Source organism: Nostoc sp. 'Peltigera membranacea cyanobiont' 213 (assembly GCF_002245975.1).
GTDB lineage: Bacteria > Cyanobacteriota > Cyanobacteriia > Cyanobacteriales > Nostocaceae > Nostoc.
Window position 1 is genome coordinate 1 of record NZ_NOLI01000065.1, and the last position, 41,916, is coordinate 41,916.

Genomic DNA, 41,916 nt, shown 5'->3' on the forward strand with positions numbered 1-41,916 from the left:
ACTTATGGCGATCGCGGTAATGTAATTACTATAGAACGTCGTGCCCAGTGGCGGGGATACGACGTTAAAATCTTACCCCTAGATCAAAATAGTACAGCCGCAGATATTAAAACTGTAGATGTCATCGTTGGTGGTGGCGCACAAGATCGTCAGCAAGAAATTGTCATGCGTGATTTGCAAGGTGCGAAAGCTGATGCAATGCGCGAAAAAATCGAAAATGGTACACCAGGTGTCTTTACCTGTGGTTCGCCCCAACTATTGGGACATTATTACGAACCAGGCTTAGGGCAACGGATTGATGGTTTAGGAATACTCGATTTAGTTTCCGTGCATCCTGGTGAAAATACTAAGCGCTGTATTGGAAACTTGGTAATTGAAGTTACAGCTTCTCGTCTGGCGCAAGATTTAAAAGAGATGACGGGCAGCACACCATATTTGGTAGGCTTTGAAAATCACGGCGGACGCACCAAGTTGGGGAAAGTGGAAGCTTTAGGGCGCGTGGTGTACGGTTTGGGAAATAATGGTGAAGATGGGACAGAAGGAGCATTTTATCAAAATGCGATCGCTACTTATTCTCACGGCCCTTTGTTACCGAAAAATCCCTTTGTCGCCGATTGGTTAATTCAAACAGCGCTACGGCTCAAATATGGGGAAGCGATCGCATTGCAGCCTTTAGATGATAATCTTGCTGTACAAGCACGAGAAGCGATGTTTAAGCGGTTGAAAGTGAGTTTACCAAATGTTGCTGCGGCGAAAGCTTAACCTTGAAGAAAGCAGGGGGTAGCACACCAAATCAGAGATTTGGAGTCGGTTTTAAACCCAAGACTCCTCTGGTAGCGCTAGGAGACAAAGGGCAGTTTTCCTCCTGCCTTTATTGGTAAAACACCAAAATATAGAAAAAAAATAAAGAATATGATTAAATATCATAGCAATCATTTTGATGTGGCATCTCTAGCTCACAATAAAAAGAAAGCGATTCAGGGATTGAGCGAGCAGGAAGTGCTATTGGACTTTAGCCAAAAAAAAACCCCCAGAGGATGTTAGTCTACCAGGGGAGTTAGTTATCAGGGTGCATCTACCAATTAACTGTTCTCAGGTTGAACGTCACATTCCGGATAAATTTGGATAAAGGCTAGTTATTTTTTAAAATAAAAAACCCCCAGAGGATGTTAGTCTACCAGGGGAGTTAGTTATCAGGGTGCATCTACCAATTAACTGTTCTCAGATTGAACATCACATTCCGGATAAATTTGGACAAAGGCTAATTATTTTTTAAAATAAAAAACCCCCAGATGATGTTAGTCTACTAGGGGAGTGAGTTATCAGGGTGCATCTACCAGTAATCTTTTCTAGGGGCAGCCAGTATCTTCCGGGAAAAACGATTAAAATCAGGGTTGATGGCGATGTCTACGAAGGGTTACGCCTACACAACTAGAAAAAACCCCCAGAGAGTGTTAGTCTACCAGGGGAGTGAGTTATCAGGGTGCATCTACCAATCATCTTTTCTAAACTAAATGGGTAGCTACCGGATAAATTAACAGAGGTTGAAGTTATTGCTGTTTTCTCACCAAAAAAAACCTCGGATGTTAGCCAAGCAGAGGGGTTAGTTATCAGGCATTGGTGTAAACTTAAGCTCAAATCCTTAAGAATCTCGTTTCCAAGTTCTATCTCTAAACGATCCTCATTGGGTTACTAGTGCCGATTCTGAAGGTGGTAGCCCCCATGAGAATTAAAAGCTAGAGACTTTTAAAGAGCAATCTACCGGATAAATTAGCGTTGACTAGAGAAATATCCCAACAGGTGTTAGCCAACTAGGGGAGCTAGCGATCGGGGTGTATCTACCAATTAAACAATCCAGTGCGCTGCCTGAAAAATTTGATACCTCAGAAATAATTGCTGCTTACTTCCTTCATAAAAAAACCCCCAGTGGGTGTTAGCCAACCAGGGGAGCTAGTTATCAGGGTGCATCTACCAATTAAATGTTCTAGGTTTAAATACCATGCTCCGGATAAATTTACTAGAAAAGTCTGCCAAAAAAACTCTAGTAGATATTAACTGAATTAGGGGAGTTAAAAATCAAGGTACATCCATCTATTAATCAAGTATTCTAGGATTAAGGACTATTTTCTGGTAGAGAATATCTGCATCAAAAGTTGCTGTTGTTGGCCAAAAAAAAACCCCCAGTGGGTGTTAGCCAACTAGGGGAGTTGAAGATCAAGGTGCATCTACCAATTAAGTGTTCTCGATCCAAGTAATCCGATCCGGATAAAGTTGTAAAGGCAGAAAAAGCAAAACAACACCGAATCAGAAACATTCAGGGGTGGGATGCATCTAAGTTATCAGAGGGAGCAAATCGACTTGAAACTTTCGCGTTTCAAACCAGATTTAGGAGGCGGACAGGAGAAATTGTGACCCAGGAATTTCACATTTCCGTAACCCCAGTAGGGCAAAATGACTACTTGGTGCGGACGGAACAAGTCGCACCTGGGGTACCATTGGCAGAAGAATTGGTGACTTGGCCTGTAGCTGATTGGTTAATAGCTGCTGGGCATTTGATGAATGACCCATTGAAGTCAGTGTTGCAGGGAGATCCATTTACCTCTAGTGGAAACGAAAGCAATATCGCCAGAAACTCTGTTAATTTGGTGGCCTTAGGTCAACAATTTTATAACGCCCTATTTCAAAGCACTCTCAGAGATAGTTGGATTACTGCTCAAGGTATTGCCCAAAACCACCAGCAGGTACTACGCTTGCGCTTAGGGCTAAAAGACACTAGATTAGCTCGTCTGCCTTGGGAAGTGATGCACGCAGGCGATCGCCCTCTGGCTACTGGGCCTTATGTGGCTTTTTCTCGCTTCCAAAGTGGCGTTTTGGGGGCTTCTCCTTTGCGATCGCGAAATACTTTCACACCACGAGAACAAGGTGGTGTAAAAGTATTGATGGTAATTGCTTCTCCCTCAGATCAAGTCCGTCTTGACTTGCAGAAACAGGAAGCGATTAAACTGCAAGCAGAACTTCATCGTCAAACATCACGACTGACTGAAGGTAACAATCGGTTCCCAGAAATTGAACTCACTGTATTAGACCAACCAGGACGAGAAGAACTGACGCAAGCCCTAGAACAAGGCAGATACCACGTTCTCCACTACTCTGGTCATAGTAACTTAGGCGGCAATGGCGGAGAAATTTATCTTGTTAGTCGCAGAACTGGCTTAACGGAAGTCTTGAGTGGAGACGATCTGGCAGGTTTGCTCGTCAACAATAACATCCAAATGGCAGTGTTTAATTCCTGCTTGGGGGCGTACACAGCTGCATCCGATCCCTCTGGCGACACTGGGGAACGGAACCTAGCCGAAAGTCTGGTAAAGCGTGGGATCAGAAGCGTTTTGGCAATGTCAGAACGGATTCCTGATGAAGTCGCACTGACACTTACACAATTGTTTTATCGCAACTTGAGTCAGGGATATCCAGTAGATTTGTGCGTTAGTCGGGTGCGCCAAGGATTAATTTCTGCTTATGGTTCTCACCAGATGTACTGGGCATTACCGATTTTATATCTCCAGCCAGAATTTGACGGTTTTCTGAGCGAGGAAACTGAGTTATCCGAAAGTGCAGAATCACGAAATCAGTATAGTTCGCCTTTAGGAATCACTTCCACGATGTACTCCGCTATGGCAGATGATAGCGATATGCCTTTAGGAATGGAAGAAATGATTCCTACTGGTTTGACGCGGGACTCTTCTGGGTTGGACTGGCTGGGTGAGGATACTTGGGGCGATCTCGTTGATGAAATTGAGTATGATGACTCAAGTTATGAAGAAGATTCAGCGATAGTTTCGGATTTGTTTCGTCAGCTAGATAACCAAAAAGCTCCAACTGAACTGGATCGACAAATTCCAGAAAATAATTTTCAGCAAAGACAGGTTTCAGAAGAAAAAACTTCTCTGCAAGGGGAAGGAGATTTGTGGGGAGAAGTCCCAGCACCACCACCTCCAAATACTGGAAACTTGGAAGGAAATTTAGAAAAATCTGATTTTTTGCGTAGGCATAGCCCGCCGCAGGTATCGCAACCACCCCCACCAAGACCTCATACCCAACGCCGCAAGCTGTGGCCAATTGTAGGTATTGTGGGAATCAGTGCGTTAGCAGCTGCGATCGGTTTAAATTGGTGGTGGCAAAATCGCTCCCAGCAGGTAAATTTGCCTAACATCCCAGCAATTCCCACTGAATCTTTACCGATTCAAAAGCAGCAAAATCCCGACTTACAGACAGCACCCAATGGAATTGTTACCGCCACCGCTACAGAAAAATTGAGCCAGGGTGACTTACAAGGTGGGTTATTAGCTGTAGAAGAACTACTAAATCGTGGCGCACTGGCTGCGGCAGAAACTGCTCTAAAACTGGTTCCAAGTAAGCAAATTGACGATCCATCTGTCAACTTTTATAAGGGACGATTAGCTTGGCAGTCCATCCAAACTGGAGACAATAATAACTATAGCGTCGATGATGCCCGCCGCTACTGGGAAACTGCCGCAAAAGCTAAACCAGAATCGCTTTTATATAACAACGCTTTAGGATTTGCCTACTACGCAGAAGGCAATCTGAATCGAGCCAATGACTCTTGGTTCAAGGCTTTGAATTTGGCACTCAAACAGCAGAGTCCAGATTCCAAGACAGCAGTTCCTCAAGATGCTTTAACTTCTTATGCTGGTTTAGCGCTTGGATTGTATAAATCTGCACTTAATCAATCTAGTGGTAAGCAGACACAGTATCTGAATGAAGCGATCAAGTTGCGGCAAACGGTTCTCAAGTCCGATCCAGTCAATTTCCAAGTAGATAAATTAGCTAAAAATTGGCTGTGGACAGAAAAGGCGATTGCAGATTGGCGATCGCTCCTTCAAGAAAAAGGAGAACAACAGTAATACAGCACTTCCTGCGGCTATGAGGTACATCCTCAAAGCTGAAAGCTATGATAGGAGACGGGCAAGAGGAAAACTGTATTGCATAATAGCCGGAAGCGCTGTATTCGTAGGTGGTGATTGGAGCGATCGCTCCTGATAACAAAATAAGCGATCGCTAGACTAAAATTTTTGAGTGCCATATCTGGCGACAAGCCCGGAGTTTCGGAATCTCCGGCTTTGTGCTTTGCGTCTACATCCGATCTGAAGTCTAGTGGTGGAATAATAATTAGATTAACAAGCATGACCGCAGTACTATATTCTGTGTATGAAGATACTTATGGTTTAACATTGGGTATCATTTTTAGAGTACTTAAACTTTGTTTTCATGCCCTGTATTCAAGTCGGTGTTAGAATTCCACCTCATCTTCACAAAAAGCTAGCTATTGACGCTGCTAAGGCTGAGGCATCTAAATATAAGGTAATTATTAACGCTTTTGCTGATTACCTAGAGTGTACTGAGGATATGCCAAATCCTAACTGGAATCCTCCCATCGAAGTTATCAGAGGCAGAACAAGCCATTATCTCTGGCATCAAACGAGCCAAACTATTTATATTTCTACGCCACAACGGTAATCGCCTGTTTGAGGAAGAGTTTGATGCAGAACTGGTGACAGTTGTCAATACTTTTCTACTTTACCTAGATTCTTAGGTAAACAAACCAGGCTGCGATCGGTTTATTCTTCTCAACTTAATTTAGTTCTAATCATGATCAAAAACACTATTCTAGAGCCTCTAGTTACAGATGTTCGGTGTGAAGAAATTTGTCAGATTTTGGGAGAGACTTACAACCAAGAACGCTGGAACGATTGGCGCTGGCAAATGCGGCATCGGTTGACTAAGCTGGAACACTTTCAGAAGTTATTAAGGCTTAGTCCTACCGAAGAACAGGGACTTTTAATCGCGCCAGAGAAGTTTGCTGTAGCCGTAACCCCATACTTTGCATCACTCCTCGATCCAGAAGATCCGCTTTGTCCGCTACGGTTACAAGTCATCCCCCGGCAAGAAGAATTAATAGTTAGTACAGCAGACATGGTAGATCCATGTGGTGAGGATAACGATACTCCAGTACCAGGACTCGTACACCGCTACCCCGATCGCGTATTACTGCTTGCTTTAGACACATGCGCTGCTTATTGTCGTTACTGCACCCGTTCTCGTTTGGTGAGTCAAGGTGAGATGTACCCAGTAACGCGGCGGTTGGATGCGATCGTCGCTTACCTGGAAGAACACACCGAGATCCGTGATGTGCTAATTTCTGGTGGCGATCCTCTGCTAATGTCTGATGAACCTTTAGATAATTTGCTTGGGCGGTTACGTGCAATTGAGCATATTGAATTTATTCGGATTGGTTCCCGCGTACCGAGTTTTTTGCCGCAGCGAATTACACCGCAACTTGTTGCCTTACTTCGTAAACATCGCGTGTGGCTGTCTTTGCACTTTTGTCATCAGCGGGAACTTACCCTAGAAGTAACACAAGCTTGCGATCGCCTAGCGGATGGTGGTATTCCTCTAGGTAGTCAAACTGTGCTGTTAAAAGGTGTGAATGACTCTGAAAAAGCCCTCAAGAATCTGTTTCACGGTCTTCTGAAGTTGCGCGTGCGACCCTATTACCTTTACCAATGCGACCCAGTTGTTGGCACTGCACATCTGCGAACGAGCGTTCAAACTGGGATCGATCTAATTTCTAAATTGCGTGGTCATACCACTGGCTACGCTGTACCAACTTATGTAATTGATGCCCCTGGCGGCGGTGGCAAAGTCCCAATTTAAGCCGAGACTCTACTTGGTTATGAGAAAGGCACAGTTACAGTGCAAAATTGGGCAGGTAAAACGTACACCTATGTAGATCCAGTGGAATAAGTCTAACACCATATATTAATTCGATCGCCATCATCTAAAAAAGCCAGTTGGGATGGTTCTATTGGATTATGGCAACATAAAACTAAGTAATCGTAGGAGAGTAGCTGGAATGTTGATTGTTAGTAATACAAACCTAAAAGGTCGAGGTATCTTCGCACAAAAGCACTTTTTGAGAGGAGAGATCGTTGAGAGATCGCCAGTTGTAGTTATACCCGCAGAACAGGTTGAATTTCTAGATAAAACAATTTTAGGTAACTATTACTACGATTGGGAAGATAAAGCTGCGGCGATCGCTCTCGGTTTAGCCTCACTGTTTAATCATTCTTACGAACCTAATACTTACTATGTGAAAAAATTCGCCGAAGGGGAGGTGGAATTAATTGCTTACCGAGATATAGAAGCAGGAGAAGAAATTACTGCCAACTATAACGGTTCTCCTAACGATAAATCTCCTATATGGTTCGATGTTGTTAATGAGATATCTTCATTGAGGAATTAATAAAGACACCTGATTTTATATTGAAGCTAACAGCAAAAGCTTTCTTACCAGGAATTATCGGGCTATGGGGTTATTAATTGGTCTGTGTTATGACCTGAAGGCAGACTACCTTCAGGCTGGTTTTAGTGCCTCTGAGGTGATGGAGTTCGATGATGAAGAAACTATCATTGGGCTAGAAGATGCACTATTTCAGTTAGGTAATCAGGTTGAACGTGTCGGCAATGGTAGAGAACTCGCTTTGCGCTTGGCCAATGGCGATCGCTGGGATCTGGTTTTCAATATTGCTGAGGGTTTGAAGGGTCGCTCTCGTGAAGCTCAAGTTCCGGCAGTTTGTGAATTATTCGCTCAACCCTATACATTTTCCGATCCGCTCACCTGTGCTTTAACGTTAGACAAGGCACTTGCTAAAAGAGTGGTGCGCGATCGCGGTTTGCCGACAGCCGCCTTTGAAGTGGTGAATACTACAGCAGAAGCAACAGCCGCATCGCTGCCAATGCCAGTTTTCCTCAAGCCTGTGGCGGAGGGGAGTTCTAAAGGGGTAACTGGGCGTTCTCTTGTCAAAGAACGTGAAGAGCTAGTCAGTACTTATCAAGTGTTACGCGAACTATTTCAGCAGTCCGTACTCGTAGAAACTTTTCTTCCCGGCCGAGAAGTGACAGTAGGCATTATTGGCAACGGCAGCAACTCACACGTAGTAGGTGTGATGGAAGTAATTTTGACAGGAAAAACGGAAGCTTTCGCCTATACCACCCTCAACAAGGATGAGTATCTGGAACGGGTATCTTATGATTTGCTCATAGATCCCGAACCACTGGCAGCACAGGCAAGGCAGCTAGCCCTAGATGTTTACCATACTCTTGGTTGCCGTGATGCAGCCCGCGTGGATCTGCGTTGCGATGCTAGCGGCGTGTTGCAGTTTATGGAGGTTAACCCATTACCAGGGCTACATTATATCCGCTCAGACCTGGTAATTATGGGACGTTTGGGTGGTGTGACATACACAGAAATCATTGCTGAAATAGTTGAGTCTGCATGGCAAAGGTACAAATGTTGATTTAGTCAACCCCTTCGGGGAATTCAAAATTCAAAATTATCAATTCAAAATTAAAGACAATCAGTGGGGGCTTGTACCCAGAATTAATTAATTCAAAATTATTCTATTCTTCATTTTGAATTTTGAATTTTGAATTTTGAATTCAAAAAATGGTCATAAGTGGCGGTTTTTTGCCGTTGCTGATTGCGGTATGAAATTTATTGTGAATGACGATGAAAATTCTTGTAGAGACATAAAACTTTACATCCCTACATTTAGCTCAAAGCCACGGCGAGAATTGCTTTGCTCGCTCGGACATTGGCTCCAAACGCACGTCTATAGTTATTTCCTCATTAGGTTGAATATCTATCAAAGCAAATACTTGGCGTTTTTCAAGGTCAACCACAGCATTGGGATTTCGAGAATGATTGACTGCCGCAAACTTAGTTGAACCCTCAGCCGTTAAACAAATTTCCTCACTAATTCCAATAAATTTCCCCTCCCTCAGAAATTCATCGGTTTGATCGGCATATCTAACTTCTTGGTAAAAATGAGGAAAGCTAAAGTCTATTATTTGCTCTGCTTCTAATATCAACTCCTTAGCAAAAAGCCCGTAACCATCAATTCCACTCTGACGAACTTCACATTTCGGTGCATTGTTAATAAATTTTTCTATATCTTCAGGAGTCAGCATAATTAAAAGTCTCTATGTCTTCAATTATTTAGTTTTTCTAATTTTAAGTTATTTTAGATAGACTAATTTGCCTTGTTGGATCGCGATATTAATCTGGATGTAGAGACGTAAAACTTTACGTCTCTGAGCAGGACTTTGATGCTATATCGGAAGTCAAAAGATAAAAACGCCAAGTTAAAAGCACTGCGCCCATAAGTAGCCCTAATGCTAAACCCAACCATAAACCTATAGCACCCCAACCAAGAGTGAATGTCATCAGATAGCCACCACCTAGACCTACACCCCAGTAAGCGAACATGGCGATCAACACTGGTATTTTGGTATCCTTCAACCCGATTAATGCACCAGCAGCAATAGTCTGAATACTATAAAATATTTGGACTAATGCCCCCACAGCTAGGAAAGAAGTTGCCGTTTTAACTATCTCGACATTATCCAAATTACTGGTGTCCAAATACATTGCCACAATATAGTTGGGAAACAGCAAAAAAATTAATCCCACAATGGTAACAATGGGAGTAACAAGGGCAATGCAGACAAATCCAGCTATGCTTGCACCTTTGAGATCGTTTTGTCCCCTCAGCTGTCCTACTCTCATTGTGATGGCATAGGAAATACCTATAGACACCGTTTCGACGAAACTTTCTGTCTCAACGGTAATTTCATGGGCTGCTAACGTCTCTGTCCCAAACCACCCCATCATTAAAGCAGTGGCGGTGAATACTCCAATTTCGGCTCCATACTGCAACCCCAAGAACCATCCAGTTTGGAAGATATCTACAAACATATCTTTATCGAACTGATGCAAAGCGCGATGAAGTTGGTAGTCTTTAAAGTAGTCGTCCAAGCAAACCCAACTGACGGCGGCAATAAAATTCAGCCAAAAAATGAGTGTGCTTCCCCAACCAATACCCGCTAAACCAAGGGCTGGGAAACCAAATTTACCGAACATTAGCACGTAATTAGCAACTGCATTCAAGAATAGTCCAGATACCGTAATTACTGCTAGGAATTGGGGGCGATTGAGAGCAGAGCTAACTTCTTTTAAGATACAAAAACCGAGCGCAGCAGGAAAACTCCAAACAATAGACCGCAAATAGGTTTGAGCTAATAACACATTGCTTTCTTCTTGACCAGTCAGCAGCAGGATATAGTCAAAGTGCCAAATGATAAACATCACAGGTAAGCACATCGTCACAGCTAACCAAATTCCTTGACCGGTAGCACGGCTAACTTGGTCTATTTTGCCTCCACCAAAAGCATTTGCGACACTCACACCTACGGCTGAAAGAATAGAACGACAAACGGAAGCTAGGGTAGAAAAGGTAACAGCACCTAAAGCACCCGCAGCTAAGGCTTGGCTGTTAAGTAAGCCCATCATCACCCCATCCAATAAAGGAATGCCCGCTTCTAATATTTGAGTAATTACCAGAGGAACTGCCAATTGCAGGCAGGCTTGGACTTCTAATATCAGTTCTGACTTAAATTCTTTTGAAGCTAACTCCATTGGGCACAAAAATTAAGGATGGTGCGAAAAAAGTAATATTTAATATTATTTAAGATATATTAATACTTAAATCGCACTCAACTCAAGCTGTTGGCAGTGAAATAGGCGATCGCTCTACTTAAGTATGCGTAAGTTTGACAGATTAAATGGTATCTACATAATTAGTCATTTTTACTACGCAAAGGCAGTCACTCTCCGAGTTAGAGAGTGACTAAATTGAACAAAAATTCCAGGCAGGGAGAGGTTCATCGAACTCATGTAAAAAAAATTGTATATGTGTTTTCCCTGCTCCCTACTTGCTTATCTGATTAAGTAAAATCACTGCGCCGGTAATTTTGGATGTGTAGTAGAGTACTTTGCTACGACTCCAGAAATTTCAGGGTTGTAAAGTCTCAAATAATTCCAGTAGTTGCCAAATACCTGACGCACATAATTTTTGGTTTCATCAAAGGGAATTTGTTCAACAAACTCATCTGGATCTTGTGTAGTTAGAGTTTGCAGCCATTTGGAGACATTACCGGGGCCTGCATTGTAACTGGCGATCGCTAACAGCGAGTTATTGTTATATTGCTGATGGGTATGATCCAAATACCAAGTACCCAGCATAATATTATCGTTGGGATTTTCCAGGTTTATTGTTTTGATATCCACCTTAATTTGTGGGGCGATCCATTTAGCTGTACTGGGCAACAACTGCATTAAGCCAGTAGCATCAGCGACGGATTTGATTTTTGGCTCAAACCGTGACTCTTGACGCATTAGAGCGGTCACTAGCAAAGGATTGAGTTTACGCTCAATAGACCATTTTTCAGTCTCTCGGAGATAGGGAAATGGGTAACGGGCTTGCCAGTAGGCGATCTGTTTGCTCAGAGTTTGATATTGGGCAAGTTCTGCTGGTATTTCCCGATCTTCTAATTTAGAAATTTTGTCAATTCCGATGAGATTTTCACCCTTCGCCTGCCGCATCAACCCTTCAGTAAATTGCTCTGCTACCGTTGGCTGAATTTTATTCTGAAATTCCGTTTCCCATTGTAACCAGGCATCGCGGTCTTGACCCAACAAATATAATTCTTTGAAAGTCTCAGAACCAGCCGGTGGTAATGAACGCTGGGGTGCGATTACTTCCGGGTTCATGACGCGCACGTTGTCGAAGTTGCCGACATTTAGCCCCTGCATATTGGCTGCTCGCCATGCATAGTAAGAGTAGGGAAACTGACTAATTACATAATTATAAGCAGTTTGAGATTCCTGCTGTTTCCCTAGTGAAGCTGCCCATTTACCGACCCAAAAGCCGGCTCTGGGAGCTAAAATACTGTTGGGATTATTGGTGACAATTGGCTCTGCCCATTGCCAAGCACCGACGTAATCTTTGGCTTTGGCTTTATCTTGGGCGATTTTCCAACGATATTCTGCGGCTTCATCAGAATTGCCGTACTTGGCTATGAGTAATTGCCACGCCGCGCTAGCTGACTTTTGATCCTTGAGGGTTTCGAGAGTTTTGGCTTTTTGTACCAGTGCAGTCCCAGCTTGTTTAGGAAACTTACTAATTACCCGATCGAGATAAGGTAAGCCATCTTTACCTGTCTTTGCGGTTTCTGCTAATCGCAGTAGTGCAGTCCCAGTTTCCTCGGTATTGGGAAATTGCTGCACTAATTGTTTATAGGTAGCGATCGCTGTTTCTTTATCTTTGCCTCCTACTTGTAACCCTCGTGCAGTCCGGTAGAGGTTGCGCGGTGTTTTGGGTGCTTTGGCATAAGCATTCGCCGCTTTCGGAAATTGACTATTTTCCCAATAGCTGGTACCAATGAGTTCCCAGTCTTCGGGTTTGAGGGTAGGCTGTTTTACTAGCCGATCCAAAACGCCCACTATGCCTGGTTGATCGTAAGCATAAGTTGCCAAAATCAATTGTAATTTTGGCTGATTGGGATTTTCTTGCAAGCGTTTGCGAATAATTTCCCAAGTTAGAGGATTAGAAGGAAATTGAGCGATCGCTATTTCTTGTTGCTTCGGTTGGGCAATTAGATATAGTGCTTTTACCGAAGCGGCTTCTTTTGGATACTGTTTCAGCACACTTTGTCTGAGATCCGAGGCTTTGCCGTCTGCGCCCAGGATATCCTGTGCCTGGGCCTGTTTCAGCAAAATGTAGGGCGCGAGGATAGGATAGTCTTTCTCCAATCCTTGGAGTAAAGCCAGCGCTTTTTGCCCTTGGGTTCTTTCAATGTAATCACTCGCCAAAAGATAACGAGCGCGATTTCGGTCTGGCGAAGGCGACTGTCCGGCGATCGCTGCTAGTTTTGCCGCCCGTTCTGGCAGAGATTGTGATATCAGTGGAAAGACGGCTGATTGGGCAATGCTAGCATCAGATGTTTGCTGTGTCTGATTCTTACCCACTTTGAGCCATTGCCCAACAGTTTTACCAATCTGAGGTGCTGATACCATCGCCCCAGCTAAAAAGGCAAACAGTGCCGCACCTGCAATGATCGAAATTTGCTTTTTCTGTAGTTTCTTCAGCATGAATACTCGCTGAAAATTTCCGATGAATTTCCTGAAACTTTAACACTCCTAGCCATCAGTATTACCAATTTTTAATTTTAGATTTTTAATTTTATGTACAAAAATCTTAATTTTCAATCCCACAGTTAGCAATATTGAGTAATTAGCACATATTAAATGCTATTACATCTATCTTTGGTATATAATTCTTATGCCACTTGAGCAATACAGCAATCGATTGGATTGCGAACGGTAAGCCCTTGATGGCGCAAGTCATAGTAGATGCGGGCAGCCCTTGCCAAGACTGACTGGTGAGTTCAACGTAATCTTGTGTTTCGAGGTAAGCTTTAGATACTCGTGCTTGATCTTGAGAAAATAAAAGTTATGAATACTGAGCTAGCTTTATGGAAAGTCTTTATTAGTCTGCCGGAATCTCTCAAGACAGAACTATTGCATTATGCAGAATATTTGCGAGAAAAGTATCCACATAATCAACATAATCAACAATCTCAGGAAAAGATAGAAACTGTTCGTGGTTATGGTAGTTGGGCAAATAAAATCATTATGTCAGATGATTTCGATGAACCATTAGAAGATTTAGCAGAATATATGTAATTATGAAATTTCTTTTGGATACTCATACTTTGCTGTGGTATTTACTAGGCGATCCCAACCTAGCAATTAAAGTTAAGGATATTATTGATACAAAAGACAACTTGTATTTCAGTATTGTTAGCCTTTGGGAAATTGCTATTAAAATTAATATAGGCAAGTTAAAAATTCATCGTTCAATTGAAGATTTATTTAAAGAATTACAATATATAAATATTCAAATCTTGCCTATTATAGATAAGGATATTGAGTGATATTCAAAGCTAAATTTTCCATCAAATCATCGCGATCCATTTGATAGAATGTTAATTGTTCAAGCCATAAATCACTCTCTTGTTGTGATTAGCAAAGATGTCAAGTTTGATGGTTATCCCATTCAAAGGCTATGGGATTGAAATCCATAAAAAATAATGTTGGGCTACCCTGCGGGATTGTGCTACTTTATCTCAATCCAATCTACAAGAGCAGCGATCGCCCGATCTCGTAGGATGATTTCTTCATATTGCTTTATCGCTTCTTGAAGCCTACCGAGCCTCTTAAGCGCAGCAGCACGATTGTTGTAGTACATTGGGTTGCCATCATCAATAATGATAGCTCGATCGTAAAGAGACAGAGCATCTTCAAACATGCCCATTCTAGCGCTTATATTACCTTAGTTGTACAAGAATTCCGCTTCATCTTTATCTGTGTAGCTTCTTATACTTCACACTTCCTACCTTGACATTTGTATTTACCTACCAGATAGTATTCCCAAAAATATTAGACAGCATAACGGTGAAGTGCGATCGCCCGATCTCGTAGGATGCGTTAGCGAAGCGTAACGCATCACCCAAAACCCTCAACTCACCGATCCCAAACCTCTAATAAGGGCATCAATTCCTCCTTCATTCCCCAATCAACCGAATAAATACCCTGTGCTAAATATCGGTGAAAACTTGAATACTTCCAATCCATTGCTCGCTGACATAACCCATGTTGTACTGGATTGTAATGGATATAATCACAATGCCGCGCAAAATCAACATCATCTCGAATCCAATGTTCCCAAAATCGTCGCTGCCAAAGATTGCTCTCTCTGCGTTTGTGCCGTGATTCACTCCGGTTTGCCTGCAACCGTAGACCAGATGCTCCTTGCTTGGTGACATCGCTTTTAATCAATCGCCAACGAGTTGCATAATCACTATCATTAGGTGGTAGAGTCCAAATGCAGTGGATGTGATCAGGTAACAACACAATGGCATCGATCGCAAACGGATATTTTTCACGAACCTTGAGAAATGCCGAGCGCAGCAAAAGACGTGCAACATCGGTGCAAAGCCACGGTTGTCTTTGATGTGTTACCTGGGTAAAGAAGTAAGTGCCGCTCTCAATCCTGATTCTGCGGTAGTTGGTCATTGAATGATGCAATTTGGATTTGTTGATTAGTTTGCCCAAATCCGGTTGATAAACAATAAACATGTTGATTAATTACATGGGGGATGCGTTACGCTGGCGCTAACGCATCCTACAAGATTGGCGATAGCTCTCTAAAGTCGAAGATATTTCTGTAAGTCTAATTGATTCTGAAATGCTTTTAGTCCACCTTGCTTATCCCAGTACTGGTGAAATTGGTGCATCTTATTCTCTTCGGCTAAATTATGGGCAGCACCATCACCTACAACATAATCGAAGCCAAAGAAATCTTTCTGGTGTGGCAATTTCTCCCAGTCAGAATTTTCAGGTGGCATCCACAAAGCTTTTACAACCCTGTATATACCCCACTCACTAGAATTATTTTCGTACACTTTATTATCAACAAATTCGACCAGATGAGTGACTTTGGCTTTTTGAAGTAGAAGCATTAAGTCATCTTTAAGAGGCTTTTCAGCATTGGTGTTGTCTTTGGGATCGCGCCAGTTAAGACAAAATATCCTGGCTTCTGGAATTTGCATAACCGACGTTTCGTAAGCCCAGGCTTTATCATTACCTTTATGTTTAACATTCTTAATCCAACTCAGCTTCGACAAATCCATAACTACATAGCTTCCTAAGTCAAGCAAACTTGTTGCTGGTAGTGTACCCTCGTGGAAGCATAATAATTGCATTGCGATTGGCTAAAGATTCTGTATGGTGCGATCGCCCAATCTTGTAGGATGCGTTACGCTTCGCTAACGCATCACCCAAAACTTGCTATAGCAATTTCTCCATTATTTGGGCAGCCAATTCGTGAGCGTTTATTTTCAGCTACAGCGATCGCACCGTAAAAGGTTAGGCTAATTTGCAAGCAATGCGATCGCGGAATTAGAGATAATATTTCTATGATTCAGTAATTCTCTATCATCTATGACTCAAGCCATACCTAAGTTAGTAACCTTTGAGGAATTCGTCGATTGGCTACCCGAAAATCGACGAGTTCGCTATGAACTACATAAAGGAGAAATTGTTGAGATGGCACAACCAGTAGGGGAACACGAAGAAGTAAAGGGTTTTTTAGCAAGAAAAGTAACAGTTGAATTTGACCGATTAGACCTCCCCTACTTCATGCCCAGCCAAGCTATAGTTAGACCTCCTGAAAAAGATTCTGGTTATCTCCCAGATGTGTTGGTGCTAAATCGTGCAAATCTGGCAAACGAAAAATTATGGCAAAAACAATCTATCGTAAGTTTGGGTGCATCGATCCCTTTGGCTATAGAGGTTGTATCAACTAACTGGCGGGACGATTACTATTTAAAATACGCTGACTATGAAGAGATGGGTATCCCAGAATACTGGATTGTCGATTATGCCGCCTTGGGTGGACGTAATTTGATCGGCAATCCCAAACAACCGACAATCACCGTTTGTAACTTGGTTGATGGGGAATATCAGATAAGTAAGTTTCGAGATAATGCGATTATTATCTCCCAAACCTTTCCCGAATTGAATCTCACCCCAAACCAGATTTTTCAAGCTGCTGTCATCTAGCGTTTTGCCAATTCTGGAGTTCGTCCTTTCAAGCCAATCATCAACTTCAGCATAAACACCTTTAATACAGGGACTCGCTGTAAAAACCATAAACCCAAGCGACGAACCACTACTATAGGTAAGAAGTTATTAGAAAACATCCGATCTAATAAGTCGGTGAAACCTAAAATAGTTAAATTCTCTAGCTTGCGCCAGCGTTCATAACCTTTGAGAATCTGAATATCACCAATATCTTTACCCGCTTGGTGCGCTGTTTGGAGAACTTGCGCCAAAGCTGCTGCATCTCGAATCCCCAGATTTAAACCTTGTCCGCCCACTGGATGGCAATTATGCGCCGCATCACCAATTAATGCTAGTCGGGGGAGAACATAGCGATCGCTTTGCATGAGTTGTACCTGAAAGACAAAGCGATCGCCTAGTAATTCCAATTTTCCCATCTGATCGCCATAACGACGCGTAAGTTCTGCTAAAAATTGCTCATCATTTAAGGCACATAAAGCTTTTGCTTCTTCGTGGGGGGCTGTCCAGACAATCCGGCAACGGTTCCCCGGTAAAGGTAAAATTGCAAATGGCCCGCTAGACCAAAATCTTTCGTAAGCGGTGTTATTGTGCGGTTTTTCTGGTTTGACAAATGCCACGATGCAAGACTGCCAATATTTCCAGCCAGAGGTTTTGATTCCCGCAGCTTGACGAATTGGCGATCGCGCCCCATCTGCTGCTATCAGTAATTTGCTGCGAACTGTCTGTAAGCGATCGGCAACCTTTATATCGATCGCGACTATATCCTGCTGGTAATCCGCATTCACCACTTCAGCCGGACATAAATAAGTCACATTTGGACAATCTTGGACAAATTCCTGCAAAGGCTGCAACAGCGCTTGGTGTTCTGCCACATAACCCAACTCTGCTGTATCTATATCATCTGTGGTAAATTCCACCACATTGGGATAATCGGCATCAGAAAGACGAACTCGGCAATATTTGGCGATTTGAGGCAATATCTTGTCCCAAACTCCAATTCCTTGGTAAATTAGCGCCGAAAGCTGATGAACCGCATAGGCTTGTCCCTTGGCTACCGCCACTGAAGCCACTTTTGCTTCAATCAGCAAGATACTCAAGCCAGAATCTTTTAAAGCAGAGGCTAGAGTTAACCCAATAATCCCACCGCCAACAATTACCAAGTCATATTCATATCCCCGCAAGTCTGGCGGTGTTAATTGAGGGGAAATTTGCTCAAACTGCGTGGCCATTGTTAAGTTAAGTTACAGCGTCTTTAACTCTTATTTTGACGCGATCGCACCCTTTAGAGCAAGCAAACATTGAAAAACCCCGCCGATGACTGAGGACAACAGCGAGGTAACACAGCTTTACTTATTTTCAGATAAATAAAGTATAAATTTTGTTGCGGAGCTACTACCAACGATCGCTAGTAAGTGTAACCAATCATTAAATATGCTGTGTTTGACAGCAGGAGATTATTAGTGATGTGTTTTGATGTGATGTTTCTTAATACCTTTGTGATGATATGTATGATGCTTATGCTTAACAGCCGCTGAAGCTGGTGCAGCTTGAAACATTGGTGCAGCAATGGCTATGGGAGTAGCAAGTACTAGAGCTAGAACTAAACCTTTAGCAAACTTATTCATGTGATTTCCTTGATTCCATTTATGTAGTGAACCCATGAATTAAATATGACAAAGACAGATGTCATTCTCTTGTTATTTATATGAAGTTTTTGTGGATATTTTTGCCGATATTAGCATCTAAAAAAGACATGAATATTTATTACTCTACAGAGAAAAATAGCTGAAGCCTTTCGGCAATTATCTAGGATTAATTTTTGGATGAAATAAGCATAATTTTCTATTTTAGAGAAATCTACCAAATAAAAAAACCTGCTGCGATCTGCAGTAGGTCTAAATTGTATGGTATGTATTTAGAAAGTAGTAGAAAATAAACTTGCTATATAACTACTAAAAAATATTAAAGTTAGTAGCAACTATATAAATCATATCTGAGTAGTCAAATACTCATGAATCAAGGTTTATAGTCTGCGTCGTCTTATTATTAATCAAATATCAAGTAAACGTCTGGCGGCTTTGCGAAATATGAGTCGATAAACAGCTATTTACTTTCATGAATAATAATTATAATTTACGCATAATAGATCCCCCAAACCCCTTTTTAAGAATATTTTTAATATTCCCCTTTTGAAAAAGAATCGAGGTTTGAGATTTTCAATGCGTAAGTTCAGAATTAGTTATTTGGGTTGGTTGGTGTAGCTGCGGGTGGGGTAGTTGCACCTGGGGTAGTTGTACCTGTTGGAGTAACGTGTTTTTTAAGTGCAGATTGTTTAACTACAGACTTACTTCTAATAGCTTTGCTGTGATGGCGGTGGTGTTTGTGCCGTTTTGCAGTCTTGGATTTGGCAACTTTAGCAGTTGCGTAAGTTGTATTCGCGCTAGAAGTAGTTTTAGCTTGAACAGTGGATGCAGAAACAGCTACAGGTGCAGCTAACATTAAAGCCAAAAGTAAGGCTTTAGCGAACTTATTCATTTGAAACTCCTCGTCAAATAATCAATTGCCTAACTATCTACTAGCGGTATGTCATTAGTTTGTAATTTATGTGAATCTTACGTGTGATTTTTAAATTATCTCTATTCTCAGATAGATGACTTTAATTGACATCCTCCCACCGCTAATCAGGAGTACCTGATATAGCGGGGGATTCCAAAGATCGCTCTTTGGGTTTCCTCTTTCCACGAGTTGATTTGCTTTTATGAGTTGCCTCACTCAAGTATTGATCGGTCTCTCCAGAGGCGTTAGTTCCGACGTGACCCGCCGTACTCAATCCTTTTTCTAATATGTTCCGCGCCGCGTTCTGGTCCCGGTCTTGAGTATGTCCACAATGAGGACAAATATGAGTTCTAGTGCTAAGAGTCTTTTTGACGACTTGACCACAATTCGAGCAATTCTGCGAAGTGTAGTGGGGTGGAACTGCAACAGTTACCACACCAAAAACTTTACCGAAATACTCAACCCATTCACGAAACAGCGACCAGGAAGCGTCACTAATCGACTTAGCCAATCGATGATTCTTAACCATATTCCGCACCATCAAATCTTCATACGCCACGAGGTCGCTAGACCTCACCACGCACCTTGCTGTCTTTACAGCAAAGTCTTTACGCTGGCGACTTACTTTGAGGTGAAGACGCGCAAGTTTATTCCTGAACTTGACTCTATTTTGAGAACCTTTTTTAGTCTTAGACATCCGGCGTTGCAGTCGCCTCAAAGACTTTTCACTTTTACGAAGATGTCTGGGATTGGCGACTGTCTCCCCGTTACTATCGGTGTAGAAGTGGTTCAAACCAACATCAATACCAATGGTTTTACCCGTTGGTTCTCGCCTTTCTACTCGTTCTTGGTCAATGCAAAACTGGGCATAATACCCGTCAGCACGACGCACAACCCGCACTCTTTTGAACTGTTTAAGTTGGTAGAAATGCAGGTCACGGGTTCCCCAAAGTTTAAAGGTTCCTGCTTTGAACCCATCAGAAAAAGTGATATACCTGCGGTCATCATCAAGTCGCCATCCACAAGTTTTGTACTCAACAGAACCGTGCGTTTGTTCTTTCTTAAACTTAGGAAATCCTTTTTTCCCTGGTTTACCTTTTTTACAGTTATCAAAGAACCGAGCGATTGCAGACCACGCCCTTTCAGCGCTAGCCTGTCTTGCCATCGAATTAAGCTTTGCAGCGAATGGAAAATCAGCTTCCTTAGCAGCAAGTACAGCGCAATATGCGCTCAACTCGTATTTACCAATGCCCTTATTGTCCATCCAGTATCGAACGCAACTGTTCCGAACAAAACGAGCAGTACGGATAGCTTCATCCAGCTTTCCATACTGCTCATTCGTTCCAACGAGCTTTGCTTCAAATACCAGCATTTTTACGCTCAACTCAATAGCCTAATCATAACATGGAGAAAGCGAAAAACTCAACTATTTCCCTTCCCTCACTGACTTTCAGTCAGTTATGCTTGTGGAATGTTGAGTTTTTCGCCCTCGATTCATCTCGCCGCCAAATCACAGATTATGGCGGGAGCCTTCTCTCCGAATCTAGGTAAATACCTTGATATGACTGTAGTCACGTAGGTTAGGATAGTATTGATTGCTGAAAGCCTTAAATTAACTGGGTTTGCGCTCAATGCTTTGCTATATGTGATGCTTGTTGCCTCTGCTATCTCAGAGGCTAAATGTAATATTTTGCACATCATCTATATCTTTTAGACTGACGGGTGATGACGCTCAGTCGTGCCAGCATACCGTAGGCAAGACTCACTATCGGCATCGCGCCTGAGCATATTTATGGGGTATGATGCTATGTGAATATTGATTAAGAAAAACTGATATCCATCAATTCTTCTGCTATATCAAAATTAGCTGTGACATTTTGCACATCATCCAAGCCTTCTAGAGTGTCAATTAACTTGAAAAGCGATCGCACCCGATCTGGATCGGGAACTTCTACACTATTACTAGGAATCCAGCGAAATTCGGCATCAGTCACCTTAAAGCCTTGATTTTTGAGTGTCTGACTTAGGGTTTCTAAATTGCCAATATCAGTAAAAACCTCAGCCATATTATCTTCAGTCATCTCATAAGACTCGGCATTGCCTTCAAGGGATGCTTCTAAAAGCCGTTCTTCGTCGATCGCACCCTGTACTAGACAAACGCCTTTTTGATCGAACATCCAGCTAACGCAACCTGTTTCACCAAGATTGCCACCATTTTTACTAAAAGCTACACGTAAGTCAGCAGCAGTGCGATTGCGATTATCTGTGAGGGCTTCAATTAAAATCGCTACACCACTAGGGCCGTAACCTTCGTAGCGAATCGATTCAAAGATAGCGTTATCCCCCCCAAAAGTGCCTGCACCTTTAGCGATCGCTCGTTCAATATTATCATTGGGGATACTCGCTGCCTTTGCCTTGTCAATTGCCGTGCGAAGTTGAAAATTTAGCGCCGGATCTGGTACGCCACTTCTAGCCGCTACGATAATCGCCCGCGATAACTGAGTGAAGGTTTTACCCTTTTTTGCATCTACTACGGCTTTTTGGCGCTTAATATTTGCCCATTTACTATGTCCTGCCATAATCTGAAATTATCAAAACTCTATTCAAGATTAAGATATAAACGCTTGCAAAAACCACGACTTAAGATAACGTGAGTTCGACAAATCTTTTTTGACCTCTCCCCCAGCCCCTCTCCGCATCGGAGAGGGGAGCAAAAAGCCTAATTTTTTCTACTCCTTCCTTTCCGTTTCGGAGAGGGAATCTGGGAGGGAGAGGTTCATCGAACTCACATTTAGATAATTGTGCAAGGCTAGATCAGGAGGTTTTTTGTTAAATCACAAAAGGTTCAAGTTCGCGGTTACACCACTCATCCCCAACTCGTTCTGTAACCAACGGTCTGATGGTAAACTTGGGTGGAGTACCAGCCAAAACATCAATCCGCACAGATGAGTAAGGCAATCTCTTTTGGAGATTGTAATCATGACGACCAACAAAAAGCTTTGAATCGGCAACTTTCCGAGTCGGTTTATCTGCTATTTCCGTAAAAATCTCCATCAATTCAGTTCCCTCTCGCCGTTGATAGCGAGGACGATGACCACTACCACCAGAGATAATGCAGTTAATGTGAGAGTCAGCAAATCCGGTATCAGTTGTGCAAAGATGCTCCAAACAGTGAGCGTGACCATTTAAAATCAAATCGACTATGGGACGTTCTTTAATTAGAGAACCAAGAGTTTCTGCCACTCGTTCAAACACCCAGCGCAAGCGGTGGCGAACCGCCAAGGTTTGTGCCTGATTCCACTTGGTAGCCTCAGTAACATAAGGCGGATGATGGAAAAAGATTACACGTCCGCGTACTTCGGAGGTGTTCCAAGATTCAATAAGTCTGCTTCGCAACCATTCAAGTTGTTCAAAATCGATCTCAGGCATTTTCTCAGATGCCAATTGTTTTTCAATATCGATTTTGATCTCGTCTATTTGATCTAATTTGGCGGTAAGTTCATCAAGTTGTTCCGCTTCGGTGGGTTTATCTGGGTTTAGTCCATCGCAGATTCCCAAAATCTGCAATTCTTCTCGATCTATTTCCTGGCGACGTTTTTGCAATTCTCGGCGGTAAATTTGCCCTTCTTGAGTTGCAGGTAAAGGTGATGGTGTATTAAAAGTATTAGAATCCAGTGCGAAAAAGTCAATTCCGCCATAACGAAAGGTGTAATAGCGATTGGGTAAACGGGTAAACTGTCCGGGTTCGTAACGCAAACACCGCCCTGTATCAGTCTTAGCAGTGTAGTGTCGATCTAAATGACGTTCTAATTCTTGTGGGGAAGCGATCGCTTGGGTATAATCCATAAATGCTCGTGCATAAGCATTACCTTGATACGATCCATGCCAGCCAATCTCGATATCTTTGTAGCGGAACAGGCGACGTAATGAAGATGTCGTTCCAGTAAATAAACGGTACATCAAGGGTACATCATAGTAATCATGATTACCAGGTACTGGCAAGAACGGCAGATTAAACACCATGCGATCGTAAGGAATGCTGTTCGGGTTATTACCACCGACAAGAAATTCCCGATAAGGCTCAATAAAGTTTGTTGAATAAAATTCTTGAGAACCAACCACATAGATTACATCACCTGTGTGCAACACAAAACTGCAATCATCTCGGTGAGTCAGCATCAATTCGGCAACCTTTCGTTGGGGGTGGTGTCGATAATGGGATTGAGTACCAGAATCACCAATAACCATAAAGGAAAATTCTGGACTATCTTCCCTGCCATCGTCAATAACCATACTGGTTTGGTCAATTCCCCGTTGCACAAAACTTGGATGCATCCACCGCACCCGTTCCTTCATCTTTTGAATTTTCACAGGAATCGGTGGATCGGAAATCAATTTCATGGCTGATAACTCTTCAATGCCTAATGCACACGCTGATTGTAACGAAATATTTAATTGTCGTTAGTCATTTGTCATTAGTCATTTGTCATTTGTCATTTGTAGAATAACCAATTCCCAATTCCCAATTCCCAATCCTTAAGGCAAATTTTCTCGCAGTAATGCTCGAAATCCAGCTTGTTGAAAATGCTCATCAGCAGTCAGGGCTTCAGTGATTCCGCTATATTGCATCACAATAAAAGATACGCAATCCACAAATCCCCATTCTTTCTCTGTTTGTTCCCGATATAACTCGAAAGCGCGTTCGTAGAGTTCCTGGGAGAGGGGGACAATTTCTACTTTGGAGTCTGCTACTAGAGAATTTAATAATGTGATTGCCGCTTGGCGATAAGGTTGTTGGGATAAGGCATTGCCAATTTCTAACATTACCGCCTGTGTTGTCACCAGACGAGTTTCTGCCGCTTGTAACATTTTAGCCAGATGTAAGGCTCGGTCATGCAAGCGATCGCTCGGTGCAGATAAAGCAATGGCAAATGATGTATCAAGAAAGACTTCAGAATGCATGGAAAGTTTACTTACTATACAAGTATTTATCTATATTGGTAGACCAGTCAGGTGGCCCATCTAAGTTTAGCGATCGCGCTGTTTGCAGAAATGATACCGTTTCGTGTTCGCTTGGCGGTAAAATTTCGATACTGATTCGCACGCGGGTATTGATTGGCAGTGCGATTGCTTCAGCCGGATAGAAGACTTTGCCATTAAACACAGCTGTGATTTTTTCTACCATTTTTCGCAAAAAGTACTTTTAGTCTATCCTAAGCTGGTTGTAACAATACAGGTAGAGTATACGACGCAATAACTAGTGAAGATACTTATATCAATCTTACGAATTATATCGATTTTTGAGAATTCCCGAAGCCAACAGATGAACTAATGTTACGTGAGTGCGACGAACTTTTTTAAAGTTCAATTCTTTCCCTCTCCGATTCGCAGAGGGACAGGTTTTTGATAGTAAAACCTCTTAGAGGATGTTTTAAAAGTAGTTTGCTGTGATTTTAGGCACTTATTTATCCCCCCTAGCCCCCCTTAAAAAGGGGGAAGAATCAAAGTCCCCCTTTTTAAGGGGAGCCAGTGCGGTCTTGGGGGTTTCCCCCATGAGCAACTGGCGTGGATTTAGGGGGATCTAAAACGTTTTGTTACCGAGAAGAGGACTTTTAAAACATCCTCTTAGTGGTCTTTTCTGGACAAAAGGGAGAAACTTTTTTAGCTTTTCTCCAATTCTTAACAATAAATTATTGGGGCAATTATATACAAAAGTAACGTATGTATGCTGTAAACAAATCAGCTTTTTGGAGTTTGGCAGAACGCAGAGTTTAGATCCTACTTTTGCTACTTGTAAAAAAAAAATTAATCCAGATGATAAATATTATTCTATATACCCTATAATCTTTTTAATTACGGTATCCGCTTACAAATACCGTAGATTTAGGGGTGATTCTGATGAGCCAGTCGCAACAATCAACACATTTAAGCAAATTACTAATTGAGAGAATGCAGTCTTATGTCATGAAAGCTTGGCAGATCATACAACTCTCATATCAACACAAAATTAGAAATTGGTTGAATAGACACACTCTACAAAGCTTTGTGAGCCTGTTTCTAATAGGTGCTTTTTTGAGCATAACAGTTGCCTCCTGCTCTGGAAGCAGTTCAGCTAGCAAAAATGATGTTAAGCTGAAACTCGTTTCTTTCTCTGTCACCAAAGCGGCTCATGACCAAATAATTCCCAAATTCGTAGAAAAGTGGAAGCAAGAACATAATCAAAACGTCACATTTGAGCAAAGTTATGGCGGTTCTGTAGCTCAAGCGGCGGCTGTGATTGCTGGTTCGCAAGAAGCAGATATAGTACATTTGGCACTTCCCCTAGATGTCAACAAAATTTCTCTTGCAGGTTTGATTAAAACGGGTTGGGAAACCAAAGCTCCCAGAAGTGGTATTGTTAGTAGATCGGTTGCTGCGATCGTTACCCGCGAAGGCAATCCCAAAGGTATAAATACTTGGGCAGACTTAGCAAAAGATGGCGTGAAAGTGATTGCGGCGAACCCAAAAACTTCTGGTATTGCTATCTGGGAATTCTTGGCTTTTTGGGGTTCGGTAACTCTAAATGGAGGTGACGAAGCCACAGCCTTAGATTACGTGACTAAAGTTTATAAAAATACTCCTATTCTGACGAAAGATGCTCGTGAAGCTAGCGATTTATTTTTTCAAAAAAATCAGGGTGATGTCTTAATCAACTACGAGAACGAGGTAATTTTAGCAGGTAAAAATGGAAATAAATTACCTTATGTTGTACCCCAAGTCAATATTTCCATTGATAATCCTGTAGCTGTAGTTGATAAAAACGTTGATAAACACGGTACAAGGGAAATTGCCCAAGCATTTGTTGATTTTCTTTACTCTACAGAAGCCCAACGCGAATTTGCTAAATTACAATATCGTCCTGTGAACCCCACTGTCACCCAAGAAGTAGCATCACAATATCAGCCAATTCAAACTTTATTCACATCTCAAGATTTAGGTGGCTGGGATATTATTCAGAAAAAGTTTTTTGGAGATGGAGCAATTTTTGACAAAGTTCAAGCTGCCAGCAAAGCATGATATCTAGATTATCTACTAGCAGATAGCTAAGTATAAAGAATTCTCGGTCACTTTACCCAATTGATAATTTATGAGCTTTCGTAGCAGATTTAAGGATAGCTTTCTCCTCATATTTTTAATGATTATTGCCAGCAGTACCACTGCTTGTAGCAGCAGCGAGGAAAAGAAAAGTCAGGTAAGTATTGATGGTGCAGCTGTCGGTTTTCCTATTTCTTTAGCAGTTGCAGAAGAATACGGTAAAGTCAAACCTGAAGCGAAAGTAAGCGTTGCCTCAAGTGGTACTGGTGGTGGTTTCAGTAAATTTTGTAATGGCGATATTGATATAGCTGGTGCTTCTCGCACCATTAGAGATGAAGAAATCAAAAAATGTCAAAGTAAGAATATTAAATTTGTCGAGTTACCTGTAGCTTTAGATGGTATCGCCGTGATTGCCAACCGCCAAAATAACTTTGCCAAATGTCTAACTATTAAAGAACTAGGTAAAATTTGGGGCGGAAAATCAGACGGTAAAATCTTGAAATGGAATCAAGTTAATTCCAAATTTCCTAACGAAAATCTGAAGTTGTATGCTCCATCTTCGGATACAGGAACATTCGATTATATGACTCAGGCTGTGACTGGCAAAGCCAAGAATGGCCGTACAGACTACACTGCCACTCAGAATCAAAACCTTCTCGTACAAGGAGTGTCGGGTGATGCAACAGCTTTGGGTTATGTAGGGATATCTTACTATATTCAAAATCAAGAAAAACTGAATCTAGTTGCTGTAGAAAGCCCTATAGGAAAGTGCGAAAAACCAGTTCCAGTAGATAATGTGATCAAAAACATCTATACACCTTTGTCTCGTCCTCTCTTCATCTATGTCAGTAAAAAATCCTTAGATAGTAAGCCAGCAGTCAAAGAATTTGTAGATTTTTATCTAGAAAATTCCTGGAAGTGGGTAGATAGTGTTGGTTATGTGGCACTACCTGATGAAGCTTATGTCAAAGTAAAACGAAAATTTGCTACTGGTGAAACTGGGACAAAGTTTAAAAAAGCAAAACCGGGTGAACCAATCACAAACTTTATTTAAAGAAAGTCTGAGTTATTGTAGTCTGATTGTAGTCAAAAATTTAACTGTTTATGCAGAATACTAATTATCAAGACGATCCTTATCTACTATCCAGACAATCACTGGATAAAAATGCTTCTGAAGATATATCAGAAAAGATTGTTGCAGCAATTTTATTTGCTTGTGCTTTAGTTTCAGTTTTGACAACCTTTGGTATTGTTCTAATTATTTTTCAGGAGACATTCAGTTTTTTCCAAGAAGTCTCGTTTGCTCAATTCTTTCTTGATACTAAATGGACACCTCTATTTGCCAATAAACATTTTGGCGTTTGGCCTTTGATTAATGGCACTTTATTGACTACAGCTATTGCTATGGCGGTTGCTATTCCTTTGGGTTTATCTTCTGCCATTTATTTGAGTGAATATGCTCAACCCAAAGTAGCAGCAATTTTACGCCCAGCAGTGGAACTTTTGGCAGGAATCCCAACAGTAGTATATGGTTACTTTGCGCTGTTGTTCCTTACACCATTGCTGCGGAATCTTATGCCTCTGGAAATATTCAACGCTTTGAGTGCAGGGTTAATGATGGGGATAATGATTACTCCTACTGTTGGTTCTATCAGCTTAGATGCTATTAAAGCAGTCCCACGTTCTTTACGAGAAGGAGCTTATGCTTTAGGTATCACTAAACTGGAAGCCATTTTTAAAGTAGTTCTACCAGCCGCACTTTCTGGAATCATCGCCTCTATTATTTTGGGTATTTCTCGTGCTGTGGGTGAAACAATGACTGTCCTCATTGCCGCCGGACAACAACCAAGACTAACTGTTAACTTCATGGAATCAGTAGAAACCATGACAGCTTACATGGCGCAAATTTCTGGTGGAGATAGTCCGCGTGGTAGTCTCAATTTCAAGACATTATATGCTGTAGGCGCTGTTCTATTTATACTTACCCTAGCTTTGAATATTGTTAGTTATTGGGTTGCTAATCGCTTTAAAGAAAAATACGACTAAATAGATATGGCTACAAGTTATCAACAAGACGATTCTCTAGATTCTGCGGCAGAATTTACCGATAATGTTGAGAGTAGGGAGACATTAGGGAAAGTTTTTGAAGTACTTTTTTTGTTAGGATTACTGATTGGTTTATTTGTCCTAGCATTGCTACTTTTTGATATTTTTCGAGATGGATTAGGCAGATTTTTATCACCAGGCTTTCTCACAGAAACTCCTTCTCGTTTTCCTGACCAAGGTGGTATTCGTCCTGCAATTATCAGCAGTGTTCTTTTAGGATCTGTTGTGATTTTAGTAACTGTCCCTATTGGTGTGGGAGCCGCTTTATATCTAGAAGAGTATGCACCTAAAGTTTGGTGGACAGCGATTATTGAGATTAACATCAGTAATCTGGCGGGAGTACCTTCTATTGTCTATGGATTGCTGGGTTTAGGAGTTTTCAATTATTTGCTTGGGTTTGGCCCCGCTTTGATTTCTGGTGCATTGACTTTATCTTTGCTGTCTTTACCAGTAATTATTGTGACAGCTAGAGAAGCAATTCGGGCTGTCCCAGATTCTCTGAGAAATGCTTCTTACGGCTTAGGTGTCACCAAATGGCGAACTATCAGCAGTCACGTTTTACCATACGCTGTCCCTGGTATTTTGACCGGCGTGATTATTTCTGTATCCCGTGCAATTGGTGATGCAGCGTCTCTAATTGTTGTTGGTGCTGTGGGTTTTCTCACTTTTGACCCTGGCTTGTTTCAGAGATTTATGGCATTACCCATTCAAATCTATAGTTATATCACTCGTCCTGAACCGGGTTTTGCTAGTGCAGCAGCAGCCACAATTATTGCGTTGTTAGTCTTGATTTTAGCTTTAAATGGTGTAGCAATTTATATCAGGCAACGCTTCTCAATCCGTTAGGTAATTAAATATCTAATTGGATAAATTTACGAATATTAGGAGAACAGCTAAATGACTTATAGCAATCATAGAAGTCAATCAGATAGTGCCACAATCGATCAAGAGAAGAGTGTCTTCAATGTTGAAGGTGTAAAGGTCTTTTATGGGGGATTTCTGGCACTTTTAGATGTCTATCTAAAGATTCCTAATAAACAAATTATTGCTTTTATTGGCCCTTCAGGATGTGGTAAAAGTACCTTACTGCGCTGCTTCAACCGGATGAATGATTTAATCCCTGGAGCTAAGGTTGAGGGTAGACTTAATTATCGCGATCGCAATATTTACGATCCTAAGATAAATTCTGTCAAATTACGCCGCCAAGTTGGAATGGTTTTTCAAAGACCGAATCCTTTCCCCAAGTCAATATACGAAAATATTGCCTTTGGCCCGCGTTCTAACGGTTACAAAGGTAACATTGATGAATTGGTGGAAGATTCCCTCAGACGCGCTGCTATCTGGGATGAAGTCAAAGATAAACTCAAAGAGAAGGGAACTGCATTATCTGGCGGACAACAGCAACGACTTTGCATAGCCCGTGCGATCGCAATGAAGCCAGATGTATTATTAATGGATGAACCATGTTCTGCTCTCGACCCGATTTCTAGCCGCCTAGTAGAAGAACTCTGCTTAGAACTGAAGCAGCAATACACCATCATCATGGTGACACACAATATGCAGCAAGCTTCCAGAGTGGCAGATTTCACGGCTTTCTTTAATACAGAAATTGACGAATATGGCAAACGTCGCGGAAAATTAGTTGAATTTAATCCGACAGCCCAGATGTTCAGTTCCCCTCAAACTAAAGAAGCTGAGGATTATATCAGTGGACGGTTTGGTTAAAGAGCCATCATAGTAGGAGGGGAAAGGTAAAAGCCAAATTCATTTGTGAGTGATTATTATTCATTTGCTCTTGAACCTTTCCTCCCGTACAAGCTGAGAGTAGGTAATATATATATATCTAACTATGAATAAAAAGCATTGATTAAAGAAACGATGTGTGAAGTTCTGCAAGAAGAAAGACTTCGCCTTTGCCAAATTCTTATTCCTTACATAAATGATGATGAGCAACGCGAACTTGAAGCCGAATTTGGTATACCTTCAGATGATGCTGAGGATGAAGTAATTGATATGACCGATTGGGTAAGATATGGCAATAAAATTTCGCAAAAAAGCGATTAAATTTTTAGAAAAAGCAAATCCTGAAGATGTCGAAAATATTCTGGAGTAAATAAAACAGATTGTTATTGCTGTTGAAGACCAAGGCATTATCCCGTTTACAGAACTAGATATCAAAAAAAAGAGTCGCTAACACATCCTACGGATATTTTCAGAATTCAAACCGGATTCCTATAAGAATTTAATAAGTGGGAATTACCAAAGTAATTCTGAAAAATATACTGAGGCTTGATAGTCCTAAAGTGAAGTAATATTTCAGTTTAGTACTTATACTGTGTATTATGTTTAAGCCTCTGTCGTTGGCTTTAGTTGCAGCTACCATCGTAGTAGCATCAATCAATAATCCTAGTGCTACATTAGCTCGAACTTGTGCCTCTAAGTGTGGGTCGCACCCAATTCAGTTTACACCTGGGCAATACATCCGAGTTGAAGTTATAAATAGTACACCAAACTTGATTAAAATCCAAAAACCCTCCGGGACTGATGCAATATCCTTGAGTCCAGGGCAGAAATTAAATCTAGAACAAATAGAGGGTACTGAGCCAAATACATCTCTGATATTTTGGAGCGAAAAGGGTTTATCACTACAAGCAATAGTCTCCAAACCTAACTTTGGTACATTGCGGCTAGAACTCCGTCCGACTTGGCGCTCTCCAGGCGATCGCTCGTTATATATTATGGATGATGGGAGGATAAATGTGTTTTAGATAGCAAATTAATGTTATTAGTTATGAGTTAAGAAACAACTTAAAATTCAACACTCATAACTAAAAAATCCTAAATTGTATTGTGCTAGACCGACCTGTATCTGAGCTATCAAAACCTAGCAGGCGCTTACCTAATCAGCGCTGGCAAATTTATCCACAGAAACCAGAATTTGCCCAAAAGTTGGCGGTTTTAATAAATGTTTCACCGATTATCAGCCAGTTATTGATTAATCGGGGGATTGAAACACCAGAACAGGCACAAGCATTTTTAAATCCAGAGTCTTTAGTTTTACCTTCGCCGTTAGAAGATTTCCCAGATTTGGCAATTAGTTTGGAGTTGTTGGAAAATGCGATCGCTTCTCAAACAAAAATTGCTATTTGTGGTGATTACGATGCTGATGGAATGACTAGCACTGCTCTGCTTTTGCGTAGTCTCCGCACTTTAGGCGCACATGTAGATTATGCTATTCCCAGCCGGATGCATGAAGGCTACGGTATTAATAAACGCATAGTTGAAGAATTCCACAGCGAAGGCGTAGGGTTAATTCTGACTGTAGATAATGGCATCTCTGCGTTTGAACCAGTCGCTAGAGCTAGAGAACTTGGTTTAGCAGTGATTATCACCGATCATCACGATATCCCCCAAAAATTACCACCAGCTAACGCTATCCTCAATCCTAAGCTAATAGCGGAATCGTCACCTTATCGGGGTGTTGCTGGTGTTGGTGTTGCCTATATTTTGGCAGTGTCTTTAGCACAACAGCTAGGCGAGACGAAGGGATTGATCCAGCCGATGCTAGCACTGTTTACGCTGGGAACGATCGCAGATTTAGCCCCCTTAACTGGTGTAAATCGCCGTTGGGTGAAACGTGGTTTACAGCATTTACCCAAATCCAACTTAGCTGGAATACAAGCGTTAATTCAGGTAGGTGGCGTGCAGGCGAGGGGAGATGAGAAAGCAGGGGAAGCAGGGGGAGTAGGGGAGAAAAAATTCAATATTCCTAACTCCTCAAATCCTAAATCGTTGAAGCCTGAAGATATTGGGTTTCGCCTGGGGCCGCGAATTAATGCTATCGGTCGGATTGGTAATCCCCAGACTGTCATTGAATTGCTGACTACAGATGATATGGGGGTGGCGCTGGAAAGAGCAATGCAGTGCGAACAAATAAATGCCAGTCGCCAGGAGATGTGTCAGCAAATTGAACAAGAAGCGATCGCTTATGTAGAGACAGAATTTGTTACATCTCTACAACAAGACCGGGTATTAATTGTTGTTCAACCCAATTGGCATCACGGCGTTATTGGCATTGTCGCCTCCCGCTTGGTAGAACGCTACGGTGTACCCGTGTTTATCGGTACTTATGAAGATGATAAACATATACGCGGTTCTGCACGCTCAATTCCAGAGTTTCATGTGTTTGAAGCTTTGGAATATTGTCACGATTTACTAGGGAAATTTGGCGGACACAAAGCGGCTGGGGGATTCTCTCTACCAGCAGAGAATTTACAGGTGTTGCGATCGCGTTTGATTGAGTTTGCTAACCAGTGTCTTGAACCCCAGCATCTCAAGCCTCTGCTCAAAATTGATGCCGAAGTCAACCTCAATCATCTCAATCAGCAGCTTTATCAACAGCTTAATGCTCTCCACCCCTGCGGTATGGACAACCCCGATCCAGTTTTCTGGACACCTAATGTCCAAGTGGTTGAGCAAAAAATCGTTGGTAAGGGTCACATCAAACTGACAATTGCCCAAACTATTGATAATCAGGAGTATAGAATTAAAGCGATCGCTTGGCGTTGGGGCGACTACTTCCGCTTACCACCGCGAGCGGATGTAGCTTACAAACTGCGAGAAAATTACTTTAACGGTAACACCACCATCGAGTTAGAGTTAATCGGTGTTAGACTACCAATTCAGCTTCAACAATTTTTTGCTTCGCCGCCTATCCAGTCAAGTACAACTTTTGAGTACAACCAGCGACAGTATACTTGTGGTTTCTATAAAAACGGTATTGAAGCAGAATTAAGAATTAAAAATTCTGAAGGCAAAGTCTTAGCCATGCAGCCAGGACATATAATTGGTTTGCTCGGCACTAATCGTCAAAACGCTAAAGAAGTTGATATCTCTCAACCACAGTATGACAATATTATCCAAGCTGCCCTTCAAGCGTTATCAGTTAAAAGTTCTTAATATAACTTGTCCTTTGTGATTATGACACTGTGAGTGCTGATTTATTAGTTACAAGTATGAGTTAAGAATAAAATTTAATTTCTCACTCCTAACTCTTCACTCTCAATCAGCACTCAGTATTCTTATAAATTGCCGTTGCGAAATGCCAGCACAAAGATTACTGCTGGGCCAGCAATTACGATTAGCGCCACAGATAGTAATTGGAAGATAACTTCCCAATTGATACTGGTAAAAGCGTTAAACAAGTCAGATACAGCGTCAAACATTTTCCTTTTCTCCTTTCAATTGTCTTAAAAAATTCAATAACTTAATTACAAAGCCCGCAATCGATCATATCTGTCTATGGCCTGTTGGATTTAATTTACTTAACAAAATTATAAGAAAAGACATAAAAACGTAAAATAAGGGGATTGGGCATGGGGGATGACGCACTTGTACTGAGCGACTTGCCTTGAGCGAAGTCGAAAAGAGTCGAAGTGTTGGGCATTGGAAATTAATTTCCCCATTGTCTGTTTAAGAATGGTTTGCAAATGTCAACTAGCAAACGCATATTTAGGGGATGATATAAAATGCTATCTTCGTTGTCATTAATTCAGGAGCTTTATGGTGATGAAATCTTCAAATTCGTTTTTAGCGGTAGCACTGGCGATCGCTTCGGTAAGTTTTCCCATATCTGTCAAAGCCGATACCGTGAATGCGCGTTGCGATGTATTCCCAAAAGGAGAAGACCGCGCCACATCTTCTGGCCCCTGTACCTTTTCCCAACGGCAGGGTGCGGTTAGCATTCAACTGGAAAATGGTAATAGCTATGACCTGCTCCCTTCGGGTAATCGACCCGGCAATTATCGCGATCGAAATGGTGATGCTGCTTATCGACAATCTGGACTTGGCGATCGAGGACAGATTTATCGTCTCGCCAATGAGTCGATTTTTGTCTATTGGGATACATCTGCTAATCGACAAAACTCAGGTAACAGAAATCGTAGTGCTGCTAGGCGTCAGCCTGAAGCGGGTACTACCGTCTCTCGGTTGGGCGATCTAGTGGGGGCAAGGGCAGGACAGGCAGAAAACACAGTGAAACAACGGGGCTATCGATGGGTCAAGAGTGATGATTCGGGCTACGGCTACTGGCTAGAAGGCAGAACTAACTACTGTGTAACGATCCGAACAGACCAAGGACGCTACCAATCAATTGTTTACACAGGGAGTCCAGAGGATTGTAAGAAATAGTTGCTATCTGGACAAACAATCCAATTCGGATTCGTTATTTTCCTCAATAATCACGAGACATTTTTAACATGAAGCTTCAAAATTTGCTTTTAGCAGTCACAACAGCGATCGATTCTAGATGATGCGTTATTCGCCGCATTCCCAAATACAGTTACCGCATCTCTACCGCCATTGGCAAAGGCCAGGATGAACTGGCCTTACTTGTTGGGATTTAGACAAAAAGTAACCAGATTAGAAACGAGTTCTGCTATTGCTCCAGTCGCCGGAATCGCAAGTACCACGGAAATTCTCAATCCCATTAATGGCAATCCGTCCACTGCGTCGATCGATCTCAACACGCGGATGATTTAGCCCATTTACTTGGTATTTTCCCGTGATTTGCTCAGGTGTGACACGGAGATCCTTGAGGTTCCACCATCCATCAGTACCGCCTGAATTAATTGGTGGGATGAGCTTTCCGGCCAGATGAATTTTTCCCTGCATATTACGAATCTCGACTTGAACCTCGGAATCGAACTCGTCTGTCGAAGACTCTATACGATTTTGCAGTTCATAGCGATGACGACTTGAGTTCCATTCATAGCTATTGCGGCTTTCAATACCTGGCTTGCGACCTTCACCGTAGCAGATTAAGGTCAGTCTTTGCCGCATTGAGTTGCTACTGTTGCGCTCAGGTGCGCCTTGCTCCCGGAGATAGGTATCGATCGCAGCTTGAGCTTTACCAATTTCTCTTGAACTACAGGAACGACCATTTTGAAGTAGCTCCCCTCGAGGACTAAAAAGGGCAGTGCAACCGCTTCCTCGTGTCATCCCCGTGACACTTAAATTACCATTATCTACAGTATCGATTATCGCTTGAGCATTCACAGAACTTGCGACTGTAAGTGTCAGTAAACCCAGCGCGATCGGCGTTAAAGCTTGCAATGTTTTCATTGTTATGTTGATTGTTGTTTTGAATAGATATTAATTAAATCAGTGAACAGTCAACAGTCAACAGTTAACTGACTCTCAATTGACTTACAATTCTTAACCGATAACTGTTGATTGGATCACTCTATCACCAAGAGGTTGAATGGTAAAGTCAGTATTTTGAGATCCAATTTTTGAATTCAAAATAAGCTAATTGAAGCCAATAATCCAGAGCGATCGCAACAGATTTTAGCGGTTCTGATAAGTTATTCGTTTCCATCTGACAATGCTCAATTTACGTCAATTTGAATATTGTTAGCTTCAAAAGCTTGCCGTACCCGTAGACGGAACTCTCGCCCAACGCTCCATTGTTCCATAGGTGCGGTTTTAATCCAGACGCGCACTGACATACCTGTATGAGATAGGTCATCAATCCCCAACACTTGGGGCGATTCTGGCAGGCGATCGCGCCATTCTACTTCGCTATACAATTGTTTGGATACTTGCTTGAGAATCTCTAAAACCTGCTTTGGATCGTTTTCATACGCCACTACAATGGAAAAGTCTACCCGCGACCAGAGGCGAGTTAGATTGCTGACACTCGTGATATTGCTATTGGGAATGGTAATTAGTTTACCTTCGTTATTACGTAGTTGAGTCACCCGTAGATTGAGATTTTCCACCAGTCCGCTTTTGTCCCCGATCTCAATTACATCTCCCACAGCAAATTGATCCTCCATCAAAATCAAGCAGCCATTGACCAAATCTTTAATTAGACTTTGGGAACCAAGAGAAATTGCAATACCGATGACAGCGCCCCCTGCCAAAATTGAACTGGTGGGCATATTAAATATTTTTAGAGAATGCAAGATACCGAAGGTAATGAAAATAAAGGTGATTAATCCTTTGAGTGCCCCGGAAACTGTTGCAGCTCGCAACGCAATCCGTTGAGTTTCACTCAAAGGAAGAGAGGAATGCGTTGTCCAGACATCAGTGAGGCGGTCAATTAAGGTTTTGCCGAGCCGAATAACAAGACTGATGAAAAACCAAATAATCAGTAGCGCCAGGGGCCTGGCTAAAGCGTCCTTTGACCATCTCATGAGGTAGGGGACGTTATACATAATGACCACAATCCCGATGTACCACATCAGAATAAATGCCCAAAATAGTAGCCATGTGAGCAGAGAATAGATCCCCAGTTGGCGCTTGAGGCTGAACTGTCGTCGGATCGTTTCTAGAAACTGCGATCGCTGATGGGCGATCGTGTCTGCATCTGTTTTCTTTTCGCTGGTTTCTATTGTGTGAATAGTTGTGGATGTTTCTCCCTCAGCTCGCTTGACCACACCCTGTTTTACCGCAGCTATCTGCTCTTGATGGCGAACTTCCAATGCCGTCTGTTTGCGAATTAAAGTTCGCCGCAGTAACCACAACGCAACGCTCCCCAACACTAAGCCGATGCTGATTTGCATTGCCTGTACAATTCGTTGCCACAATATCTCATGCGAGAAGAGTCTATTAATGCGTTCTACTTCTGCTTGTAATATTTTTTGCCACTCCTGCGCCAATTCTTCCAGAGTTTTCCCGTGGTAGTCACCATCTGGCTCTGTTACTGTTACCAGCCTTAAAGGACGGGTCGTTCGATCGTCACTCAGCTGGAGGATTAAATCCTTATTCAAAATGGCAATAGAAACCACAGGAGTTTGTTTAGCTTTGTTAGTTCGGTCGAGCGCTCGGATCAGCCGTTGCGTAATTTCTTCGGCACGGATCTCTACTGGAAGAGATCCGTCTGGCGGTTGGCTACGATTAAAAACAGTGGGAGAGACAATCTCAAACAATAAGTTTCTGTCTAAGGGTGAATGCACAGAGGCAATTTCATACATACCGAGGCGGGTAACACCACTAGGCGCCTGGCGCGGATCGTTGGAGGCTGCGGTAGGTAAGGAAGGCAGTTGACTGTGAGCGATCGCACTCCAACCAAGCACCATTGCGATCGTCATCACACTGACTATCACAAACCGAATTATTGAATGGAGGGAGCGATTAAACAGGAACATAATCTCTGGTAAAGTGATTGAGCAACTCGATCTTGAAGCCATGCTCACCTTGCTTTTGGAGCCATGCTCTACTGTATCAGGCACTCTCGATCGCCTCGGCATTTCGGCTGGAATCTACTCTAATCAACCTAACTGTGCTGCACCGCGCACCCTCGCAATCTCCGCACGCGCGGCTTTGGCTGCCGGACTATCGAGATTGTCCGTAGATGCAATTGCTGCTGCCAGATCGATCGCCGCATCGAGTATGAACCCAGCGCGTTTTGCCGCGTCAGGCCCGAATGAGGACTTGATTTCTCTGAGGTAAGCTCGCCGATTTCTCGGTCGGTTAGAAATCGCAGCCAGTTCGGCTTCTGTCACGATTCCGTTTGCAACGTCGTCAGCCAGCAGGACGCGGACAAACTTGCGCTGACGCTGCTCGGAGAACCGCCACGCAAGCAAAATCGCAACCGTTCCAATGGCGATGCCGATGGGCCCGAAACCGATAAACCCGCCAATGGCATCCCAACAGCCATGAGCCAGACAAGCCAACAGAAAGAAACCTACCAAAACCGCGAGCCGATGGCCGAACGAGCGATTTTTCGCTTCGAGGAAGTAGCCAAACCCCGTACCCGCAACCGCCGTGAAGAGCGAGTGACTCCAGAAACCGACCGATGTGCGCGATACTAACACCAGCAACGCATTAGCAACCTGCTGCGACCCAAAGCTTGCGTCGGGGGCACCCACAATGTAAGAAACGTTTTCAAAGACCTGAAAGCCGAGACCCACAAACCCACCAAGCAGAAACCCGTCGTAGGCGTTGCGGACATGGTTGCGTGCTAGTAAAGCGAGCATGACGAGACCGACGAATTTGGAGCTTTCCTCCACGATGGGTGCCGTCAGGGCCGGACTCCAATGGCTATAAAAGTCGAAACTGGTCAGCTTCGCAAATAGCGATAGGATTGCACCATTGCCAGGGAGCGCCATGACCCACGGCGCTACTAGTCCGCCCCAGAGGAAGCCGAGCAGCGCGAGCTTGGCTGGCTCACGTTCATACCGATCTTTGTGCGTGAGAAACCAGATCCAAGGCAGGCAATACAGTGCCTGAGAGGAGAGAGCAATAAACAGAGCGCTGGGATAGATGGCGCTGCCGAACAAAAGTCCGCAGAAGACGTAAATGCCTTTCAGCACGAGCAACCAATACAGGTAGCACGCCGGGTTGTGCGGCTGAAAAAATCGGACGGGATAGCTCCAGCCCGAACGATCGATGGCAGCCTTGCGGATTGTGTCCTCACTCTTTGCTGTGCTGGTCACGAATCGCCCTCCTTTGGTTTAAATGTGATGCTCTTAATCATGTCAGCGATCGGTTGCTCCAGTTGTGTGGAGGTAGCGGCCGGGCCCTTCACAATCACTTCGACTGCCTGACCCTTGCGATCGACGTATGCGAGCAGTAGACCAGTATAGTCGGGACCATTAATTCTCTTAGCTACTCCGACAACCTTTTGCAGTGTTGTAACGGGAACTGTTTTACCCTCGACAACAAATTCATTCTGGTCTTTCAGGATCTGGTTGAGGAGTTCCTCGGCAGTTCCCCTCCAGACACCGCTTTTGACGCTAAACGTGACACCATCTTTGAAGACCACTGCGTTTGATGAACTCCCGGCAGGGAATGGGGCCTTAGTTATCACCCAGCCTTGGGTTGGCGTAAAACTTACGGGACCGACATTATAAGCTGTCCCTGCTAAAACCTCCTTGTTATGAACAGCCTCGTTGATGGCTGGCATGACTCCCGACCATAAAAACACCACAAGATAAACGCTTACCGTCGGCCAAATGAGTCGGCGATCGAGTCCAAGCAGTCGATATTCAACCGGTACAGGGGGTTCGTGTCTTAGGGAGGACATACAATTTTCCTTTTTGCGGTGCTAAACAGGCGTGAAGCTGATGAGGGTGATTTGTGTCTTGCCATATCTCAAAAGATGGTTGTTGGTAGCCGCCGAAATATATATTGGGCAGAAAATTGGGCAGAAAATTGGGCAGAAAATTTCCGCCTAAGATCCCGCGCATAATACTTGGAGATGTTTAGACTGTTGCACTTCCAGCGATCGAGAAAACCGTTAGGAGCGATGCAATAAACGCATTGCTGCTGTGACGCTTTTCAAGCTTTTGTTTAGTAGACTTCTTGCATAAGTAAGGGAAAGGGGAAAGGGATGGAATTTCCCCTTTCCCTTTGACCTTTCCCCGACATCTTGGCATTTGTTACTTTTGCAAGATGTCTAGTATTGATAAGCAAGCATTACAAGATACCGACTGAAAGTTTAAAAGGAATCGTTCGATTTCTGTCCTTATTGCCACCCTTTAGATACACACGAACTATATAGTTGCCACTCTGTGACAAACGAACGCTTCCATCGTTGCCCGATATTGAGCTGTTATAAATTGCCCGATCTGTGCTGCCTGGTGAGAGAATGTTGAAGTATGCTGCTCCATTGGTAATCAACGAAACCGACAGCCTCTGCCCTGCCCGCGCATTTAGAATGTAGTCATGGTATTGGTTGCCCGTAATCGAAGACCGTATAAAAGTGTTGTCTTTGCCAGCGGAAAACCGTACGGTCGTATGAGCTTGAGCTAACGACGGTGCAGTGAAGCTAAATGTGAGCGATGTGGTGATGACCGAGGCGGCTAAAATACTACGAATAAGAGTCAAGGCAGAGTTTTTCATGTGATAGTTTCTCCGTGGCAAGCAGTTCATTGCTTATTGTTCTAATTAATCAGCAAACCGTTCAGCTTAATTAAATTACCCCAAGCAAAAGTATTAATCTGCAAATTTGAAGATTGGTACTATGTTGTTGATGGTATTCAAATCTACCTAAATGTATCTTGATTTTTGTTTTATCGTTTTGCCTTTAGTATTTCTTTAGACTTACCTAGATTTTTCACCTATTAGCTAGTATCGAAGGGAGCAATGCGATTTTGTGAGGTTAGGAAAAAAGGTGCGATCGCTAAACACAACTATTGATAAAAAAATAAACTTTTATTACACTTCTAGATTAAACCACACCACAATTTATCTTCTTAAAATATTCCAAGAAGATAGCGGTTAAATAATTTGAGCATAAGTAGGTGGGTGAGAAAATTTATAACTATGTCATTGCGAACGTAGCAAAGCGAAGTGAAGCAATCACAAGGTTTTCACCGCTTTTACTTTTCGTTACATAGTTATATTTATTTGTGCCTGCCTACTTATATAGTTTTTTCCATTAAGGTAGATGATCTCTATCTCAAAACTATTGCTACTTGAGAATTGTATCTTTTTTTATGTGCAGGGAACTTTGAAAACTAAGTTCGTGCTAGGTTGTCATGGAGCATCCTGGGCTTTGCTAAGTCAAAGACCGCGACTGATTCTAGATCGTGCGTTACTCGCCTCATTCCCTATTCCCCACTCCCTATGGCAACTTGGCAATGTGTAAAGCAATGTGGAGCCTGCTGTAATCTCGAACCAGCAGATCGTCCAGATTTGGATGAGTATCTCTCTCCACCAGAACTAGAACTCTATTTCAGCATGGTAGGTGAAGATGGATGGTGCGTTAATTTCGACCAGACCACGCGAGAATGTCGGATCTACGCAGATCGTCCTCGTTTCTGCCGCGTGGAATCAGAAGTTTTTCAAGATATGTATGGGGTTGAACCTGAAGAAGTCAACGATTTTGCTATTGACTGCTGTCGTCAGCAAATAGAAGGAGTATACGGCGATCGCAGCTTAGAAATTCTACGCTTCGATAAAGCTGTTGGGCTGTAAGCAGGATGCAAGCACACAAAGACACCCCATAATTTTTTTGTCTTTATTTATTATGTAGTTGCAATTTATTACAACAATCTGAGAATATGATAGAAATATGAAAACAATCTAGCAACCAAAACTACTGCCTGTGAAACTTGACTCTGCACCTTTGGAGATTTCTGGCATAGCTCAGACTGACATCGAGCTAGAACTTAAAGACAGCAATGATTTTAGCTTAACTCCTGCGATCGCCCAGCCAGTTCAGCCTGTAGTTGCCGAGAGTCGTCAAAAGCAGGAATCAGTGTTAGTAGTTTTTGGTACAACTTTTGTAACCATTTTTCTAGCAGAAATTGGAGATAAAACTCAGTTATCCACTCTGTTAATGAGCGCACAATCTCATTCGCCGTGGGTGGTATTTATCGGATCGGCGGCGGCATTGATAACCACCAGCTTATTGGGTGTGCTTTTAGGCAGTTGGATATCCAGCCGACTCAGCCCAAAAACTGTAGAAAAATCAGCAGGCGTGATGTTGTTGGTAATTTCTCTAATGTTGTTTTGGGATGTATTTACTAGTCATTAGTCATTAGTCATTAGTCATTAGTCATTAGTCATTAGTCATTAGTCATTAGTCATTAGTCATTAGTCAT

General features: G+C 42.5%; 43 protein-coding genes. 22 read left to right on the top strand and 21 right to left on the bottom strand.

Annotation, left to right across the window (positions count from 1 at the left end; translation table 11 throughout):
• Both CDG77_RS18315 and hetF read left to right on the top strand, forming a co-directional pair.
• On the top strand, positions 1 to 762 hold a 762-nt coding region (locus CDG77_RS18315), incomplete at its 5' end, for a type 1 glutamine amidotransferase (RefSeq protein WP_094330773.1).
• 1,646 nt (positions 763 to 2,408) lie between these two features.
• Positions 2,409 to 4,922 carry a cell division protein HetF gene (hetF, locus tag CDG77_RS18320; RefSeq protein WP_094330774.1) on the top strand — a complete coding sequence of 838 codons (2,514 nt, stop codon included), beginning with the start codon at positions 2,409 to 2,411 and terminating at the stop codon, positions 4,920 to 4,922.
• A 32-nt stretch (positions 4,923 to 4,954) separates the two neighbouring features.
• Here hetF and CDG77_RS35565 read toward each other — a convergent pair whose 3' ends face one another.
• The gene (locus CDG77_RS35565; protein WP_143857048.1) at positions 4,955 to 5,203 is read right to left on the bottom strand and encodes a hypothetical protein; all 249 of its coding nucleotides are present in this window, start codon (positions 5,201 to 5,203) and stop codon (positions 4,955 to 4,957) included.
• Between the two features lie 83 nt (positions 5,204 to 5,286).
• Between CDG77_RS35565 and CDG77_RS18325 the strand changes: the two genes are divergently transcribed.
• The 4 genes from CDG77_RS18325 (at position 5,287) to CDG77_RS18340 (ending at position 8,375) form a co-directional block, all read left to right on the top strand.
• The gene (locus CDG77_RS18325) at positions 5,287 to 5,535 is read left to right on the top strand and encodes a toxin-antitoxin system HicB family antitoxin (protein ID WP_094330775.1); all 249 of its coding nucleotides are present in this window, start codon (positions 5,287 to 5,289) and stop codon (positions 5,533 to 5,535) included.
• A 132-nt stretch (positions 5,536 to 5,667) separates the two neighbouring features.
• Positions 5,668 to 6,732, top strand: coding sequence for a KamA family radical SAM protein (locus CDG77_RS18330; protein ID WP_223269860.1), 1,065 nt, complete (start codon positions 5,668 to 5,670; stop codon positions 6,730 to 6,732).
• Between the two features lie 199 nt (positions 6,733 to 6,931).
• Entirely contained in the window at positions 6,932 to 7,321 is a 390-nt protein-coding gene (locus CDG77_RS18335; protein ID WP_094330776.1) for an SET domain-containing protein, read from the top strand.
• Positions 7,322 to 7,385: 64 nt separating this feature from the next.
• A complete protein-coding gene (locus CDG77_RS18340; protein ID WP_094330777.1) occupies positions 7,386 to 8,375 on the top strand; it encodes a D-alanine--D-alanine ligase family protein in 990 nt (329 codons plus the stop codon).
• Positions 8,376 to 8,634: 259 nt separating this feature from the next.
• Here CDG77_RS18340 and CDG77_RS18345 read toward each other — a convergent pair whose 3' ends face one another.
• The 3 genes from CDG77_RS18345 to CDG77_RS18355 all read right to left on the bottom strand — a co-directional run bounded on the left by CDG77_RS18345 (position 8,635) and on the right by CDG77_RS18355 (position 13,069).
• Complete coding sequence (locus tag CDG77_RS18345; RefSeq protein WP_094330778.1) at positions 8,635 to 9,048, bottom strand: SET domain-containing protein-lysine N-methyltransferase; 414 nt, start codon at positions 9,046 to 9,048, stop codon at positions 8,635 to 8,637.
• Between the two features lie 115 nt (positions 9,049 to 9,163).
• Positions 9,164 to 10,555, bottom strand: coding sequence for an MATE family efflux transporter (locus CDG77_RS18350; protein ID WP_094330779.1), 1,392 nt, complete (start codon positions 10,553 to 10,555; stop codon positions 9,164 to 9,166).
• A gap of 318 nt (positions 10,556 to 10,873) precedes the next feature.
• Positions 10,874 to 13,069, bottom strand: coding sequence for a lytic transglycosylase domain-containing protein (locus CDG77_RS18355; RefSeq protein WP_094330780.1), 2,196 nt, complete (start codon positions 13,067 to 13,069; stop codon positions 10,874 to 10,876).
• A 363-nt stretch (positions 13,070 to 13,432) separates the two neighbouring features.
• Here CDG77_RS18355 and vapB point away from each other — a divergent pair, with 363 nt between their 5' ends.
• Both vapB and CDG77_RS37675 read left to right on the top strand, forming a co-directional pair.
• A complete protein-coding gene (gene vapB / locus CDG77_RS18365; protein WP_094330781.1) occupies positions 13,433 to 13,663 on the top strand; it encodes a type II toxin-antitoxin system VapB family antitoxin in 231 nt (76 codons plus the stop codon).
• A gap of 2 nt (positions 13,664 to 13,665) precedes the next feature.
• On the top strand, positions 13,666 to 13,914 hold the full coding sequence (locus tag CDG77_RS37675) for a type II toxin-antitoxin system VapC family toxin (RefSeq protein ID WP_223269861.1): 249 nt from the start codon (positions 13,666 to 13,668) through the stop codon (positions 13,912 to 13,914).
• A 182-nt stretch (positions 13,915 to 14,096) separates the two neighbouring features.
• On the opposite strand, the gene CDG77_RS18375 is transcribed toward CDG77_RS37675, so the two are convergent.
• The 3 genes from CDG77_RS18375 to CDG77_RS18385 all read right to left on the bottom strand — a co-directional run bounded on the left by CDG77_RS18375 (position 14,097) and on the right by CDG77_RS18385 (position 15,744).
• Entirely contained in the window at positions 14,097 to 14,288 is a 192-nt protein-coding gene (locus tag CDG77_RS18375; RefSeq protein ID WP_190234002.1) for a tetratricopeptide repeat protein, read from the bottom strand.
• Between the two features lie 215 nt (positions 14,289 to 14,503).
• On the bottom strand, positions 14,504 to 15,055 hold the full coding sequence (locus CDG77_RS18380; protein ID WP_094330806.1) for an REP-associated tyrosine transposase: 552 nt from the start codon (positions 15,053 to 15,055) through the stop codon (positions 14,504 to 14,506).
• Between the two features lie 131 nt (positions 15,056 to 15,186).
• Positions 15,187 to 15,744: a hypothetical protein gene (locus CDG77_RS18385; RefSeq protein WP_143857049.1), complete on the bottom strand. Its 558-nt coding sequence runs from the start codon at positions 15,742 to 15,744 to the stop codon at positions 15,187 to 15,189.
• On the opposite strand from CDG77_RS18385, the gene CDG77_RS36610 reads away from it, so the two are divergent.
• Positions 15,739 to 15,903, top strand: coding sequence for a hypothetical protein (locus CDG77_RS36610; protein ID WP_190234003.1), 165 nt, complete (start codon positions 15,739 to 15,741; stop codon positions 15,901 to 15,903). The genes CDG77_RS18385 and CDG77_RS36610 overlap by 6 nt on opposite strands.
• Before the next feature lie 79 nt (positions 15,904 to 15,982).
• Positions 15,983 to 16,603, top strand: coding sequence for a Uma2 family endonuclease (locus CDG77_RS18390; protein ID WP_094330784.1), 621 nt, complete (start codon positions 15,983 to 15,985; stop codon positions 16,601 to 16,603).
• Here the strand turns inward: CDG77_RS18390 and CDG77_RS18395 are convergent.
• The 8 genes from CDG77_RS18395 to CDG77_RS18430 all read right to left on the bottom strand — a co-directional run bounded on the left by CDG77_RS18395 (position 16,600) and on the right by CDG77_RS18430 (position 24,365).
• A complete protein-coding gene (locus CDG77_RS18395) occupies positions 16,600 to 17,853 on the bottom strand; it encodes an FAD-dependent hydroxylase (protein WP_094330785.1) in 1,254 nt (417 codons plus the stop codon). The two genes, CDG77_RS18390 and CDG77_RS18395, sit on opposite strands and share 4 nt — an antisense overlap.
• A 228-nt stretch (positions 17,854 to 18,081) precedes the next feature.
• Positions 18,082 to 18,249, bottom strand: coding sequence for a hypothetical protein (locus tag CDG77_RS36615; RefSeq protein WP_181154369.1), 168 nt, complete (start codon positions 18,247 to 18,249; stop codon positions 18,082 to 18,084).
• Between the two features lie 610 nt (positions 18,250 to 18,859).
• Complete coding sequence (locus CDG77_RS18405) at positions 18,860 to 19,159, bottom strand: hypothetical protein (RefSeq protein WP_094330787.1); 300 nt, start codon at positions 19,157 to 19,159, stop codon at positions 18,860 to 18,862.
• Between the two features lie 142 nt (positions 19,160 to 19,301).
• Entirely contained in the window at positions 19,302 to 20,552 is a 1,251-nt protein-coding gene (locus CDG77_RS18410; RefSeq protein ID WP_094330788.1) for an RNA-guided endonuclease InsQ/TnpB family protein, read from the bottom strand.
• Between the two features lie 448 nt (positions 20,553 to 21,000).
• Positions 21,001 to 21,759, bottom strand: a complete 759-nt coding sequence (locus CDG77_RS18415) for a YebC/PmpR family DNA-binding transcriptional regulator (protein ID WP_094330789.1) — start codon at positions 21,757 to 21,759, stop codon at positions 21,001 to 21,003.
• A gap of 250 nt (positions 21,760 to 22,009) precedes the next feature.
• On the bottom strand, positions 22,010 to 23,581 hold the full coding sequence (locus tag CDG77_RS18420) for a metallophosphoesterase family protein (RefSeq protein ID WP_094330790.1): 1,572 nt from the start codon (positions 23,579 to 23,581) through the stop codon (positions 22,010 to 22,012).
• Positions 23,582 to 23,716: 135 nt separating this feature from the next.
• The gene (locus CDG77_RS18425; protein WP_094330791.1) at positions 23,717 to 24,142 is read right to left on the bottom strand and encodes a type II toxin-antitoxin system VapC family toxin; all 426 of its coding nucleotides are present in this window, start codon (positions 24,140 to 24,142) and stop codon (positions 23,717 to 23,719) included.
• Between the two features lie 7 nt (positions 24,143 to 24,149).
• Positions 24,150 to 24,365: a hypothetical protein gene (locus CDG77_RS18430; protein ID WP_094330792.1), complete on the bottom strand. Its 216-nt coding sequence runs from the start codon at positions 24,363 to 24,365 to the stop codon at positions 24,150 to 24,152.
• A 713-nt stretch (positions 24,366 to 25,078) separates the two neighbouring features.
• Between CDG77_RS18430 and CDG77_RS18435 the strand changes: the two genes are divergently transcribed.
• The 8 genes from CDG77_RS18435 to CDG77_RS18470 all read left to right on the top strand — a co-directional run bounded on the left by CDG77_RS18435 (position 25,079) and on the right by CDG77_RS18470 (position 33,319).
• A complete protein-coding gene (locus CDG77_RS18435) occupies positions 25,079 to 26,236 on the top strand; it encodes a sulfate ABC transporter substrate-binding protein (RefSeq protein WP_094330793.1) in 1,158 nt (385 codons plus the stop codon).
• A 70-nt stretch (positions 26,237 to 26,306) separates the two neighbouring features.
• Positions 26,307 to 27,308 carry a PstS family phosphate ABC transporter substrate-binding protein gene (locus tag CDG77_RS18440; RefSeq protein ID WP_094330794.1) on the top strand — a complete coding sequence of 334 codons (1,002 nt, stop codon included), beginning with the start codon at positions 26,307 to 26,309 and terminating at the stop codon, positions 27,306 to 27,308.
• 50 nt (positions 27,309 to 27,358) lie between these two features.
• Positions 27,359 to 28,300 carry a phosphate ABC transporter permease subunit PstC gene (gene pstC / locus CDG77_RS18445; protein ID WP_094330795.1) on the top strand — a complete coding sequence of 314 codons (942 nt, stop codon included), beginning with the start codon at positions 27,359 to 27,361 and terminating at the stop codon, positions 28,298 to 28,300.
• 6 nt (positions 28,301 to 28,306) lie between these two features.
• Positions 28,307 to 29,206, top strand: coding sequence for a phosphate ABC transporter permease PstA (gene pstA, locus CDG77_RS18450; protein ID WP_094330796.1), 900 nt, complete (start codon positions 28,307 to 28,309; stop codon positions 29,204 to 29,206).
• 51 nt (positions 29,207 to 29,257) lie between these two features.
• Positions 29,258 to 30,085: a phosphate ABC transporter ATP-binding protein PstB gene (gene pstB, locus CDG77_RS18455; protein WP_094330797.1), complete on the top strand. Its 828-nt coding sequence runs from the start codon at positions 29,258 to 29,260 to the stop codon at positions 30,083 to 30,085.
• A 138-nt stretch (positions 30,086 to 30,223) separates the two neighbouring features.
• Positions 30,224 to 30,424, top strand: coding sequence for a hypothetical protein (locus CDG77_RS18460; protein WP_223269862.1), 201 nt, complete (start codon positions 30,224 to 30,226; stop codon positions 30,422 to 30,424).
• A gap of 278 nt (positions 30,425 to 30,702) precedes the next feature.
• Entirely contained in the window at positions 30,703 to 31,128 is a 426-nt protein-coding gene (locus tag CDG77_RS18465) for a hypothetical protein (RefSeq protein WP_094330799.1), read from the top strand.
• An 82-nt stretch (positions 31,129 to 31,210) separates the two neighbouring features.
• Complete coding sequence (locus CDG77_RS18470) at positions 31,211 to 33,319, top strand: single-stranded-DNA-specific exonuclease RecJ (protein WP_094330800.1); 2,109 nt, start codon at positions 31,211 to 31,213, stop codon at positions 33,317 to 33,319.
• Between the two features lie 122 nt (positions 33,320 to 33,441).
• Here CDG77_RS18470 and psb30 read toward each other — a convergent pair whose 3' ends face one another.
• Positions 33,442 to 33,585, bottom strand: coding sequence for a photosystem II reaction center protein Ycf12/Psb30 (gene psb30, locus CDG77_RS18475; RefSeq protein ID WP_069068686.1), 144 nt, complete (start codon positions 33,583 to 33,585; stop codon positions 33,442 to 33,444).
• Between the two features lie 343 nt (positions 33,586 to 33,928).
• Here psb30 and CDG77_RS18480 point away from each other — a divergent pair, with 343 nt between their 5' ends.
• The gene (locus CDG77_RS18480; RefSeq protein WP_094330807.1) at positions 33,929 to 34,549 is read left to right on the top strand and encodes a hypothetical protein; all 621 of its coding nucleotides are present in this window, start codon (positions 33,929 to 33,931) and stop codon (positions 34,547 to 34,549) included.
• A 231-nt stretch (positions 34,550 to 34,780) separates the two neighbouring features.
• Here CDG77_RS18480 and CDG77_RS18485 read toward each other — a convergent pair whose 3' ends face one another.
• The 4 genes from CDG77_RS18485 to CDG77_RS18500 form a co-directional block, all read right to left on the bottom strand.
• A complete protein-coding gene (locus CDG77_RS18485) occupies positions 34,781 to 35,482 on the bottom strand; it encodes a hypothetical protein (protein WP_094330801.1) in 702 nt (233 codons plus the stop codon).
• Positions 35,483 to 35,748: 266 nt separating this feature from the next.
• Positions 35,749 to 37,554: a mechanosensitive ion channel family protein gene (locus CDG77_RS18490; RefSeq protein ID WP_223269863.1), complete on the bottom strand. Its 1,806-nt coding sequence runs from the start codon at positions 37,552 to 37,554 to the stop codon at positions 35,749 to 35,751.
• Positions 37,555 to 37,635: 81 nt separating this feature from the next.
• Positions 37,636 to 38,802, bottom strand: a complete 1,167-nt coding sequence (locus CDG77_RS18495) for a PrsW family intramembrane metalloprotease (protein WP_094330802.1) — start codon at positions 38,800 to 38,802, stop codon at positions 37,636 to 37,638.
• The gene (locus CDG77_RS18500) at positions 38,799 to 39,272 is read right to left on the bottom strand and encodes a hypothetical protein (RefSeq protein WP_143857050.1); all 474 of its coding nucleotides are present in this window, start codon (positions 39,270 to 39,272) and stop codon (positions 38,799 to 38,801) included. Before CDG77_RS18500 ends, CDG77_RS18495 begins: the two co-directional genes overlap by 4 nt.
• Before the next feature lie 138 nt (positions 39,273 to 39,410).
• Here CDG77_RS18500 and CDG77_RS37680 point away from each other — a divergent pair, with 138 nt between their 5' ends.
• Positions 39,411 to 39,557 (top strand): hypothetical protein, encoded by a 147-nt coding sequence (locus tag CDG77_RS37680; protein WP_223269864.1) that lies wholly within the window; start codon positions 39,411 to 39,413, stop codon positions 39,555 to 39,557.
• A 227-nt stretch (positions 39,558 to 39,784) separates the two neighbouring features.
• Here the strand turns inward: CDG77_RS37680 and CDG77_RS35570 are convergent, their stop codons facing one another.
• On the bottom strand, positions 39,785 to 40,210 hold the full coding sequence (locus tag CDG77_RS35570; protein ID WP_143857051.1) for a hypothetical protein: 426 nt from the start codon (positions 40,208 to 40,210) through the stop codon (positions 39,785 to 39,787).
• A gap of 726 nt (positions 40,211 to 40,936) precedes the next feature.
• On the opposite strand from CDG77_RS35570, the gene CDG77_RS18505 reads away from it, so the two are divergent.
• Complete coding sequence (locus tag CDG77_RS18505; RefSeq protein WP_094330804.1) at positions 40,937 to 41,287, top strand: YkgJ family cysteine cluster protein; 351 nt, start codon at positions 40,937 to 40,939, stop codon at positions 41,285 to 41,287.
• Positions 41,288 to 41,417: 130 nt separating this feature from the next.
• Entirely contained in the window at positions 41,418 to 41,849 is a 432-nt protein-coding gene (locus tag CDG77_RS18510) for a TMEM165/GDT1 family protein (RefSeq protein WP_094330805.1), read from the top strand.
• Positions 41,850 to 41,916 lie beyond the last annotated feature (67 nt).

Bases quoted from the DNA above. Each gene is read 5' to 3' on its own strand.
- CDG77_RS35565 (WP_143857048.1), bottom strand. From the start codon at position 5,203: ATGCTTGTTAATCTAATTATTATTCCACCACTAGACTTCAGATCGGAT.
- CDG77_RS18325 (WP_094330775.1), top strand. From the start codon at position 5,287: ATGCCCTGTATTCAAGTCGGTGTTAGAATTCCACCTCATCTTCACAAA.
- CDG77_RS18330 (WP_223269860.1), top strand. From the start codon at position 5,668: ATGATCAAAAACACTATTCTAGAGCCTCTAGTTACAGATGTTCGGTGT.
- CDG77_RS18335 (WP_094330776.1), top strand. From the start codon at position 6,932: ATGTTGATTGTTAGTAATACAAACCTAAAAGGTCGAGGTATCTTCGCA.
- CDG77_RS18340 (WP_094330777.1), top strand. From the start codon at position 7,386: ATGGGGTTATTAATTGGTCTGTGTTATGACCTGAAGGCAGACTACCTT.
- CDG77_RS18345 (WP_094330778.1), bottom strand. From the start codon at position 9,048: ATGCTGACTCCTGAAGATATAGAAAAATTTATTAACAATGCACCGAAA.
- CDG77_RS18350 (WP_094330779.1), bottom strand. From the start codon at position 10,555: ATGGAGTTAGCTTCAAAAGAATTTAAGTCAGAACTGATATTAGAAGTC.
- CDG77_RS18355 (WP_094330780.1), bottom strand. From the start codon at position 13,069: ATGCTGAAGAAACTACAGAAAAAGCAAATTTCGATCATTGCAGGTGCG.
- vapB (WP_094330781.1), top strand. From the start codon at position 13,433: ATGAATACTGAGCTAGCTTTATGGAAAGTCTTTATTAGTCTGCCGGAA.
- CDG77_RS37675 (WP_223269861.1), top strand. From the start codon at position 13,666: ATGAAATTTCTTTTGGATACTCATACTTTGCTGTGGTATTTACTAGGC.
- CDG77_RS18375 (WP_190234002.1), bottom strand. From the start codon at position 14,288: ATGTTTGAAGATGCTCTGTCTCTTTACGATCGAGCTATCATTATTGAT.
- CDG77_RS18380 (WP_094330806.1), bottom strand. From the start codon at position 15,055: ATGACCAACTACCGCAGAATCAGGATTGAGAGCGGCACTTACTTCTTT.
- CDG77_RS18385 (WP_143857049.1), bottom strand. From the start codon at position 15,744: ATGCAATTATTATGCTTCCACGAGGGTACACTACCAGCAACAAGTTTG.
- CDG77_RS18390 (WP_094330784.1), top strand. From the start codon at position 15,983: ATGACTCAAGCCATACCTAAGTTAGTAACCTTTGAGGAATTCGTCGAT.
- CDG77_RS18395 (WP_094330785.1), bottom strand. From the start codon at position 17,853: ATGGCCACGCAGTTTGAGCAAATTTCCCCTCAATTAACACCGCCAGAC.
- CDG77_RS36615 (WP_181154369.1), bottom strand. From the start codon at position 18,249: ATGAATAAGTTTGCTAAAGGTTTAGTTCTAGCTCTAGTACTTGCTACT.
- CDG77_RS18405 (WP_094330787.1), bottom strand. From the start codon at position 19,159: ATGAATAAGTTCGCTAAAGCCTTACTTTTGGCTTTAATGTTAGCTGCA.
- CDG77_RS18410 (WP_094330788.1), bottom strand. From the start codon at position 20,552: ATGCTGGTATTTGAAGCAAAGCTCGTTGGAACGAATGAGCAGTATGGA.
- CDG77_RS18415 (WP_094330789.1), bottom strand. From the start codon at position 21,759: ATGGCAGGACATAGTAAATGGGCAAATATTAAGCGCCAAAAAGCCGTA.
- CDG77_RS18420 (WP_094330790.1), bottom strand. From the start codon at position 23,581: ATGAAATTGATTTCCGATCCACCGATTCCTGTGAAAATTCAAAAGATG.
- CDG77_RS18425 (WP_094330791.1), bottom strand. From the start codon at position 24,142: ATGCATTCTGAAGTCTTTCTTGATACATCATTTGCCATTGCTTTATCT.
- CDG77_RS18430 (WP_094330792.1), bottom strand. From the start codon at position 24,365: ATGGTAGAAAAAATCACAGCTGTGTTTAATGGCAAAGTCTTCTATCCG.
- CDG77_RS18435 (WP_094330793.1), top strand. From the start codon at position 25,079: ATGAGCCAGTCGCAACAATCAACACATTTAAGCAAATTACTAATTGAG.
- CDG77_RS18440 (WP_094330794.1), top strand. From the start codon at position 26,307: ATGAGCTTTCGTAGCAGATTTAAGGATAGCTTTCTCCTCATATTTTTA.
- pstC (WP_094330795.1), top strand. From the start codon at position 27,359: ATGCAGAATACTAATTATCAAGACGATCCTTATCTACTATCCAGACAA.
- pstA (WP_094330796.1), top strand. From the start codon at position 28,307: ATGGCTACAAGTTATCAACAAGACGATTCTCTAGATTCTGCGGCAGAA.
- pstB (WP_094330797.1), top strand. From the start codon at position 29,258: ATGACTTATAGCAATCATAGAAGTCAATCAGATAGTGCCACAATCGAT.
- CDG77_RS18465 (WP_094330799.1), top strand. From the start codon at position 30,703: ATGTTTAAGCCTCTGTCGTTGGCTTTAGTTGCAGCTACCATCGTAGTA.
- psb30 (WP_069068686.1), bottom strand. From the start codon at position 33,585: ATGTTTGACGCTGTATCTGACTTGTTTAACGCTTTTACCAGTATCAAT.
- CDG77_RS18480 (WP_094330807.1), top strand. From the start codon at position 33,929: ATGAAATCTTCAAATTCGTTTTTAGCGGTAGCACTGGCGATCGCTTCG.
- CDG77_RS18485 (WP_094330801.1), bottom strand. From the start codon at position 35,482: ATGAAAACATTGCAAGCTTTAACGCCGATCGCGCTGGGTTTACTGACA.
- CDG77_RS18490 (WP_223269863.1), bottom strand. From the start codon at position 37,554: ATGGCTTCAAGATCGAGTTGCTCAATCACTTTACCAGAGATTATGTTC.
- CDG77_RS18500 (WP_143857050.1), bottom strand. From the start codon at position 39,272: ATGCCAGCCATCAACGAGGCTGTTCATAACAAGGAGGTTTTAGCAGGG.
- CDG77_RS35570 (WP_143857051.1), bottom strand. From the start codon at position 40,210: ATGAAAAACTCTGCCTTGACTCTTATTCGTAGTATTTTAGCCGCCTCG.
- CDG77_RS18505 (WP_094330804.1), top strand. From the start codon at position 40,937: ATGGCAACTTGGCAATGTGTAAAGCAATGTGGAGCCTGCTGTAATCTC.